44 protein-coding genes (1 of these 44 cut by a window edge) are annotated in these 42,335 nt (G+C 72.3%); 25 read left to right on the top strand and 19 right to left on the bottom strand.

What is annotated here, in order from left to right; genetic code table 11:
• Positions 1-755, top strand: the 3' portion of a protein-coding gene (locus ABD832_RS23195; RefSeq protein WP_344898842.1) for a Dyp-type peroxidase. The gene continues 577 nt to the left of window position 1, outside the view; the window shows 755 of its 1,332 coding nt (coding positions 578-1,332); the start codon falls outside the window, past its left edge; its stop codon occupies positions 753-755.
• Between the two features lie 89 nt (positions 756-844).
• Here ABD832_RS23195 and ABD832_RS23200 read toward each other — a convergent pair whose 3' ends face one another.
• Complete coding sequence (locus ABD832_RS23200) at positions 845-1,327, bottom strand: Pycsar system effector family protein (RefSeq protein WP_344898844.1); 483 nt, start codon at positions 1,325-1,327, stop codon at positions 845-847.
• A gap of 421 nt (positions 1,328-1,748) precedes the next feature.
• The gene (locus ABD832_RS23205) at positions 1,749-2,483 is read right to left on the bottom strand and encodes a GbsR/MarR family transcriptional regulator (RefSeq protein ID WP_344898846.1); all 735 of its coding nucleotides are present in this window, start codon (positions 2,481-2,483) and stop codon (positions 1,749-1,751) included.
• A gap of 222 nt (positions 2,484-2,705) precedes the next feature.
• Between ABD832_RS23205 and ABD832_RS23210 the strand changes: the two genes are divergently transcribed.
• Both ABD832_RS23210 and ABD832_RS23215 read left to right on the top strand, forming a co-directional pair.
• Positions 2,706-3,383, top strand: coding sequence for a DUF4097 family beta strand repeat-containing protein (locus ABD832_RS23210; protein ID WP_344898848.1), 678 nt, complete (start codon positions 2,706-2,708; stop codon positions 3,381-3,383).
• Positions 3,380-3,625: a type 1 glutamine amidotransferase family protein gene (locus ABD832_RS23215; protein ID WP_344898850.1), complete on the top strand. Its 246-nt coding sequence runs from the start codon at positions 3,380-3,382 to the stop codon at positions 3,623-3,625. Before ABD832_RS23210 ends, ABD832_RS23215 begins: the two co-directional genes overlap by 4 nt.
• A gap of 47 nt (positions 3,626-3,672) precedes the next feature.
• Here ABD832_RS23215 and ABD832_RS23220 read toward each other — a convergent pair whose 3' ends face one another.
• From ABD832_RS23220 to ABD832_RS23245, 6 genes are all read right to left on the bottom strand, one after another.
• Positions 3,673-4,518 (bottom strand): class I SAM-dependent methyltransferase, encoded by an 846-nt coding sequence (locus ABD832_RS23220; protein ID WP_344898852.1) that lies wholly within the window; start codon positions 4,516-4,518, stop codon positions 3,673-3,675.
• Between the two features lie 103 nt (positions 4,519-4,621).
• Positions 4,622-5,314, bottom strand: a complete 693-nt coding sequence (locus ABD832_RS23225) for an aspartate/glutamate racemase family protein (protein WP_344898854.1) — start codon at positions 5,312-5,314, stop codon at positions 4,622-4,624.
• A 133-nt stretch (positions 5,315-5,447) separates the two neighbouring features.
• Complete coding sequence (locus ABD832_RS23230) at positions 5,448-6,827, bottom strand: UDP-N-acetylmuramoyl-tripeptide--D-alanyl-D-alanine ligase (RefSeq protein ID WP_344898856.1); 1,380 nt, start codon at positions 6,825-6,827, stop codon at positions 5,448-5,450.
• On the bottom strand, positions 6,824-7,780 hold the full coding sequence (locus ABD832_RS23235) for a D-alanine--D-alanine ligase family protein (protein WP_344898858.1): 957 nt from the start codon (positions 7,778-7,780) through the stop codon (positions 6,824-6,826). Before ABD832_RS23235 ends, ABD832_RS23230 begins: the two co-directional genes overlap by 4 nt.
• A gap of 155 nt (positions 7,781-7,935) precedes the next feature.
• Positions 7,936-8,619 carry a response regulator gene (locus ABD832_RS23240; protein WP_413224817.1) on the bottom strand — a complete coding sequence of 228 codons (684 nt, stop codon included), beginning with the start codon at positions 8,617-8,619 and terminating at the stop codon, positions 7,936-7,938.
• A 167-nt stretch (positions 8,620-8,786) separates the two neighbouring features.
• Complete coding sequence (locus ABD832_RS23245) at positions 8,787-10,163, bottom strand: sensor histidine kinase (RefSeq protein ID WP_344898862.1); 1,377 nt, start codon at positions 10,161-10,163, stop codon at positions 8,787-8,789.
• Positions 10,164-10,303: 140 nt separating this feature from the next.
• Between ABD832_RS23245 and ABD832_RS23250 the strand changes: the two genes are divergently transcribed.
• From ABD832_RS23250 to ABD832_RS23280, 7 genes are all read left to right on the top strand, one after another.
• Positions 10,304-10,798: a hypothetical protein gene (locus tag ABD832_RS23250; RefSeq protein WP_344898864.1), complete on the top strand. Its 495-nt coding sequence runs from the start codon at positions 10,304-10,306 to the stop codon at positions 10,796-10,798.
• Positions 10,795-11,916, top strand: a complete 1,122-nt coding sequence (locus ABD832_RS23255; protein WP_344898866.1) for a peptidoglycan-binding protein — start codon at positions 10,795-10,797, stop codon at positions 11,914-11,916. The genes ABD832_RS23250 and ABD832_RS23255 overlap by 4 nt, the downstream gene beginning before the upstream one ends.
• The gene (locus ABD832_RS23260) at positions 11,913-12,599 is read left to right on the top strand and encodes an ABC transporter ATP-binding protein (RefSeq protein ID WP_344898868.1); all 687 of its coding nucleotides are present in this window, start codon (positions 11,913-11,915) and stop codon (positions 12,597-12,599) included. The genes ABD832_RS23255 and ABD832_RS23260 overlap by 4 nt, the downstream gene beginning before the upstream one ends.
• Positions 12,596-13,837, top strand: a complete 1,242-nt coding sequence (locus ABD832_RS23265; protein WP_344898870.1) for an ABC transporter permease — start codon at positions 12,596-12,598, stop codon at positions 13,835-13,837. Before ABD832_RS23260 ends, ABD832_RS23265 begins: the two co-directional genes overlap by 4 nt.
• Positions 13,838-14,261: 424 nt before the next feature.
• Positions 14,262-14,720 carry a DUF1048 domain-containing protein gene (locus tag ABD832_RS23270; protein WP_344898872.1) on the top strand — a complete coding sequence of 153 codons (459 nt, stop codon included), beginning with the start codon at positions 14,262-14,264 and terminating at the stop codon, positions 14,718-14,720.
• Entirely contained in the window at positions 14,717-15,556 is an 840-nt protein-coding gene (locus ABD832_RS23275) for an ABC transporter ATP-binding protein (protein ID WP_344898874.1), read from the top strand. Before ABD832_RS23270 ends, ABD832_RS23275 begins: the two co-directional genes overlap by 4 nt.
• Positions 15,553-16,314, top strand: a complete 762-nt coding sequence (locus ABD832_RS23280) for an ABC transporter permease (RefSeq protein WP_344898876.1) — start codon at positions 15,553-15,555, stop codon at positions 16,312-16,314. Before ABD832_RS23275 ends, ABD832_RS23280 begins: the two co-directional genes overlap by 4 nt.
• A gap of 33 nt (positions 16,315-16,347) precedes the next feature.
• On the opposite strand, the gene paaZ is transcribed toward ABD832_RS23280, so the two are convergent.
• Positions 16,348-18,396: a phenylacetic acid degradation bifunctional protein PaaZ gene (gene paaZ / locus ABD832_RS23285; RefSeq protein ID WP_344898878.1), complete on the bottom strand. Its 2,049-nt coding sequence runs from the start codon at positions 18,394-18,396 to the stop codon at positions 16,348-16,350.
• Between the two features lie 106 nt (positions 18,397-18,502).
• Between paaZ and paaA the strand changes: the two genes are divergently transcribed.
• The 6 genes from paaA (at position 18,503) to ABD832_RS23315 (ending at position 23,326) form a co-directional block, all read left to right on the top strand.
• The gene (gene paaA, locus ABD832_RS23290) at positions 18,503-19,474 is read left to right on the top strand and encodes a 1,2-phenylacetyl-CoA epoxidase subunit PaaA (RefSeq protein WP_344898880.1); all 972 of its coding nucleotides are present in this window, start codon (positions 18,503-18,505) and stop codon (positions 19,472-19,474) included.
• Positions 19,471-19,764, top strand: coding sequence for a 1,2-phenylacetyl-CoA epoxidase subunit PaaB (paaB, locus tag ABD832_RS23295; protein ID WP_344898882.1), 294 nt, complete (start codon positions 19,471-19,473; stop codon positions 19,762-19,764). Before paaA ends, paaB begins: the two co-directional genes overlap by 4 nt.
• A gap of 22 nt (positions 19,765-19,786) precedes the next feature.
• Entirely contained in the window at positions 19,787-20,704 is a 918-nt protein-coding gene (gene paaC, locus ABD832_RS23300; RefSeq protein ID WP_344898884.1) for a 1,2-phenylacetyl-CoA epoxidase subunit PaaC, read from the top strand.
• On the top strand, positions 20,701-21,270 hold the full coding sequence (paaD, locus tag ABD832_RS23305; RefSeq protein WP_344898886.1) for a 1,2-phenylacetyl-CoA epoxidase subunit PaaD: 570 nt from the start codon (positions 20,701-20,703) through the stop codon (positions 21,268-21,270). The genes paaC and paaD overlap by 4 nt, the downstream gene beginning before the upstream one ends.
• Positions 21,267-22,364, top strand: coding sequence for a 1,2-phenylacetyl-CoA epoxidase subunit PaaE (paaE, locus tag ABD832_RS23310; protein ID WP_425582635.1), 1,098 nt, complete (start codon positions 21,267-21,269; stop codon positions 22,362-22,364). Before paaD ends, paaE begins: the two co-directional genes overlap by 4 nt.
• A gap of 113 nt (positions 22,365-22,477) precedes the next feature.
• Positions 22,478-23,326: a 3-hydroxyacyl-CoA dehydrogenase family protein gene (locus tag ABD832_RS23315; RefSeq protein WP_344898890.1), complete on the top strand. Its 849-nt coding sequence runs from the start codon at positions 22,478-22,480 to the stop codon at positions 23,324-23,326.
• Between the two features lie 177 nt (positions 23,327-23,503).
• Here the strand turns inward: ABD832_RS23315 and ABD832_RS23320 are convergent, their stop codons facing one another.
• The 3 genes from ABD832_RS23320 to ABD832_RS23330 form a co-directional block, all read right to left on the bottom strand.
• The gene (locus ABD832_RS23320) at positions 23,504-24,133 is read right to left on the bottom strand and encodes a TetR/AcrR family transcriptional regulator (RefSeq protein ID WP_344898892.1); all 630 of its coding nucleotides are present in this window, start codon (positions 24,131-24,133) and stop codon (positions 23,504-23,506) included.
• Positions 24,134-24,308: 175 nt separating this feature from the next.
• Positions 24,309-24,626 (bottom strand): hypothetical protein, encoded by a 318-nt coding sequence (locus ABD832_RS23325; RefSeq protein ID WP_344898894.1) that lies wholly within the window; start codon positions 24,624-24,626, stop codon positions 24,309-24,311.
• Positions 24,627-24,866: 240 nt separating this feature from the next.
• Positions 24,867-25,862, bottom strand: a complete 996-nt coding sequence (locus ABD832_RS23330; RefSeq protein WP_344898896.1) for a helix-turn-helix transcriptional regulator — start codon at positions 25,860-25,862, stop codon at positions 24,867-24,869.
• Between the two features lie 136 nt (positions 25,863-25,998).
• On the opposite strand from ABD832_RS23330, the gene ABD832_RS23335 reads away from it, so the two are divergent.
• A complete protein-coding gene (locus tag ABD832_RS23335) occupies positions 25,999-26,394 on the top strand; it encodes a RidA family protein (RefSeq protein ID WP_344898938.1) in 396 nt (131 codons plus the stop codon).
• 151 nt (positions 26,395-26,545) lie between these two features.
• Here ABD832_RS23335 and ABD832_RS23340 read toward each other — a convergent pair whose 3' ends face one another.
• Positions 26,546-27,433: a LysR family transcriptional regulator gene (locus ABD832_RS23340; protein ID WP_344898898.1), complete on the bottom strand. Its 888-nt coding sequence runs from the start codon at positions 27,431-27,433 to the stop codon at positions 26,546-26,548.
• 133 nt (positions 27,434-27,566) lie between these two features.
• On the opposite strand from ABD832_RS23340, the gene ABD832_RS23345 reads away from it, so the two are divergent.
• Together ABD832_RS23345 and ABD832_RS23350 are read left to right on the top strand one after the other, a co-directional pair.
• Entirely contained in the window at positions 27,567-28,019 is a 453-nt protein-coding gene (locus tag ABD832_RS23345) for a nuclear transport factor 2 family protein (protein WP_344898900.1), read from the top strand.
• A gap of 78 nt (positions 28,020-28,097) precedes the next feature.
• The gene (locus ABD832_RS23350; RefSeq protein WP_344898902.1) at positions 28,098-28,634 is read left to right on the top strand and encodes a YceI family protein; all 537 of its coding nucleotides are present in this window, start codon (positions 28,098-28,100) and stop codon (positions 28,632-28,634) included.
• Positions 28,635-28,749: 115 nt separating this feature from the next.
• Here ABD832_RS23350 and ABD832_RS23355 read toward each other — a convergent pair whose 3' ends face one another.
• Positions 28,750-29,805 (bottom strand): alpha/beta fold hydrolase, encoded by a 1,056-nt coding sequence (locus ABD832_RS23355; RefSeq protein WP_344898904.1) that lies wholly within the window; start codon positions 29,803-29,805, stop codon positions 28,750-28,752.
• A complete protein-coding gene (locus tag ABD832_RS23360; RefSeq protein ID WP_344898906.1) occupies positions 29,802-30,293 on the bottom strand; it encodes a MarR family winged helix-turn-helix transcriptional regulator in 492 nt (163 codons plus the stop codon). Before ABD832_RS23360 ends, ABD832_RS23355 begins: the two co-directional genes overlap by 4 nt.
• A 162-nt stretch (positions 30,294-30,455) precedes the next feature.
• Here ABD832_RS23360 and ABD832_RS23365 point away from each other — a divergent pair, with 162 nt between their 5' ends.
• On the top strand, positions 30,456-31,631 hold the full coding sequence (locus ABD832_RS23365; protein ID WP_344898908.1) for an erythromycin esterase family protein: 1,176 nt from the start codon (positions 30,456-30,458) through the stop codon (positions 31,629-31,631).
• Between the two features lie 58 nt (positions 31,632-31,689).
• Here the strand turns inward: ABD832_RS23365 and ABD832_RS23370 are convergent, their stop codons facing one another.
• Entirely contained in the window at positions 31,690-32,688 is a 999-nt protein-coding gene (locus tag ABD832_RS23370; RefSeq protein WP_344898910.1) for a zinc-dependent alcohol dehydrogenase family protein, read from the bottom strand.
• Positions 32,689-32,778: 90 nt separating this feature from the next.
• Here ABD832_RS23370 and ABD832_RS23375 point away from each other — a divergent pair, with 90 nt between their 5' ends.
• Positions 32,779-33,105 carry an ArsR/SmtB family transcription factor gene (locus ABD832_RS23375; RefSeq protein WP_344898912.1) on the top strand — a complete coding sequence of 109 codons (327 nt, stop codon included), beginning with the start codon at positions 32,779-32,781 and terminating at the stop codon, positions 33,103-33,105.
• A gap of 115 nt (positions 33,106-33,220) precedes the next feature.
• On the opposite strand, the gene ABD832_RS23380 is transcribed toward ABD832_RS23375, so the two are convergent.
• Positions 33,221-34,084: a LysR family transcriptional regulator gene (locus ABD832_RS23380; RefSeq protein ID WP_344898914.1), complete on the bottom strand. Its 864-nt coding sequence runs from the start codon at positions 34,082-34,084 to the stop codon at positions 33,221-33,223.
• A gap of 92 nt (positions 34,085-34,176) precedes the next feature.
• On the opposite strand from ABD832_RS23380, the gene ABD832_RS23385 reads away from it, so the two are divergent.
• Complete coding sequence (locus ABD832_RS23385) at positions 34,177-34,914, top strand: SDR family oxidoreductase (protein WP_344898916.1); 738 nt, start codon at positions 34,177-34,179, stop codon at positions 34,912-34,914.
• 176 nt (positions 34,915-35,090) lie between these two features.
• Here the strand turns inward: ABD832_RS23385 and ABD832_RS23390 are convergent, their stop codons facing one another.
• Positions 35,091-35,957, bottom strand: coding sequence for a universal stress protein (locus ABD832_RS23390; RefSeq protein WP_344898918.1), 867 nt, complete (start codon positions 35,955-35,957; stop codon positions 35,091-35,093).
• Between the two features lie 818 nt (positions 35,958-36,775).
• Here ABD832_RS23390 and ABD832_RS23395 point away from each other — a divergent pair.
• The 3 genes from ABD832_RS23395 to ABD832_RS23405 are packed head-to-tail and all read left to right on the top strand — an operon-like array spanning position 36,776 to position 41,951.
• On the top strand, positions 36,776-38,893 hold the full coding sequence (locus tag ABD832_RS23395) for a family 43 glycosylhydrolase (protein ID WP_344898920.1): 2,118 nt from the start codon (positions 36,776-36,778) through the stop codon (positions 38,891-38,893).
• 18 nt (positions 38,894-38,911) lie between these two features.
• The gene (locus ABD832_RS23400) at positions 38,912-40,417 is read left to right on the top strand and encodes a glycoside hydrolase family 10 protein (RefSeq protein WP_344898922.1); all 1,506 of its coding nucleotides are present in this window, start codon (positions 38,912-38,914) and stop codon (positions 40,415-40,417) included.
• A gap of 25 nt (positions 40,418-40,442) precedes the next feature.
• Positions 40,443-41,951, top strand: coding sequence for a non-reducing end alpha-L-arabinofuranosidase family hydrolase (locus ABD832_RS23405; RefSeq protein WP_344898924.1), 1,509 nt, complete (start codon positions 40,443-40,445; stop codon positions 41,949-41,951).
• A gap of 120 nt (positions 41,952-42,071) precedes the next feature.
• Here ABD832_RS23405 and ABD832_RS23410 read toward each other — a convergent pair.
• Positions 42,072-42,335: substrate-binding domain-containing protein (locus ABD832_RS23410; RefSeq protein ID WP_344898926.1), on the bottom strand; the 264-nt coding region annotated here is incomplete at its 5' end.

Here is a 42,335-nt window from a genome sequence, read left to right on the forward strand (position 1 = left end):
ACACGCTGGAGGAGCCGCTCAAGGCCGGGGAGTTCGTGCTCGGCTACCCCGACGAGCTCGGCGGCGTCCAGACCGTCCGGCCGGAGGTGCTGGGACGCAACGGCAGCTACGCGGCCTTCCGCAAACTCCACCAGCGCGTCGCCGCCTTCCGCCGCTGTCTGCGGGACAACGCCACGGATCCGGCGGACGAGGAACTGCTGGCGGCGAAGATCATGGGCCGCTGGCGCAGCGGCGCGCCCCTGGCGCTCAGCCCGGACCGCGACGATCCCTCCCTGGACGCCGATCCGTACCGCAACAGCTTCCTCTACGGCCAGGACGACCCTGCGGGGTTCATCACTCCCGGCGGCTGCCACATCCGCCGGGGCAACCCCCGCGACGCGGCGGTGGCGGGCGTGGTGAGGCTGCACCGGATGATCAGGCGCGGCACCGTCTACGGCCCGCCGCTGCCCGACGGCGTCCTGGAGGACGACGGGGCCGAACGGGGGCTGATGTTCGCCTTCATCGGCGCGCATCTCGGGCGGCAGTTCGAGTTCGTCCAGTCCGAATGGATGAACGACGGCGTCTTCTTCGGCGCGGGCGACGCCAGGGACCCCGTCATCGGCTCCGGCGACGGCCCCTGCGACTTCACCATCCCCCGCAGGCCGGTGCGGCGGCGCCTGCCGGGGCTGCCGCACTTCGTCGTCACGCGCGGCGGCGAGTACTGCTTCCTGCCCTCGCTGAGCGCCCTGCGCTGGCTCGGCGACCTCAGGGACTGACCCCCGCGCACCGGCGCCCCCGGACGGCCGTCGGGATCGTCCTCGGCGACACGCGGGCCGTTCCAGGGGTCGCCGGGCCTCCGCGGGGGTCAGATCAGGCGCTCCAGGAAAACCGTGATCGACATGGTCATGATGCCGGCGATCACCAGGTCGACCGCCAGGCGCAGATTGCGGTGCTTGGCGCGCACGACCCGGGCGATCTTCAGGGCGTCGGTGGCCAGGAACAGCTCGTAGTCCCTCGTCTCGATGTCCATACGCTCGATCAGCGCCTCGGGCGTGGGCTCATCGGCATAGGTCAGGATGCGCACCCCTCCACGTCCAGGAGGCAGCGGACGAATGGTGATCAGGATCAGCAGCACCGCCATCGACAGCAGGATCAGCGCCAGGATGACGCCGAAGCGCCCGATTCCCGGAAAACGGGCCGGGCCGGTCAGGATGAGGGTGACCATCACGCCGTAGGCGACACCCGCCCACGACAGCAGCAGGCCGGCTCTCTTCTCGCTGGCGCTGATCAGCTCGGCGCGGGCCGCGGTGACGGCGACATCCAGCCGCTCCCGCAGGATCGGGGACATCGGCACATGCCGTGCGTTGCCGTCGTCCGCGGAGGAGTCGCCGGGGACGGCCGGGGTGTGGTCCATGGTGAGCGGGGTCCTTTCCGCCGGGGCCGTGGGCCGGAACAGCGACCGGCGGCTTGTGGGTGTCGAGGCGGCCGATGCCCGGCCGGCAGGGAGCCCGGCCGAAGGTGAGACCTTCACCGTGGTTTCACGACCCGCCCGGCCCGGCCCGTGATCAGCCGCGGTCGCCGCCCCGTAGGAGTACATGTACCCCCGTCACCGTGCCGGCCGCCGGGCACAGGGTCCGTGACGTGGAAAGTTTCCCATCACCTGCGCCGTCGGTGTGGCCGGAGGCGTGAGGGCGCCGGGGTGCGCGCCGGCGCCGTCCGACGGCCCGCCGGTGATCGCCGAGGCCGCCCTCCCGCGATCCGAGGACGGCTCAGGTGGCGCCGTCCGGGGTCGCCCCGGGTTTCGCGTGGAGGATCTCGCGGGCCTGGTCCGCGGCGCGGGCGATGCTCTCGGAGACGAAGTCGACGAAGCGGGCGATGTTCTCCAGGCGGGCGGCGGCCGGGGTGCCGGGACCGAGGATGCCGACGCCCTGCCGGGCGACCTCGCCGAGGTGGGCGGTGGCGCGGGCACTGGCCATCGTCGACTGGTACAGGACGTCGTCGTCGACGATGTAGCGCTCGCGGCGGCGTTCGTCGCGTTCCCGGCGGATGAGGCCCTGGTTCTCGAGGAAGGTGATCGCCTTGGAGACGGACGCCAGGCTGATCTGGAGGCGCCCGGCCAGCTCGGAGGCGGTGAGGCTGCCGGTGTCGGTGGCGTAGAGGCTGCTCAGCACCCGGGCCGTCATCTTGGGCAGGCCCGACTGCATGAAGACGGTGGCGAACACCTCCTCGTACTCGCGCACGGCCTCGGTGTCGCGTCCGTGGTCCTGCGGGGACGCGTCCGGGTCCCGGGGGACGGCGCGCCTGCGGCGGTGGCTGCGGTGTTCGGTGGCGCGGTGGGCCAGGTCGGCACGGTAGGCGGTGGGGCCGCCGTTGCGCATCACCTCGCGTGTGATCGTCGAGGTCGGACGGTCGAGGCCTCTGGCGATCTCCGCGTAGGCCAGGCCGTCGGCCAGTCCCAGCGCGATCTGCTGGCGGTCCTGCTGGGTGAGCCTGCCTCCCGGCATCGCGGCCTCCTTCGTGGTCCGTGGTGTCCTCACCATAGCGTTCACCCTCGCCCTATTGCAACGAGTGATGTGAGGGTTATTGCGTTAGATGCATAACCATTGCAACATTTTAGCTCCACTGACCTGCATATATGTGTTGCGTACGCAACTCGTATGTTGCTGTATCTAGAAATGCAACGTAGTGTTTCCCTCATCAGAAACAACGAACCGAAGGACGACACCATGCAGAAGTTCGACACCCCCACCCCCGTCACCGCCGTCCTGGACGTCCCCGCCGGCCGCATCCACCTCATCGCCGCCGACCGCACCGACACCGCCGTCGAGGTCCGACCCGCCAACGCCACCAAGAACCGCGACGTCAAAGCCGCCCAGCAGACCGAGATCACCTACACCGACGGCACCCTGCACATCACCGCCCCCAAGGCCAAGAACCAGCTCCTCGGCGCCCCCGGCGCCATCGAGATCACCGTCCAGCTGCCCACCGGCTCCCACATCCAGGCCACCGCCGCCAGCGCCGACCTGCGAGGCGTCGGACGACTCGGCGACGTCACCTTCGACAGCGCCTGCGGCTCGGCCAAACTCGACGAGACCACCGCAGCCCGCCTCACCCTGCAGTCCGGCGACCTCACCGTCGGCCGCCTGAACGGCCCCGCCCAGCTCAGCACCCACAAGGGCGACCTCCGCATCACCGAAGCCGTCCACGGCACCCTCACCCTGCGCACCGACTCCGGCGACATCCACATCGGCGCCACCCGCGGAGCCTGCGCCACCCTCGACGCCGGCACCACCCACGGCCGCATCCACAACGCCCTCACCAACACCGGCACCAACGGCACCGACACCGACCTGACCATCCACGCCACCACCTCCCACGGCGACATCACCGCCCGCAGCCTGTGAGAACCCCGGGCGCGACGCCCCTGCCCGTTCACCCGGGCCGGGAGACCCTGGGCGAGGCCCGCGTCGTCGACGACGGCGACCTCGTCGGCTCCGGCAACGTGACATCCGGCATCGACATGGCGCTGTACCTGCTCGAACGAGAGGTGGGCCCGCAGATCGCCCACGGTGTCGAGCGGATCTTCCGGCACGAACGGCGCGGCACCGTCTGGCGCCCGGCCGGCCCCGCCGTGATCGCTCCCTGACCACCGGCTCCCGGCGCCGGGCTGGAAGTACCACCTGGCGGTCCGGGTCAGGCCGGGTGCGGTGGCCCGTGACGGCGGGCCGTGACGATCCAGGCACGCGAGTCGAAGTACACACCGCTGCCGGTGTCGTGGGCGGCGAGGGTGGCGCGCAGCCGCGTGCGCGCCTGCTCGGCCGTCGCGATGTCGAGACCGGCGAGCAGGTCCTCGTACTCCCGGAGGCGGAGCACGTTGTCGAAGGCGGTGACGGCGTCCGGACCGTAGAAGACGGGCTCGTGCACGTCGGTGAAGCCGACCCGCGTGAAGCCCGCCTCCGTCAGGATGTCTCGCGTGACGGCCGGGTCGGCGAGTGAGAACGGGCCCGGCCCTCCGGTGGGAGGGGCGGGTGCGGTGGTGAGGCTCCGGCGGATCGCGGAGGCCCACTCGTTGCGGTCGCGCCCCTGCCAGACCAGCAGCACGAGGCGCGCTCCGGGACGCAGGGCACGCCCGATGTTGGTGTACGCGGCGATCGGGTCGGTGAAGAACATCGCCCCGAACCTGCTGATGCACAGGTCGAAGTGCGCCGGCGGGAAGCGGTGGACCTGAGCGTCCGCCTGCCGGTACGTGATGTTGGTCAGTCCCTGGTCGTCACTGAGCCGGCGGGCCCGTTCGAGCATCGGCGCGGAGAGGTCGACGCCCACCACACTTCCGGTGACGGCGGCACGGGCGGCCTCGCGGGTGGACTGTCCCGTACCACAGCCGATGTCGAGCACACGGTCGCGCGGGCCGACGCGGGCGGCGGCGCGGAAGTGTTCGTTGTGCAGGCGCAGCTCGGCGTCGTAGTCGAACAGGCCGGGCTGCCCGGTGAGGGGAAGGGGGCTTCGGGCTCTTGCCGACGCGTCGCCGTTCGCTGTCATACGGCCACGCTAGGAGCCGTCCTCCATCGTGAAAAGCGATTGTTTTCGATCGATGTGATCGCTGCGGGGGATGATCAGGGAGAGGAACGCGGCCGGAGGGACGTCAGTCGGCCAGCGCGAAGCCGGCCGCGGCCTCGGCGTGCAGCCTGGCGCTCGGCAGCAGCGGGACGGCGGTGTCCTTCTCGGTGATCAGGAGCTCGATCTCCGTGCAGCCGAGGACGACGCCTTCGGCCCCGTCGGCCGCGAGCTCGTCGATGATCCGGGCGTACGCGTCCCTGGAGGACTCCCTGAGCACCCCGCGCACCAGCTCGTCGAAGATCACGCGGTGGACCCGTTCCCGCTGCTCGCGCCGTGGGACGATCACCTCGAAGCCGTGGGCGGCCAGCCGGCCCCGGTAGAAGGACTGCTCCATGGTGAAGCGGGTGCCCAGCAGGCCGACCCTGCGCATCCCCCTGGCGCGGACCTCCGCCCCCACGGCGTCGGCGATGTGCAGCACGGGCACGGTCACGGCCCGCGCCACGTCGTCGCTCACCCGGCTGAAGGTGTTGCTGCAGACGAGCAGGACCTCGGCGCCGAGATCCTCCAGTTTCCTGCCGGCGTCGGCCAGCAGCGTGCTCACCTCGTCCCAGCGGCCGGCGAAGATGAGGTCCTCGACGGTCGTGTAGTCGACCGACCAGATGAGGCTGTCGGCGGAATGGCTGCCGCCGAGCCGTTCGCGTACCCGCTGGTTGATGATCTGGTAGTAGACCACCGTCGATTCCCAGCTCAACCCGCCGATGAGACCGATGGTGCGCATGGAACCCCGTTTCGATGACGTGTGCCGGTCACGGTGACGGTGCCGCCACCGGTCCGGCCTGATACGGCCGGGTGCGGCCGGGCGGTGCGCCGGCATGACGTGCCCGATCCGCCCGGCCCTTCGGTACGGGTGGTCAGGCGCGGGCCAGGGCGCGGGCGCAGGCGCCGAGCCCGATCTCGCTGGACGCCTTGACGAACACCACGTCTCCCGGTTCGAGAAGCGCGGTGGCCAGCGCGAGGGCACCGGCCACGTCCTCGGCGGTGTGGACGGCCACGTCCCGGCCCGAGGACCGCGCCGCCTCCGCCGTCGCGAGCGGGTCCCCCGCTCCGACCGCGATCAGCACGTCGAAGCCGAGGTCGGCGACGAGCCGGCCGATCTCCGCGTGCCGGGCGCGGGAGGCCTCCGCCTGCTGCCCCATCGCGCCGAGCACGGCGACGGTACGGCGGGTTCCGGCCAGGGCCTTGGCCGCCCGCAGCCCGGCCCGCATGGATTCGGGGCTGGCGTTGTAGGCGTCGTCGACGACGGTGACGCCGTCGGGCCGTTCGACGATCTCCAGCCGGCCCGCGGAGCGGCGCCGCGCCGCGGTCAGCCCGTCGGCGATCTCGGTGACGCCCAGGCCGAGCGCGGTGGCGACGGCGGCCGCGGCCAGGGCGTTGCCCACCTGGTGCTCGCCGATGAGACCGAGCTCGACCGGGGCACGGCCGGAGGGCGTCACCAGCTCGAACGCGGGGTGCGCGCGGCCGATCGTCCGCACGGCCTCGGCCCGCACCTGCGCCCGCGCCGACCGGCCGAACGACAGGATCCGGGCCCCGGTACGGCCGGCCATGCCCATGACGTACGGGTCGTCGGCGTTGAGCAGCGCGAACCCGTCCGCCGGAAGCGCCTCGACCAGCTCGCCCTTGGCCTCGGCCACGTCGGCCGGCCCGGTTCCCATGCGCTCCACGTGCGCGGTGCCGACGTTGAGCACCAGCCCGATCCTGGGCGGTGCGATCCCGGTCAGGTACGTCAGGTCGCCCTTGCGGCCCGCGCCCATCTCCAGCACCAGGTACCGGGTGCCGGCGTCGGCACGCAGCACGGTGAGCGGCAGCCCGAGCTCGTTGTTGAACGACCTGTCGGTGGCGACCGTCGCGGCGTGCCGTTCGAGCACCTGGGCCAGCAGGTCCTTGGTCGTGGTCTTGCCCACGGAGCCGGTCAGGCCGATCACGGTCGGGCCGATGTGCTCCAGCAGGTGCCCGGCCAGCAGGCCGATCGCGAGCCGGACGTCCTCGACCACCAAGGCGGGCACGCCGACGGGCCTCGACGCCAGCACGGCGACGGCGCCGCCCGCGACGGCACCGGCCGCGTGGTCGTGGCCGTCGGCGCGGGCGCCGGCCGTCGCGACGAACAGGCCGCCGGGCACCACCTCGCGGGAGTCGGCCGCCGCGGGCGCCGTCACCCGCGCCCGCGGGTCGGGCACGTCGTGCAGGCGTGCGCCGACGACCCGCGCGATCCTCTCCAGCGTCATGGGGATCATGAGCCGCTCCTGGTGAACGCGAGGTCGACGAGGCGGCGCAGCAGGTCCGGGTACGGGAGGCCGCCGGCGGCCCACGCCCTGGCGTAGACGGAGCGGGAGGTGAAGCCGGGCATGGTGTTGATCTCCAGTACGTACAGGCGTCCGGTGTCCTCCTCGTAGAGGAAGTCGACACGGGACAGGCCGTAGCCACCGATCGCCCGGAAGGCGCGCAGGGTCAGCTCGCGCACGTCCCCGGCCACCCGTTCCGGCAGCGCCGCGGGGATGGTGGCGATCTCGGCCGGGCTGAGGTACTTGGCCTCGTAGTCGAGCCAGTCGCCGGGCACGATGAGCTCGCCCGGCACCGAGACGTCCGGGGTGTCATGGTCGCCGAGCACGCCGCAGACGAGCTCGCGCGCGGTCACGCCCTGCTCGACGACGACCATCCGGTCGTAGCCCAGTGCCAGGTCCACGCCCGCGCGCAGCTCCTCCACGGAGGTGACGCGTGAGATGCCGATGGAGGAGCCCATGCCGGCCGGTTTGACGTACATCGGCCAGTCGAGCGACTTCACCAGCTCCCAGGGGTCGGTGGTGGCGCGCCACTCGTACTCGGTGAACCACACGTGCGGGGTGATCGGGATGTCCTCCGCCAGGAACGCGTGCCGCATCGCGACCTTGTTCATGGCCACGGCGGAGGCCGTGACACCGCAGCCCACGTACGGGATGCCCAGCGTCTCCAGGTGACCCTGGACGACGCCGTCCTCGCCGAACGGCCCGTGCAGCACGGGGAAGACCACGTCCGCCAGATCGCGCCGCAGTTCCACCGGCCACCTGCCCTGCCGGTCGATGATGACGGCGACGGGCTCGTACAGATCCCTGGGCAGGGCGTCGAGCACGGCCTGCGCCGACTGGAGCGACACCTCGTGCTCCGCGGACGGCCCGCCCGCCAGCACGGCCACGCGCACGCGTTCGGTCACGATCGATCAGCCTTCCTCGGTGGTACGACGACAGCCGGCCCCCTCCGGGAAGGGGCGCCGGTCGACTCCGTCCACTGTCGGGCGGCCGTGTCCCCGCCCCGTCAGCGCCGTGTCATGGTCGTGTCACGGCCGGGACACGCATGCCGGTCGTCACGTCACGGTGCCGCCCGGGGCACCAGCCCGCACTCGTAGCCGAGGATGACCGCCTGCACCCGGTCGCGCAGCTGCAGCTTGGCGAAGATGCGGCCGATGTGGGTCCGTACGGTGCCGGCCGACAGATGCAGCTCCGCCGCGATCTCACCGTTGGTGCGGCCCCGCGCGATGAGGGTCAGCACCTCCCGCTCGCGCCGGGTGAGCACGGCGAGCCGGTCGGGCACGGGAGAGGCCTCGGGCCGCGGCTCCGGCTCGGCGCGGTCGAGATAGTGGGCGATGAGCCGGCGCGTCACGCTGGGAGCGGTGACCGCCTCGCCGGAGGCGACGGCCCGGACGGCGGACAGCAGGTCCTCGGCGAGGGCGTCCTTGAGCAGGAAGCCGCTGGCACCGGCGCGCAGGGCCTCGTAGACGTACTCGTCGAGGTCGAACGTGGTGAGGATGAGAATCCTCGGCCGGACCGCGGTGGAACGGCCGCCGCCGAGCGCCCGGATGCGCCGGGTGGCCTCGATGCCGTCCGTGCCGGGCATGCGGACGTCCATCAGCACGACGTCGGGGCCGGTGCGCTCCACCACGGCGACACCGCTGTCGCCGTCCGCCGCCTCGCCGACCACGACGATGTCGTCCGCCTGGTCGAGGATCAGCCGGAACGCGGTGCGCAGCAGCGCCTGGTCGTCCACGAGCACCACCCGCACGATGCGCGGGGACGTCCCACCGGCCGCGTCCGTCCCAGGACCACCCCCAACGGCGGAACCGGCGGAGTCCCCGGACGCCCCGGGACCGCCCGTCGCCGTGAAAGCGCCCGTCCGTCCGGGAACGCCCACGCCCTCGGAGCCGGTCACACCCTCGGAGCCGGTCACGCCCGATCGCCCGCCGTCTCCCCTGTCTCGACCGACGTCTCCGCCGTTCCCACCGGGCCGGTCGCGTGGCCGCCGACGGGCAGCCGCGCCAGGACGCGGAACCCGCGCCCGCCGGCCGGCCCGGTCTCCAGGTGCCCGCCGAGGAGGTGGACCCGCTCGGCGATACCGCGCAGCCCGTTGCCCTCGCCGTCGCCGTTGCTCTCGCCGTCGTCCGTCCCGTCGGCGGGACCGGCTCCGTCGTCGGTGACCTCCACCTCCACGCCGTCGTCGCCGAACCGGACACGGACCACAGCCCCGGCGCCCGGACCGGCGTGTTTCACGGTGTTGGTCAGCGCCTCCTGCACGATGCGGTAGACCGACATGTCCTGCAGCGCCGGCAGCACCCGCGGGGTGCCCGCCACGTCGAACCGCACCGGGATCCCGGCCGTCCGCACCCGGTCGACCAGGGCCGGCAGCTCGCCGATACCGGGCCGGGGGGCGTGGTCACGTCCCTCCCCGGCGTCGCCGCGCAGCACGCCGAGCAGCTGGCGCAGCTCGGCCAGCGACGCGCGGCCGACGGTCACCACCTCCCGCATCGCCCCGGCGCTCAGCTCGGGGTGGCGCTGCTGCACGGCCACCGCGGCCTGGGCCTGCGCGACGATCACCGCGAGGCTGTGCGCGAGGACGTCGTGCATCTCACGCGCGATCCTGGCACGTTCGGCCGCGGTCGCCAGCGCGACGCGCTGCCGCTGCTCCCGCCGCAGGTCCTCGGCATGCCTGCTCAGCGCCTCCAGCCGCTCCTGCCGGTCGCGCACCCCGATCCCCCACGCGTACGCGAGCGCGAGCACCATCACCGTCCCGATCGCGTTGGCGGCGGCCACGCCCAGCACGTCGGGGAAACCGGGCCCGGCCGCGGCGCCGCGTACGAGGTCGGCCTTGGTGACCGTCCCGGGGAAGGCCGGCCACCCGCCGCGCACCGGTGGCCGCCACACCGCCCACAGGCCCGCCGCGTAGGCGACGACGAGCAGGGCACCGAAGGCCGCCCGCCCGGCGCGACGGCCGCGACGGCTCGCGACGAGCCCGTACAGGGCCCAGGGCACGACGAGGTCGATCGGCTGCAACGGCACGTACGGGTCCAGCTGGTGCGCCACGCCGCCCACGGCGGCCAGCAGCACCGCGGCGAGCGGGTGGAAGCGCCGGATCAGCGCCGCGGCGACCAGCAGCAGCGTGGCACCCCACCACCACCGCGCCGACGGCGTGACGGGCTCACCGGTGCCGGGCCACGCGGCCGACGCGGTCGAGAGCAGGACGAGCGGCAGCACGAGGCCGGCGTCGCGCGCCACCGCCCACCGGCCGGGCGGGACGTGACCGAGGACACGGGCGGAGCCGGGCATACGCCCATCGTAGGCAGCCGCCCCTCGCCCGGCATCGGACCCGGCTCGTACACCGCCTCCCCCTGCGGTCGTACGGCCGGGACGCCGAGACCGGATCATGCTCCGACGACGTCCCTCCGCCCGGCCGCGACCCTGGACCCATGACAAGACTCCTTCGGATCGTGGTCACCGCCACGCTCCTGATCGGCCCGGCCGCGTGCGGCCCGGGCGGCGGCGGGGAACCCGGCGGGCGGACGAGCGACACGGACCTGCAGGCGCTCGGCAGGGAACTGTCGAAGTGCGTACGGGACAACGGGGTGCCGGAGTTCCCCGACCCGACCGTCCGCGACGGCGACCTGGTGATGCCCCAGGACCAGCCGGCCGACGCGGTGGACAAGGCCATGGCGGCATGCCGGAGCATCGTCGACCGCATCCCCCGGCGGCCGGGCGGGGAGGGATCCGGCGCGCGCGACGTGCCCCGGTTGCGCACGTTCGCGCGGTGCCTGCGCGAGAACGGCGTGCCGGACTGGCCGGACCCCAGGCCCGACGGCAGCTTCCCGGTTCTCGGCACCCCGCTGGACGGCAAGACCCCGGAGCTTCAGCGGGCCCGGGCGGCGTGCCGGAAGCACTGGGACCGAAGCTGGAGCGTCTCGTGACGCGGCCGGATCCTCCCCGCCGTCCCGGCCCGTCCAGGCGGGCGGCGATCACGGTGCTGGTGGTGGTCGTCGCCGGCGCCGCGACCGTCACCCTCTGGCGCGTCACCACCCACCGCCCGGCTCCCGGCGACCCGTCCCCCCAGGTGCGGACCGCGACGGCGGCCGTCACCCGCGGTACCGTCACCGAGCGGATCCAGATCGGCGGCACCCTGACCTTCGACGGCTCCTGCACCGTCGTCCACCAGGGCGCCCCCGGCGTGCTGACCACGCTTCCCGCCCCGGGCGACGTCGTCGCACGCGGCGAACGCCTGTACTCGGTGGACGCGCGGCCGGTGCGCCTGCTGTACGGCACGACACCGGCCTACCGGGATCTCGGACCGGCGACCACCGACGGTGCCGACGTCCGGCAGCTCGAACGCAACCTCGTCGCGCTGGGCATGGACCCCGGCCGGGACATCGTCGTCGACGCGCGCTTCACCTGGGCGACGAGCGCGGCGGTGCGGCGCTGGCAGGCGTCCTGGGGGCTGCCCGCCTGGCGCCGCGACGGCCGGCTGGCCATGGGCGAGGTGGTGTTCCTGCCGGGCAGGCTGCGCGTACGGCAGGTGCGCGCCACGCCGGCGAGCACCATCCGGCCGGACACGCCCGTGCTGGGGGCGACGTCGACGCGGCAGGTGATCACCGCGCGGATCGGCGCCGACCGCCGGCGGCTGGTGCGGGCCCGCGACAGGGTCCACATCTCCATGACCGGTGCGGAGCCGCTGCGGGGAACCGTGCTGCGGATCGGACGGGTCGCCACGGCCGCGCCGCGGAACGACTCCGCGCAGGGCGGTGAGGCACCCGCGACGGTGACCGTCGTCGTCGGCGTCAGGCCGCCGCGGGGCGGCCCGGTGCTCGACCAGGCTCCGGTACGGCTGGGCATCACCACCGCGACCCGTGAGGACGTGCTGATGGTGCCGGTCACCGCGCTGCTCGCCCGCCCCGGCGGCGGGTACCAGGTGCGCCTGGCGGACGGCCGGCTCGCCGGGGTGGAGCCGGGCCTGTTCGACGACTCCGCCGGCACGGTGGAGGTGACCGGCGCCCTGCGGCCCGGCGACCGGGTCGAGGTGCCGTCACCGTGACCGCCGTCCTCGAACTGCGCGCCGTCCGCAAGGTGTACCCCGGCACGCCGCCGGTGGAGTCGCTGCGCGGCGTCGACCTCACCGTCCACGGCGGCGAGCTGGTGGCCGTCATGGGCCCGTCCGGTTCCGGCAAGACGACCCTGCTGAACCTGGCCTCCGGGCTGGACCGCCCGACCAGCGGGTCGATCCGCATCACCGGCCAGGCGATCGAGCCGATGACCGACCGGCGGCTGTCCGGGCTGCGGGCGCACCGGCTCGGTGTCGTGTTCCAGCAGTTCCACCTGCTCGACCGGCTCACCGCGCTGGACAACGTCGCCACCGGCCTTCTGTACCGGGGCGTACCGGCCGCCCGGCGCCGGGCCGCGGCCGCCGTCTCGCTGGCCCGGGTCGGCATGGCGCACCGGGCGCACCACCTCGCCCGGCGGCTCTCCGGCGGCGAGCGGCAGCGGGTGGCCATCGCCAGGGCCCTGGTGGGACGTCCCTGCCTGCTGCTGGCCGACGAGCCCACCGGCAACCTGGACTCCGCCACCGGCGCGCAGATCCTCGCCCTGCTGCGCGAGCTGAACGACGACGGGACCACGATCGTGACCATCACCCACGACCCCGGCGTCGCGGACGCCATGCGCCGGCGTATCGACATGCGCGACGGCCGGATCGTGCGCGACTCCGGGAGCCGTCCGTGACCGGGCCGGACGAGCTCTCCGGGCCCTCCCGGACGCCCGCGGGCGCCGCGCCGCCGTCCCGGCTGCGCGCCGCGGACCTGCTGCCGGTGGCCGCCGTGGGACTGCGCACGCGGCGCACGCGTGCCGTTCTGTCCACGCTGGGCGTGGCCATCGGCATCGCGGCGGTGGTGTCGGTCCTGGGCATCACCCGGTCGAGCCAGGCCGACCTGCTCGCGCGCATCGACCGGCTGGGGACGAACCTGCTGACGGTGACCGACGGGCGGTCCGCGAGCGGCCGCGAGGTGCCGCTGCCGGTGACGGCCGCGGCGACGATCAGGAGGACCGACGGTGTGCGGTCCGCCGCGCCGACCGCCGAACTGCCCGGGGTCCAGGTGTTCCGGTCGGACCGGATCCCGGTCACGCTGACCGGCGGGCTCTCGGTCCGGGTCGCCGACCCCTCGCTGCTGCCCACCCTGAACGCGAAGGTGGCGCACGGCACGTACCTCAGCCGGGCCACGAGCGCCTACCCCACCACGGTGCTGGGCCACGCCACCGCGCGGACGCTGGGGATCCGGGATCTCGCCGGCACCCCGCGGGTGTGGGTCCGGGACCGCTGGTTCACGGTGATCGGCATTCTGGAACCGCTCGAACTGGCGCCGGAGATCGACCTGTCGGCACTGATCGGCCCGCAGATCGCGGCGCGGGACTTCGGGTACGGGGGACGGCCCAGCCGGGTGTACGTGCGGGCCGACGTGACACGGACGGCGGAGGTCTCCGGGCTGCTGGCGCGGGCGACGAGCCCGGAGAGCCCGGACGAGGTGGACGTCAGCCGGCCGTCCGACGCGCTGTCGGCCCGCCTGGAGGTCGCGGACGCGGGGACCTCGCTGTTCGTCGGGCTGGGAGCGGTCGCGCTGCTGGTGGGCGGGATCGGCATCGCGAACGTCATGGTGATCGCCGTGCTGGAGCGGCGTGCGGAGATCGGGTTGCGCCGGGCACTGGGCGCCGCGCGCGGCCATGTCGCGGTGCAGTTCCTGGTGGAGTCGCTGATGCTCGCGGTGGCCGGTGGCGTGTGCGGGGTGGTGATCGGGGCCGCGGTGACGTACGCGCTGGCGCTTCAGCGCGGGTGGCAGCCGCTGATCCCCCCGGCGGCGGTGGGCGCGGCGCTGGTCACCGCGGTCGTCGTGGGCGCCGTCGCGGGACTGTACCCGGCGATGCGGGCGGCCCGCCTGTCCCCCACCGACGCGCTGCGCACGGCCTGACGACGACGGCCGGTGGATCCCGGCCGGCCGTGGGAGGCCGGCCGGCCGTGGGAGGCCGGCCGGTCGCCGGAAGGACCGGCGATCAGGCGCGCCGGCGGTCGTGTCGGTGGCCGTGTCAGCGCCGTGACGGTGCCGCGACGGCCCGGTGTCAGGGCGGTCGGCGATGGTGGTCGCCATGAGGTGCCCGGGGATCACGCCATCCGCGGCCCCAGCTATTCAGTGTTGCTACATACCGGTAGCCGGTGTTACTTTGTACCGGTAGTCAGCGACACCGAGTAGAGGGGGAGGATCCCCTCCCGCAGGAGGGCCGCCGCGCAAGGCGTGCTCCCCCGACGCCCCAGGGACGAGAGCACCTCCAAGGGTTCCCGAGGACCCGGAGCCTCACCGAACGGCTCGGACGGCTCCGCGAAGAAGGCAGGCAGACATGAACACAGACCCGGACGAGCCGAAGAGCCGCTACCGGCAGTACCTGGAGGTGGTCACCGGATCGCTGGAGGACAAGAAGCGCTGGCGGCGCTACAAGGCGCGCGTCAAGGCGCTTCCCGAGAACTACCGCACGACGGCCGAGGCGATCGAGCGCTACCTGATGCACTTCGGGCCCGGGGACGGCGCCGAGGCGGCGTCGATGTACGAGGACCTCGCCGACCTGTTCGAGCAGAGCGCGGCGAGCGGGACCCCGATCCGCGACGTCGTCGGGGACGACCCCGTGGGGTTCGTCGAGGCGTTCGTCCAGAACTACCCGGCGGGGCGGTGGATCGGCCGGGAGCGGGAACGGCTGGCCGGCGCCGTCGGACGCGCCGCGGCCGAGGACACCGGAAACGCCGCCGACGGCACCGGAAAGTCCGGCGAGAACACCGGAGAAGAAGGAAGGACCGTCCGATGACGGCACAGCACACCCAGGCGATCCACGTACGGGGCCTGGAGAAGTCGTACGGGGACCTGCGGGTGCTGCGCGGCGTGGACTTCACCGTGGCGCGGGGCGGCATCTTCGCCCTGCTCGGCTCCAACGGGGCGGGCAAGACCACGGTCGTGAAGATCCTGTCCACCCTGCTCAGGGCCGACGCGGGCACGGCCGTCGTCAACGGCTTCGACGTCGCCACACAGGCCGCGAAGGTCCGCGAGTCCATCAGCCTCACCGGTCAGTTCGCCGCCGTCGACGAGATCCTCACCGGGCGGGAGAACCTCGTGCTGGTCGCCCGGCTGCGGCACCTGAGGAATCCGGGCACGATCGCCGACGACCTGCTGAGGCGTTTCTCGCTGACCGAGGCCGGCGGGCGGCGGGTCGCGACGTACTCGGGGGGCATGCGCCGCCGCCTCGACATCGCGATGAGCCTCATCGGCGATCCGCCGGTCATCGTCCTCGACGAGCCGACGACCGGGCTCGACCCCCAGGCGCGCATCGAGGTGTGGCAGGCCGTCAGGGAACTCGCCGAGCAGGGCACGACGGTGCTGCTCACCACCCAGTACCTGGACGAGGCCGAACACCTCGCCGACCGGATCGCGATCCTGCACCAGGGCCGGATCATCGTGAACGGCACCCTGGCCGAGCTCAAGCGGCTGCTGCCGCCCGCCACGGTCGAGTACGTCGAGAAGCAGCCAACCCTCGAGGAGGTCTTCCTCTCGCTCGTCGGCGACGGCGGCAGCGGCAGCGGCAGCGGTACGAACACCACCCCGGCGACGACCAGCGCGCCGGCACGCACGAGTAAGGAACACCCGTGAGCACGCATCTCCTCGGCGACACCGCCGTCCTGCTGGGACGGTCCCTGCGCCACGTCACGCGCAGCGTGGACACCATCATCACGACCGCGATCACACCGATCATGATGCTGCTGCTGTTCGTCTACGTGTTCGGCGGCGCGATCGAGACGGGAACGGCCTCCTATGTGAACTACCTGCTTCCCGGCATCCTGCTCATCACGGTCGCCTCGGGCATCGCCTACACCGCGTTCCGGCTCTTCACGGACATGCAGAGCGGCATCTTCGAGCGCTTCCAGTCCATGCCGATCGCGCGCTCGTCGGTGCTGTGGGCGCACGTGCTGACCTCGCTGGCCGCCAACCTGATCTCGCTCGCGGTCGTCGTGCTCGCCGCCCTGCTCATGGGCTTCCGCTCGGGGGCCGGGGTGGCGGCCTGGCTCGCGGTCACCGGCATCCTGGTCCTGTTCACCCTGGCGCTGACCTGGCTGGCCGTCATCGCCGGCCTGTCGGCCAAGACCATGGAAGGCGCGAGCGCGTTCTCCTACCCGCTCATCTTCCTGCCGTTCATCAGCTCGGCCTTCGTGCCGACCGCCACCATGCCCGGCCCGGTGCGTGCCTTCGCCGAGCACCAGCCGGTGACCTCCATCGTCAACGCCATCCGCGCCCTGTACACCGAGCAGCCGGTCGGCACCGACATCTGGACCGCCCTGGCCTGGTGCGCCGGCACCCTCGTCGTCGCCTACCTCCTCGCGATGAACGCCTACCGCCGCAGGACCGCCTAGTGCCGCGGGTCCCGGGCGGTGGCGCGGCTCGTCTCAGGCCTGCGGCGCCGCAGGCCAGGTCTTGGCCACCAGGGTGAGCACGTCGTAGGTGGCGACGGTCCGGTCCTCCTGGTTGGTCACCACGGCGTCCCAGCGGACCTCGCCGTAGTCGGCGCCGCCGCGCGGGGTGATCTGCTTGACGGTCAGGGTCACGCCGATGGTGTCACCGGCCTTCACCGGGGTGAGGAAGCGCAGCGCGTCGACACCGAAGTTGGCCAGGACCGGGCCCGGCGCGGGGTCGACGAAGAGCCCGGCCGCCAGGGACACGACCAGGTACCCGTGCGCGACGATGCCGCCGAACAACGGGTTGCGCGCGGCGGCCTCGGCGTCGGTGTGCGCGTAGAAGACGTCCCCGGTGAACTCGGCGAAGTGGCCGATGTCCTCCAGCGTCACCGTCCGCGTCCCGGAGGCGATCGTGTCGCCGACGCGCAGCTCGGCCAGCGACTTGCGGAACGGGTGCACGTCGGAGGTCAGGCGCCCGGCCCCCGTCGTCCACTGCCCGGTGACCGCGGTGAGCAGGTCCGGGGAGGCCTGGACGGCGGTGCACTGCATGTGGCGCAGCACCCCGCGGATCCCGCCGAGCTCCTCCCCGCCACCGGCCCGGCCGGGGCCGCCGTGCACCAGGACGGGCAGCGGCGAGCCGTGCCCGGTGGACTCCCCGGCGTCGTCCCTGTCCAGCACGAGGACCCGGCCGTGCCACGGCGCCAGCCCGAGCACGATCGACCGCGCCACCTGCGGGTCGTGGGTGACGACGGAGGCGACGAGGCTGCCCCTGCCCCGGGCGGCGAGATCGACCGCCTCCTCGATGCCGTCGTAGGTGAGCACGGTGCTCACCGGGCCGAACGGTTCCACCTCGTGCGGCTCGCCGGCACCGGGCCGCGCGCGCAGCAGGAGCGGGCTCATGAAGGCGCCGCGCTCGGCGTCGCCGTCGATCGAGGCGGTGCCGCCGGGGGCACCGAAGACGACCTCGGCGCTCGCCCGCAGCGCCTCGACCGCCTTGCGCACCTCGTCGCGCTGGCCGAGGCTCACCAGGGCGCCCATCCGCACCTGCGGGTTGCGCGGGTCGCCGACGGTGACCTTCGCCAGGCGCGCGGCGAGCGCCTCGACCACGGCGCCGGCCATCGGCGCGGGCACCAGCACGCGGCGGATGGCGGTGCACTTCTGCCCGGCCTTGACGGTCATCTCGGTGACGACGCCCTTGACGAACAGGTCGAACTCCGGATCGTCCGGGCCCACGTCGGGCCCGAGGATCGAGCAGTTGAGCGAGTCGGCCTCGACGCCCAGGACGACGCCGCCGTCCAGGACGTTCGGGTGCCGGCGCAGGATGCCCGCGGTGTGCGCGGAGCCGGTGAAGGCGACGCTGTCCTGGACGGTCAGCTCGTCGAGCAGCCCGCCCGGGCCTCCGGCGAGGAGCTGCAGCGTGCCCTCGGGCAGGATCCGCGACTCGATGATCTGCCGGACGGCGCGTTCGGCGAGGTAGGCGGCCTGGCCCGCGGGTTTGACGATCGTGGGCAGCCCGGCGAGGAAGGCCGGGGCCAGTTTCTCCAGCATGCCCCAGACGGGGAAGTTGAAAGCGTTGATCTGGACCGCGACGCCCGGCCGGGAGGCGTAGAGGTGCCGGCCGACGAAGGTGCCGCCCTTGCCCAGCCGTTCCGGGCCGCCGTCCAGGACGACGGTGTCGTTCGGCAGCTCGCGCGCACCCCTGCTCGCGTAGCTGAACAGGGTGCCGATGCCGCCGTCGACGTCGACCGCCGTGTCCCGCGAGGTGGCTCCGGTGCGTACCGACAGCGCGTAAAGCTCTTCTTTGCGTTCGGACAGGTGTTTTGCCAGTGCTTTGAGCAGCGCGGCCCGCTCGTGGAAGGTCAGGGACCGCAGCGCGGGACCGCCGGTCCGCCGGGCGTGGCCGACCATCGCGGCGACGTCCAGGCCGCGGCTGGAGATGCGCGCGACCTCCTCACCGGTCGCGGCGTCGAGCAGGGGCTCCCCGTCGTCGGCGGCCCGGAACCACCGTCCGGCGGCGTAGCTCTCCAGCAGCGTGCTCACACTGTCTCCTCTCCGCGGGCGCGACCTGTTGCGCGGACGCCCCTCCCCGTGCAACGGTATTACTGACCGAGTGATAAGTAAATGAACTCGAGGCCGCGGAGGAACGATGACGACCACCCCGGCGGAGCCGGACCTTCAGGAGCGGCTGCAGGCCGCCTTCGACGCGACGATCGCCCGCAACGACCGCATCGAGCCCCGCGACTGGATGCCGGAGGACTACCGTAGGACACTCGTCCGCCAGATCGCCCAGCACGCCCACTCGGAGATCATCGGCATGCAGCCCGAGGGCGCCTGGATCGGCCGCGCGCCTTCCTTACGCCGTAAGGCGATCCTGCTGGCCAAGGTGCAGGACGAGGCCGGGCACGGCCTGTACCTGTACTCGGCGTGCGAGACCCTCGGCGTCAGCCGCGCCGAGCTGAACGAGCTGCTGCTCTCCGGCCGGCAGAAGTACTCCTCGATCTTCAACTACCCGGCGCTGTCCTACGCCGACGTCGGCACGATCGGCTGGCTCGTCGACGGCGCCGCCATCTGCAACCAGGTGCCGCTGTGCCGCACCTCCTACGGCCCGTACGGCCGCGCGATGATCCGCATCTGCAAGGAGGAGTCGTTCCACCAGCGGCAGGGGTACGAGCTGCTCATGACGATGATGCGCGGCACCGACGCCCAGCGCGCCATGGTCCAGGAGTCGGTCGACCGGTTCTGGTGGCCGGTGCTCATGATGTTCGGCCCGCCGGACGACCGCTCACCCAACAGTGCCCGGTCGCTGGCCTGGGGCGTCAAGCGCCACTCCAACGACGAGCTGCGCCAGAGGTTCGTCGACATGACGGTGCCGCAGGCCGAGGCGCTCGGCGTGACGCTGCCCGACCCCGAGCTGCGCTGGAACGAGGAGCGCGGCCACCACGACTTCGGCGAGCCGGACTGGGCGGAGCTGGACGCGGTCATCCGCGGGAACGGCCCGTGCAACACCCAGCGCATGGCCCACCGCAGGGCCGCCCACGAGGACGGCGCCTGGGTACGCGAGGCGGCGTCGGCCTTCGCCGAGCGGACAGACCGGGCCGACCGGGCCGGTGCGCGGTGAGCGCCGACCGGCGGGAGTGGCCGCTGTACGAGGTGTTCGTCCGCGGCAAGCGCGGGCTCAACCACGTGCACGTCGGGTCGCTGCACGCCCCGGACGACCCGATGGCCCTGCGGCACGCGCGCGACGTCTACACGCGCCGCAACGAGGGCGTCAGCATCTGGGTCGTACGCTCCGACGCCATCACCGCCTCCAGCCCCGACGAGAAGGACCCGCTGTTCGCGCCCAGCGGCGACAAGGTCTACCGGCACCCGACGTTCTACGACATCCCCGGCGACGTCCCGCACATGTGAGCACCACACGATCGGAACGGTCATGAACGACGAACACGGCAGCGTCTTCGACGGCCTGCTCGGCGGCGACTCCTCCCAGTGGGCCTTCGGCACCGGCTTCGAGGACCCGCTGGCCGGCGTCGACACCACCCCGCCCGGCGGCGTGGACCCCGCCGAGCTGGCCACGTACTGCCTCATGCTCGGCGACGACGCCCTGATCATGTCGCAGCGCCTGTCGGAGTGGTGCAGCCGCGCCCCCGACCTGGAGGAGGACATCGCGCTGGCGAACATGGCGCTCGACCTGCTCGGGCAGGCGCGGCTGCTGCTGGCGCGCGCGGCCGCCGCCGACCCGCGTGTCGTGCCCGCGCTGCCCGACGGCTCGCCGGTGCCCCCGGAGGACGCGCTCGCCTTCTTCCGCGACGACCGCGCGTTCCGCAACGTGCGCCTGGCCGAGGTGGCCAACGGCGACTTCGCGCACGTCGTCGTCCGCCTGCTGCTGTTCTCGACCGCCCGGCTGGCGCTGCTGGAGCGGCTGCGCGCCAGCCGCGACACCGTGCTGGCCGCGGTGGCGGCCAAGGGGGTCAAGGAGGTCACCTACCACCGCGACTGGGCCGGGCGCTGGTTCCTCACCCTGGCGCAGGGCACCGAGGAGTCGCGCCGCAGGCTTCTTTCCGCCCTCGACGCCCTGTGGCCGCTGCAGCCCGAGCTGGTCGCCGCGCATCCGCTCGAACGCTCCCTGGCGCTGGCCGGCGTCGGCGTGGACCCCGCGTCCCTGCGGGAGGAGGTGGACGCCGTCCTCGGCCAGGTGTTCAGCCTCAGTGACGTCGGCCGTCCCGAACGGGCACCGCTGGCCGGCGTCGGCGGGCGGACGGGCCGCGACGGCCTGCACACCGAGGCCCTGAGCCTGCTGCTCGCCGAGATGCAGGTGGTCGCCCGCGCACACCCGGACGGGCGCTGGTGAACGCCGCACGGCGCGCCGCCGAGGCCGCCGGCCGGACGCACGACCCGGATGCGGACGACGCCCGGCGGCGTGCCGCCGAGGCCGCCGGTCAGGTGCGCGACCCCGAGATGCCGATGCTCACCCTCACCGACCTCGGCGTGCTGCGCGGCGTCGAGGTGGAACGGGACGCGAACGGCGCGCGGACCGTCGTCGTCTCGATCACGCCGACCTACACCGGCTGCCCGGCCATGGGGACCATGCGCGACGACCTCGTCCACCGGCTCGGCGACGCGGGGTTCGACCGCGTCGAGGTACGGGTCGTGCTCGACCCGCCCTGGTCCAGCGACTGGATCTCCGAACGCGGCCGCGCCGCGCTGCGTGCCGCCGGGCTGTCGGCGCCCGGCCCCGCACCCCGGCGTACCGGACCGGTCGCGCTCACGCTCGGCCCGGCCCGCACCGCGCCGCCCTGTCCGCGCTGCGGCTCGGCGGCCACCCGGCTGACCTCCGAGTTCGGCGCCACCGCCTGCAAGGCCCTCTACCGCTGCACCGACTGCGCCGAACCGTTCGAGCACGTCAAGGAGATCTGACCATGACCACGCTCGCGACCGGCCCCGCCCGCTCCAGGGCCGCCGCCTTCCACCCGCTGACCGTCACGGCGGTGGACCGGTTGTGCGAGGACGCCACCGCGATCACCTTCACCGTCCCCGACGAGCTGCGCGAGGCCTACGCCTTCCACGCCGGGCAGTCGCTCACCCTGCGGCGCCTCATCGACGGGCACGAGCACCGCCGCTCCTACTCGATCTGCGCCCCGGCCAGTGCCGCGCCGCGCATCGGCGTCCGCGAGATCCCCGGCGGGCTGTTCTCCTCCTGGCTCGTGCACGAGGTGACGCCGGGCACCCGGATCGAGGTCCAGCCGCCCACCGGATCGTGGCGGGCCGACCCGCAGACGGGTGAGCGGCACCTGTGCGTCGCCGCGGGCTCCGGCATCACCCCGATGCTGTCGGTCGCCGCGACGGTGCTCGGCCACCCCGAGGCCCAGGTCTCGATCGTGTACGGCAACCGCACCAGCGCCACCGTCATGTTCGCCGAGGAACTCGGCGACCTGAAGAACCGCTACGGTCCCCGCCTGCAGATCGTGCACACGCTCTCGCGCGAACCGCGTGACGTCGAGCTGTTCTCCGGCCGCCTCGACGGCGACCGGCTGCGCCGCCTCCTGACCACCCTCGTCCCCGTCGAGGTGTTCGACCACGTCTGGCTGTGCGGGCCGCTGGCGATGATCGAGGAGGCGCGGCACGTGCTCACCGAGCTCGGCGTCCCGGCCGGACGCGTCCACGTCGAGCTGTTCTACGCCGACGCCCCGCCGCCACCCCCGCTGCGGGCCGTCGACGGGCTCCCGTCCGGTGCGACGAGCGAGCTGACGACGGTGCTCGACGGCCGGCGCACCACCTCGACCGTCTCCCGGGAGACGACGATCCTCGACAGCGCCCAGGCCACGCGCTCCGACCTGCCGTTCGCCTGCAAGGGCGGCGTCTGCGGGACCTGCCGCGCCGTCGTCCGCGAGGGCACGGTCGACATGCGCCGCAACTACGCCCTCGACCGGTCGGAGGTCGACGCCGGGTTCGTCCTCACCTGCCAGACGTTCCCGGCCGACGACAGCGTCACCGTCGACTACGACGCCTGACCCCGGCCCTTCCTGCGCCGGGAGCGATCGACACCGAGACCGATCGGCGCCGGGACCGACGAGGAACACGCCCATACGGCGGCGTTCGCAGACCGACGGAAAGGACACAGATCATGAACGACGACCGCCCGGAGACGGTCGGGATCCTCGGCGGCGGACGGATGGGATCCGGGATCGCGCACGCCTTCCTCGCCTCCGGCAGCCGGGTCGTCATCGTCGAGAACGACCCGGAGGCGGCGGACGCGGCCAGGAGGCGGGTGGGCGACGGCCTGGCCAGGGCTCATGCGAAGAACACCCTCGCCACCTCGCCCGCGGACGCCATGGCGCGGCTGCGGACGACCGCCGACCCGGCCGAACTGGCCGGGTGCGAACTCGTCGTCGAGGCGGTCCCGGAGGACATGACGCTCAAGGCCGCGGTCCTCGCCACGGCCGGCGAGCACGCCCCCGGGGCCGTGCTCGCCTCGAACACCAGCAGCCTGTCGATCGACGCGCTCGCCGCCGGCCTGGCCGCGCCCGATCGCTTCATCGGGCTGCACTTCTTCAACCCCGTCCCGGTGAGCGACCTCGTCGAGATCGTCGTCGGATCCCGTACCGCGCCCGAGCTGGTCGCGCGGGCCCAGGGCTGGGTGGCGGCGCTCGGCAGGACGGCGGTCACCGTGTCGGACTCCCCGGGCTTCGCCAGCAGCCGTCTCGGGGTCTGCCTGGCCCTGGAGGCGATGCGGATGCTGGAGGAGGGGGTGGCGAGCGCGGCCGACATCGACGCGGTGATGGTCCTGGGCTACCGCCACCCGATGGGGCCGCTCCGGACCACCGACGTGGTGGGGCTCGACGTGCGGCTCGCGATCGCCGAGCACCTGGCACGCGAGCTCGGGCCCCGTTTCGAGCCGCCCCGGATCCTGCGCGACCTCGTCGCCGCCGGGCACCTCGGACGCAAGACCGGCCGGGGCTTCTTCACCTGGTGAGGCAGGCCCGCGGCGCGGAAGAGCGCAGCGCACGGCGTAGCCGGTCCGCGCGGCGCGGAGACCGCACGGCGTAACCGGTCCGCGTGGCGCGGAGAGCGCACGGCGTAGCCGGTCCGCGCGGCGCGGGAGACCGCATGGAACGGCCGGTCCGGACGGCGCGGCCGATCACGCGGGCTTTCAGGCCTCGTGCCGGGCCAGGCCGTCGAAGGCGATGAGGCTGATCACGTCGGCGATCGTCACCGGATCGAACATCCCGTCCGCGCGGTACCACTCGACCAGCGAGTTCACCATGCCGAACAGCAGCCGGCTCACGAGCGCCGGGGGGACGTCGCCCCGCAGGGAACCCTCCGCGACGGCGGCCGCGACGAGCTCGGCGAGGCGGTCGTCCAGCCAGCGGCGCCGTTCCAGCGCGGCCAGCTCGACCGCACTGTTGCCGCGTACCCGCAGCAGGAGCGTGACGGACGGCTGGTGCGCCACGAGCACCTCGACGCTGCGCCGCGTCACCTCGCGCAACCGCGCGTAGGCGGTCGTCCCGGCCCGGTCCCGCATGGCCTCGTCCACGACGGCCGTGAGCTCGTCGAGCGCGTCGTCCAGGGCCTCACCGAGCAGCTGCTCCTTGCTCGTGACGTGGTGGTAGATGGCCGCTTTCGTCAGGCCCAGCTCCTTGGCCAGGTCCCCCATGCTCGTGGCGTCGTACCCCTTGCGGTTGAACAGCTCCACCGCGGTGCGCAGGATCGCCGCCTGGTCGTGGCCGGGACGGCCACGCCGACGGGCCGGGGTGGGAGCGGCGGAGCCGGTCGTCGTCACCGATGCAGCATCTCACGCGCGTCTCCGGCTACCGCCCAGGGGCCGCCCGCCCGGCGCAACCCCTCGGGAGTCCGCACGGCACACGCCCCGCCCGGCGGCTGCCCCGGTGCCACAAGCCGCCGGGCGGCGATGCACCGGGGCACCGCCCGTGCCCGTCGCGGCGTCCCTCTCCGGACTAGCGGGGCCGGCTGAGGGCGGCCTCGGCGAGATCCGTCCACGTCCCGGCCGAGGAGTGGGGCACGACCACCCAGTCCTTCATCTCCCTGCCCCGCCCCGAAGGGTCGAACAGGGACGCCCCGGCCAGCCGGAGCGCGACCGCGTGCTCGGGGGTGTCCCTGACCAGCCGGAACACCATCGCGCCGTCACGCTGCAGGCTGGCGAACACCTTCCCCTCCCGATCCTTGAGCGCGGGACTCCCCATCATCGTGGAGATCCGTACACCCAGGTCGGCCAGCTCGGCGCCGACCTGCTCGAAATCCTCTTCCGCACTCATCGTCAGTCGGTTCCGAACTCCATCGGGGCGTGGTCGGGCGGCTCGTCGTGACCGGGGCTCCTCCCGCGTGACGCGATCGTCTCGCCCCCGCCTCCGCCGGCACGGCGCTCAGGCTAGCCGTCCCGGCGGCAACGATCAAGGCCGGGTACGGGGCACCGGCCACGCCGGTCCCGCCGCCGATCCCCGGCGTGATCCGGGCAGCGGAACCCGTCCCATGGCCTGAAAACCACACGGAAGGGCTCAACGCGGGGTTCCGTTCCCGGGAGGACCCTCGTAGAAGGCGGCGATCGCGGCCGCGCGGTCGCGCAGGGAGTCACGCAACCACTGCGGTGCCAGGGCCTCCGCGCTCGCGGTGAGCCGCCACAACGCCCATTCGGCGTGTCTCGCGTCCTGGAAGGTCACCTCCAGCCGCAGCCGGCCGTCCGCATCGGCCTCCTCGGCGAGAACGGCCAGCGCCGTGCCCACCAGATCCTCCCGCCGCGCCGCCTCCACCCGTACCAGCACGGTCACCTGATCGTCACCACCGGTCCGGAACCGCCTGCTGCGTTCCTGCCAGGCCCGGTCCAGATCGACCCGCTCCGGCCGCTGCGCGGGCTCGGCGAGCTCCTCGGCCGCCAGGATGCGGGACAACCGGTAGGTGCGGTCCGCGCCGGACCTCGTGGCCAGCAGATAACCCTGATCACGTACGGTGACCAGGCCGATCGGGTCCACCGTGCGCCATCTCGCGCTCTGGCCCACGGCCTCGTAGTGAATGCGCAGTCTGCGACCGGCGAACACCGCGCGCAGCACCTCGGCCACGATGGCGTCGGGCACCTCCTCGGCCACCAGCCGGCGCGCGAGAAGGTCGGTCTCCGGGTCGATGAGCAGCCGCTCCGCCGCACCGGCCGCGGTGTCCCGATAGCTCTCCGGCAGTGCGTCGACCACCTTCAGCATCGCCGAGGCCAGCGCCGAGCCCAGGCCGAACGCCTGCGCGCCGCGCCGCGATCCGGCGACCAGCAGGGCAAGGGCCTCGTCACGGTTCAGCCCGGTCAGCTCGGTCCGGAAACCCGGCAGCAACGCGAACCCACCGTGCCGGCCACGCTCGGCGTAGACCGGGACACCGGCCGCGGACAGCGCCTCGATGTCACGCAGCACGGTGCGGGTGGACACCTCCAGCTCACGGGCCAGCGCGGTCGCCGACAACCGGCCGTGCTGCCGCAGCAGCAACACCAGCGAGACCAACCGGTCGGCGCGCACACGAAAAGTATGCCGCCGATACACGACACAGGATGTCGTGATTCACCGAGAGGCTTACCGGCATCACGAGAAAACGGCGGCCACCGAGCCGGCGGACATACATGATCTCGACGAATCACATGGAGCTGACATGACAATCGAGCGAACGGCGATCAACCCGTGGACCTGGTCGGTGGAGCTGGGCTACAACCAGGGTGAGATCGTCTCCGGCCACACCCGGACCCTCTACTGCGCCGGGCAGACCGCGATGAGCGGCGAAGGCAGGCCCCAGCACGCCGGCGACATGGGCGCGCAGCTCGAACTGAGCCTCGGCAACCTGGAGGCCGTGCTCGGCAAGGGCGGCATGTCCCTGGCGAACCTCGTCCGGCTCAACGTCTACACCACCGACGTCGATCGGCTCTTCGAGCACTACGGTGTGCTGGCGTCGCGACTGGGCGCCGCCGGGGTGGCACCGCCCACCACGATGCTCGGGGTGACACGGCTGGCCGTCCCCGACCTGATGGTCGAACTGGAGGGGACCGCGGTCGCGTGACGTGACCTCACCGCCTCCGGCACCCCTGCCGGAGGCGGTACCGGCAGCACTCCGGAGCGGCCCCTGTTCGCGGGCGAGGGGTCTTCGATCCGTTATCGATCGAACGCCTTTACGATGTAGATTTATTACGAATCGCGGCCTTCGTCCGCCGTCACAGGGTGATGGGGCCGAGGTCGGCGGCGGTCCGGGCCAGCGCGCGGAGGGCCGGGCCGTCGGCGGCGGACCGCCATGTCAGCGCCCATCGCAGGACGGGGGCGTCGCGCAGGGGCAGGAAGACGACGCCGGGAGGGTTGTTGTAGCGGGCGGCGACCTCCCCCAGCGGGTGGACGCAGTCCCCGGCGGCGACCAGGGAGAGGATCTCGTGGAAGGTCCGCGCGGCGGGCCCGCGGGGAACGCGACGGCCCAGCGGCGTGCGCGTGGGGACCATGGACTCGACCCAGTACGCGGGGGCGTCGGGGCCGAGGTCGACGACGTGGTTGTCGGCCAGGTCCTCCAGGGACGCGGTTCCGCGACCGGCGAGCGGATGGTCCGCGGGCACGGCCAGCACGCGACCCGCGGTGAACACGACGGGGCCGACCGTGAGGTCCGGTTCGGCGACGGGCAGCCACAGCACGTGCGCGTCATGGTCCCCGGTCCGCAGGGCGGTGAACGGGTCGCTGCCGTTGATCTCGCCGAACCGGACGTCGATCCCGGGATGGCGGGTGCGGAACGCGTCGACGAGGGGACGCAGTTCGTGCCCGGCATGGCCGAACACCCCCAGCCGCAGGGTCTGGGAGCCCAGGCCGGCCGCTTCGGCACGGGCGAGCCCTGCCCGCAGGAGGTCGAGGGCCTGCTGGAGGTCCTCGCGCAGCCGCCGGCCGACAGGGGTCAGGGTCACCCGCCTGCTGGTGCGGTCGAACAGGACCACGCCGAGGCGTCGTTCCTGCCTGCCGACGGCCTGGCTGACCCGGGCCTGGGACACGCCGAGCCGTTCGGCGGTACGGCCGAAATGCAGCTCCTCGGCCAGCGTCAGGAAGATCTCGATGTCGCGCAGCTCCACGGATAACCCCTGTGTTATGAATCGCCCCACGAAGCTTACCTTGTTCCGCCACTGACCTGCGGCGATGCTGGACGCATAATCACCGGCAGGCGGCCCACGCCTGACCGGCACACCGACGGGGCCGGGGGGACCGATGGACGGCATGCGGGCCATCGCCGATCGTTTCGAGATCGAATCGCTGCGCGCCGAACTCACCGACGCGGTGATGATGCGCGACCACGACCGCGCCGGGTCGCTGTTCACCCCCGACGCCGTGGTGCGGTGGCCGCACATCGGCAGGGAGTTCACCGGCCGGGAGCAGATCCGCGCGGGGATCGAGTGGGGGCAGGGGTTGTGGGAGTTCTTCGTGCAGAACCTCCACCCGGGCGTCGTCCGGCTGGACGGCGACACCGCGACCGGCCGCGCGTACGTCCAGGAGTTCGGGCGGATGCGCGACGGCGCCTCGCATCGCAACCACGCCCTCTACCACGACCGCTACCGGCGGACCCCCGACGGCTGGAGGTTCAGCGAGCGCGTCTACGAGATCCGGTATCTCGACTCCAGCCCGCTGGCGGGCTCGCCGCCCCCCGCCGCGCCCGAGGCGTGAGCGCGCCCCACGACCGTCCGGAGCCGGACGGACGAACGGTCTCCCCTCCCCCGCCTCTTCCCTCCAGGAGCGACCAGCATGACGACCACGCTCGGCGAGCTGACCGGCGACTACGCCTTCGACACCGCCCGTACCCGGATCGGCTTCACCGCCCGGCACACGATCGGCCCCGTGGTACGCGGGCGGTTCGAGAGGGTCGAGGGCGGCGCGCACGTGGACGGCGACCACCCGTCCAGGTCGAGCGTCACGGTGACGATCGGGGCCGGCAGCCTCCAGACCCTCAACCCGCGACGCGACAAGGCGCTGCGCGGCAAGTTCCTGGACCTGGACGACCACCCGGCCATCACCTTCACCTCGACCGGGGTACGGCAGGCCGGCGAGACCGCCTTCCTGCTCACCGGTGACCTGACCATCCGTGGCGTGACCAGGCCCGTGACCGTGGACGTCGAACGCATCGGCGTCGAGCAGGACCCGCGGGGCGGCGCCCGGATCCGTTTCCGGGGCGGCGCGACGATCGACCGCAAGGACTGGGGCGTGCACTGGGCCGGCGCCGCGGGCCTGGTCGCCAGGAAGGTGACGCTGGAGTTCGACGTCACCGTGATCCGGCGGACCTGACCCGGCCCGCGTCCACCCGGCTCCCGGGCCCGTCACGGACGGGGCACGCCCGGGTCATCGCCCGAGCCGCCGTCCCGGACCCGGGAGCCCGGCGGCCGACGGGCGGAAGGCGGCGTCACGCCCGTCCGGCCGGGGTGGCGAACTCGCCCTTGACGTCCTCGGTGAGGAAGGTGTTCACCGCTTCCACGTACCGGCGGGGCCTGGACATGTGGATCACGTGATTGGCCTTGATCTTCATGTACCGGCTGTGCGGGACGAGCCGCCCGATCCGGGCCGCGTCCTCGTCGTCCATCGCGCCGATCAGGCCGCGGCCCGGCACGCGCCGCCAGTCGCCGTGCAGCACCAGCAGCGGGCACGACACGCGGGCGAGCGCGTCGGCGTGGTCGAGCCCCTCGTAGAACCGGCCGTCGACGAAGGCCCGCGCGAAGTCCGCGTCGTACATGGACAGGCACTTGAGCAGCAGACGGAGCTTGAGCGGGAGGTAGGGGATGTCCACCGGCAGGCCGGGACGGCGGGTCCGGAACGCCCGGACGCGACGGGACAGGAAGGAGACGAACCAGTCGGGGACGCGTTTCTCCCGGGTCTCGGAGACCGGGAGCGTCAGGCCGCGGAAGTAGTCGGCCAGATCCCGGTCGTGGGGGTCGCCGAGGGTCTCGGCGAGGTGTTCCAGCCCTTCGTACACGAAGCGGTCGCGGTCGCGGAAGCGGGGCATCTCCGCGGAGAACACCGGGGCGTCCTCCAGGATCGCCGCGGCGACCCGGCCGGGGAGGTTGGCCGCGCACCACAGGGCCAGGAGCCCGCCGGAGGAGTTGCCGGCGACGACGGCGGGGGCTCGTACGACCTCGGAGAGGAAGGCCGTCATGTCCGCGCCGAGGTGGTTCCAGGAGTACTCGCCCGGTGTCCAGCTCGACTTGCCGTGCCCGCGCACGTCGATCGCGTAGACCCGCAGCCGCCGCGACAGCGGCACCAGGACGCGCCGGTAGCTCTCCCAGGTCCCCATCTGCGCGGCCAGCAGGACCAGCGGGGGGCCGTTGTCCGGACCTGCCACGTAGTTGAGCCGCACGGTGCCGGTGTCGAACCGCCGCTCCTGGAAACCGGCCTCCCGGACGGCCTTGATGTCGATCGTCCCGGACAGGCCCTCGTACGGGTTGTGGTACGGATACGCGCTCATGGGGGTCCTTCCTCCGTGCGGTGGGGATCGGCACCGGGCGTCCGGTCCTCGGCGAGGTCCGCCGACACGAGCTCGATGAGCTCGCTCAGGGCACCGGCCAGCGCGGCGCGGCCCTGAGCGCTCATGCGTCCCAGGATGGCCGCGAACCTGTCCGCCGACCGCTGGTCCGTCGTCGTCAGCATCCGCTCCGCCTCGTCGGTGAGCCTCAGCCGGACCCGCCGGTGATCGTCGGCGTCGCTCACCCGCTGCAGGAGCCCGGCGCGGACCATCCGGTTCACCAGGGCGGACGTGGCCGCGAGCCGTCGTCCGAGGGTCTCGGACAGCTCCGACACCGTGCAGCCGTCCCGGCGGCGGACGGCGAACAGCACGCGCAGCTGCGGCAGCGTGAGGTCGAGGTCCAGCCAGGCGTCCGAGCGCTGCAGGGTCAGCATCCGCAGCCGGGACGCCAGCCGCGCGACGTCGCGGTCTTCGCCAGATGTACTTGTCATGATGTGAACAGTCTACATGGTGTTGACCATTCGGTGCCGACGCGGGGTCCGTGACGGTGCGCGGGACCTCGCGGATGCATCACCGATTGAAGGTATATGGCGAACGACGCGGTGATTCGCGGGAAAAGTTTAAATGGAGACTTCAACGATACCGTTGAGGTCATGGACATCAAGGACATCAAGGACATGGCCCGGCCGCTCGACGGCGCGGGAGTCTCGGCTCTCCTCCGGTCGCTTCCCGCACGGCCCCTGCTGCTCGGCCTCGGCGAGGCAAGGCACTTCGTGGAGGAGCTGGGCGAGGTGCGCAACGAGATCTTCCGTCATCTGGTCGAGCACGAGGGCTACCGGTCGTTCGCCGCCGAGAGCGACTGCCTCATGGGCCTCGTGGTCGACGAGCACATCGCGACGGGCGCGGGCACGCTCGACGACGTCATGGAACGCGGCTTCAGCCATGGCTTCGGCGCGTTCCCCGCCAACCGCGAGCTCGTGCGCTGGATGCGGAAGTACAACGAGGAGCATGATGAAAAGCTCCGGTTCTTCGGGTTCGACGGCCCGCTGGAGTACTGGGCGGCCAGCCCGCGCCAGGCGCTCACCGCCCTGCACGCCCTCCTGGAGGGCCCCCTGCCGTGTGACGAGAAGGCCCTCGACGAGCTGCTCGGCCCGGACGACCGGTGGGAGAACGAGGCCACGGCCATGGACCCGTCCCGGTCGATCGGCCGGTCCGCCGACGCCCGGCGGCTGCGGCTGATCACCGACGACCTGGTGGCGCTGCTGGAGACGCAGATGCCGCGGCTGGACGCGCGGGACCGGGAGCGGGCGGCACTGTACGCGCGCACCGCGGTCGGCCTGCTCCGCTACCACCACGGGATGGCCGACGACTCCCCGGCACGCTGGGGCCGGCTGTCGGCGCTGCGGGACGCGATGATGGCCGCCAACCTGCGTGCCGTCGCCGAGCACGGCCCCGCCCTGGTCTTCTCCTCCAACCTCCACCTGCAGCGCAACAAGAGCCTCATGTCGTTCGGCGACCAGACGCTGGAGTGGTGGAGCGCGGGGGCGATCGCCGGGACGTACCTGGGCGACCGGTACGCCTTCCTGGCCTCGGCCCTCGGCACGGTCGGCGACGACACCCCGTCCCCGGACAGCGTCGAGGGCGTCCTGTCCGCGCTCCCGTGGGAGCACTCGCTCGTCGACGCCCGCCGCCTGGCCGGGGCCGTCACCGGGACCGCCCCGCGCGTCTCCCCCGACTTCGCCTACTTCCCGCTGGACCCGGCCCACCTCGACCTGATCGACGGCATCGTCTTCCTCACACGGGCCGTCAGGCTGGGCCGGCCGGGGTGAACGGACGGGCCGGTTCCGAGGCGGGTCCCGGTCCGTCCGCGGGCGGGGCGGCCCCGCGTCAGTGCGCCACGGTGATCACGATCTTGCCGAACCGGGTGCCGGACTCCATGTACCGGTGGGCCTCCACGACCTCCTCCAGCGGGAAGAGGCGGTCCACCACCGGACGCAGGGACCCGGTGCGCAGGCCCGAGGTGACGAACGCCGTGGCGCGCCGCATCCGCCCGGGATCCCTGGTGATCTCCAGCATGGTGTACGTGCGCATGTTCAGCGCGGGCATGCCGAGGTCGAACCCGGGATAGGGCGTGGGCAGCCCGCTCTGCGCGCCCCACAGGACGATCGTCCCGTCGGGGGCCACCGCGCGGGCCAGGTCGGCCACCCCCGGCCCGGCGACGGCGTCGAAGACGAACTCGGCACCCCGGCCGCCGGTCACCTCCAGCACGCGTCCGGCCACGTCCTCCTCGTCCGAGACGATCACCTCGGCCGCACCCTCCTGCAGCAGCCGCCGCCGCTTGTCCCGGGTGCGGGTCACGGCCACCGGCGTGGCGCCCAGCCGGTCGGCGGTCTGGATCGCAGCCAGGCCGACGCTGCTGGAGGCCGCGGTCACCACCGCCACGTCGCCCGCCCGCATCCCCGCCACCTCCACCATCGCGCCGTAGGCCGTGAGCCACGGCATCCACACCGCCGAACCGGTCACCGCGTCCACGCCCTCCGCACGTGGCAGGAGCGCGCTCGCCGGCACGATCGCCCGCTCGGCGTACACGCCGTAGTCGTTGTGGGAGAAGCTCGGCACGACACTGACCGCCTGGCCCTCCTCGAACCCGGCGACCCCGGGGCCGGCCGCCTCGATCACACCGGCCGCCTCGTTGCCGAGCGTGGAGGGCAGGTGCTTGGCCCGCTCGATGTACAGCCCGCTCCGGAACAGGGCCTCGGCCCTGTTGACCCCGATCGCGTCCACCCGGATCCGCACCTCGCCCGGTCCCGGCTCACCGATCTCCAGGTCCTCCAGCCGCAACACCTCGGGCCCGCCGATCTCGTGGAACCGTACGACCCTTGCCATGGCGTCCTCCTTCGCTCAGGGAAACACCGCTCACCGTGCCATCAAAGTACGATCGCGGTCAAACTTTGATTCAGATCGTACTATGGAGGCATGGACCGCTCGCCCCCACACCCGGACGTCTCGGAGTTCGACCTTCAGAAAGTGCTGGAGGCCCTCGTCGACCCGGTACGCCGGAGCATCGTCACGCAGCTGGCCGCCGCCGGGCAGGACATCGCCTGCGGCGCCTTCGACATCTCGGTCAGCAAGTCCACCGCCACCCACCACTTCAAGGTGCTGCGCGAGGCGGGCCTGATCCGGCAGCACTACGTCGGCACCTCGCGCATGAACACCCTGCGCCGCGCCGAGATGAACGGGGCGTTCCCCGGACTGCTGGACGCCCTCACCACGCAGCGGCGTGCGGGGCACCGAGGACACTGAAAACACTGAGGGCACGGCATGGGGCCCCGGTGGGCCGCCGTCCCCGGATCTTTACCCCCGGGGGGCAGCCGCGCGGCTGCGGGGCCACCGTCCCCGGACCGTCACCCCCCGGGGGTCACAGCCGCGTGGCCGTGCGGACCAACCCCGCGAGGGCGAGGGAGCGGCTGTGCGCGGGCCAGGCGATGGAGGTGACGACCGGAGGCGCGTCGGTCAGCGGGACGGCGGCGTGCCCGGCCCACAGCCAGGAGCGGGCGGAGTCGGGGAAGACGGCCATGGTGCGTCCGAGGGCGATCAGCTGGGCCAGCTGCGTCTGGTCGCGGACCTCGGGACCCGGGCCGGGCGGGTACGTGCCGTGGCGGGGCCAGCGGGCGAGCGGAAGATCGGGGAGGTCGCGGACGTCGTCCATGGACAGGGTCTCGCGCGCGGCGAGGGGGTGCCCGGCGGGCAGGACGGCGATCTGCCCCTCGGTGGTCAGTTCCTCGCTGTCGAACCCCGCGAGGGAGTTGAACGGCGCGTGCATGAGCGCCACGTCGGCGCGGCCGTCGCGCAGCATCTCCTCCTGCTCGCACATACCGCTCGGGAGCACCTCGATCTCCGCGGCGCCGGGCTCGGCCGCGTAGGCGTCGAGGAGCTTCTGCAGCAGCTCGTGGGACGCGGCGGCCTTCACCGCCAGCACCAGGCGGTTACGGGAACCGCCCTGACCGTCGGCGCCACCGGCGCGACGGGTCCGGCGGGCGGCGGCGGTGGCCGCGTCGAGGGCCGCGCGGCCCTCGTACAGCAGCACCTCTCCGGCGCCGGTCAGGGAGACCCCGCGGCGGTCGCGTTCCAGCAGGGAGACGCCGAGGCGCCGCTCGAGGTGCTGGATCGCCCGCGACAGCGGCGGCTGGGCCATGCCGAGGCGCTCGGCGGCGCGGCCGAAGTGCAGCTCCTCGGCGACGGCGGTGAAGTACCTCAGCTCGCGGATCTCCAGGGCGTCCATGGCCACACCGTATGCGGTGATACCTACCGGGTATGACAGGTCACCGTATCGGTGTTGGCTGCACCGCCCGCCCGCGAGCGACCATCGACGACATGAGCGAGACGAAGACCGCGCTGGTCACCGGCGCGAACAAGGGGATCGGATACGAGATCGCGGCCGGGCTGGGGGCCCTCGGCTACCGCGTGGGCGTGGGGGCCCGCGACGAGGCCCGGCTCGGGACCGCCGTCGAGAAGCTGCGCTCCGCCGGGGTGGACGCGTTCGGCGTACCGCTGGACGTGACCGGCGACCGGAGCGTCACCGAGGCCGCGGACCTGGTCGAACGGCGGGCCGGACGCCTGGACGTCCTGGTCAACAACGCCGGCATCTCGGGGCCGACGGGCCCGGGGTGGGTGCAGGACCCGACCACGCTGGACCTCGACGTGCTCCGCGCGGTCGTGGAGACCAACGTCATCGGTGTCATCCGGGTGACCAACGCGATGCTGCCGCTGCTGCGGCGCTCGGCGTCGCCACGCATCGTCAACGTCTCCAGCAGCGTCGCCTCCCTGACCCGGCAGGCGGACCCGGACGTCGAGATCGGCCCCGTCATGGCGGCCTACGCGCCGTCGAAATCGTTCCTCAACGCCGTCACCGTGCAGTACGCCCGGCGGTTCACCGGCACGAACATCCTGATCAACGTCGCCTGCCCGGGCCTGGTCGCCACCGACTTCACCGGCTTCCAGGCGCCCCGCACCCCCGAACAGGGTGCGGCCACGGCGATCCGGCTCGCCACGCTGCCCGACGGCGGCCCGACCGGTTCGTTCTTCGAGGACGACGGCGTCATCCCCTGGTGACACGGGAACCGGCCCGCGTCCTCCTCACGGACGACCCGAGGAGGTGAGGTCCCGGGCAGGGCCGGCGCCGCCCGGGGCCAGACCCGCCGGGACGACGGCGTGGACGAGGTGATCACCCGGACAGGGTCGGTCAGGCAGGGCCGGGCCAGTCAGGCAGGACCGTCAGGCAGGGCCGGTCAGGAGGTTTCGTGGGAGGCCGGGGCCGGGGTGACGACCAGGGGGCAGGTGGCGTGGTGCAGCAGCGAGTGGCTGACCGACCCCGTCAGCAGCCCGGCCAGGTTCCCGCGTCCGCGTGAGCCGACGACCAGCAGTCCGGCGTGGGCGGCGGCCTCGGCCAGGACGTGCGCCGGATGGCCGTGTTCGAGCTGCTCGGTGACCGTGACGCCGGGGTGGCGCTCGCTCCAGCCGGCCAGGGCCTCGGCCAGCAGGCGCCGTTCGGCCTCGGCCGTCTCCTGTGCGACCCGCAGGGCCGAGGGGCCGCCACCGACGACCGGGCTGTTCCAGACGTGTACCGCCCGCAGGCCGCTGCCGCGCAGGGACGCCTCGGCGAAGGCGAAGCCCAGAGCCTCCGCCCCCGCGGCCGAACCGTCGAGGCCGACGACCACCTCCCCGTCCGGCGCGGGGAGCGGATCACGGACGACGGCCACCGGGCAGGCGGCCCGCCCGGCGACCCCCAGCGCCACCGAACCGAGCAGCATCCCCGCGAAACCCCCCAGCCCGTGGTTGCCGACCGCCAGGAGCTTTGCGTCGGCGGCGGCCTCGATCAGGACGGCGCGCGGGTCACCGCCCAGCAGATGCGTCCGTGCCGCGACCCGGGGATCCTCCTGGCGGACGCGTTCCCGTGCCGCCTCCAGCACGGAGGCGGCTCCCTCGCGCATCCAGCGGCCCACCTCGGCGTAGCGGTCCCGCTCGGAGATCTCCAGAGGCCACGCGAGCATGACGTGCACCAGGCCCAGCTCGTCACCGCGGAGCGCGGCCTCCCGCGCCGCCCAGCCCGCGGCCGCGAGCGCGGCCCGCGAACCGTCCACTCCCACCACGATCATGACGTCCCCCTCATGGGACCCATGACACCATCACCTCGGCGGACGGCCGGAGCGCCACGGCGGCAGGGATTTCTTTTACCCGGGCCCCTCCGCGGGACGGGCCACGGTGACGGTGCCTCCGGACGCGCGAGCCGGGCCGGGACCGGTGACCGGATCCACCCGGGCCGGGACCGCTGACAGGATCCACCCGGACCGGGCACGCCCGCCCGCGCAGCCGCGCGTCCCCGTCAGCGGGCTCCGCTCCCCCGGGACGCGCCGGAAGGTGCGGACGAGCGTCCACACCTCCAAAAAACGATCATGAAAGTTGTGAAATTTTCGGAACGGGCGCCGCGTACGGTCATCGTCGTCCCATCGTCACGGCCACGAGCCCCACGCCATGACTCTCCGGCAAAACCATGATCACCTCTCCTGCCGTCGCCGGGAAAAACCCTGAACGAGCAGAAGAAACGCGTCGCGCCGACGGATCGACGCCCCCCGCGGACGGGGCCCCCGGAACGGCGGCCCGCCCCGCGCGCCTCTCGCCGATCCCGGCGTTACCGAACGTTGCGGTCTAAATCAAGGCTTACGATCGTTGACTGAGCCCGGGTTCGTTCTTTACTCTCAGTTTACGTCCCGGAAATGTTAGCGTTAACATTTCGCCGTACATCAGATCGGTCCTGCCACAACTAAACGGACATCGTGTCCACCTGATCAGCCGTGAACCGGTTCGAAGTCAGAGCACCGGCACTCACGCACCGGGCGCCTTCGGCGTCGTCACCTCCAACGTCACACCCCCCGGTTACCCGCTCAGCGGCCTCACCTGACCGAAGGAGCACACCATGAAAGTCCCTCTCCGGGCTCTGCCCCCCTCCCCACGGCGTCATGGGTGGCGAAGAAGGGCGCTGGCCGTCATGGTGGCGGCTCTGATGGGCGCCGTCATGCTCGTGGCCAACGTGAACACCGCCTCGGCGGCGACGGTGGACACGAATGCGTGGTACGTGCTGGTCAACCGCACCAGCGGCAAGGCGCTGGACGTCTACAACCTCTCCACCGCAGACGGCGGCCGCATCACCCAGTGGAGCCGCAACAACGGCAACCAGCAGCAGTGGCAGTTCGTCGACTCCGGCGGCGGCTACTACCGCATCAAGTCCCGCCACTCGGGCAAGGTCCTCGACGTCAGCGGCTTCTCCACCGCCGATGGCGGCGCGGTGGTGCAGTGGGCCGACCTCAACGGCACCAACCAGCAATGGCGCCTGGCCGACTCCGACGCAGGCCACGTGCGGCTGATCAACCGCAACAGCAACAAAGCCCTCGAAGTGCAAGGTGCCTCGACCGCTGATGGGGCCAACATCGTGCAGTACGCCGACTGGGGCGGCGCCAACCAGCAGTGGCAGTTCGTCAAAATCGGCGGCACCGACCCCACCCCCACACCCACCCCGACGCCGACGCCGACTCCGGGCGGGACCTACACCAACCCGGTCGTGTGGCAGGACTTCGCCGACGGCGACATCATCCGGGTGGGCGATGCCTACTACTACTCCGCCTCCACCATGCACTACTCCCCCGGCGCGCCGATCCTGCGCTCCTACAACCTCGTCGACTGGGAATACGCCGGCCACTCGGTACCGCGCCTGGACTTCGACTCAAGCGCCTACGACCTGACCGGCGGGCGGGCGTATGTCAAGGGCATCTGGGCCTCGACGCTGAACTACCGGCCCAGCAACAGCACCTACTACTGGATGGGCTGCACCGAGTTCAACCGCACCTACGTCTACACCGCCTCGGCCGTGGACGGCGCCTGGACCAAACGCGCCCGGATCAACAACTGCTACTACGACGCCGGCCTGCTCATCGACGACAACGACACCATGTACGTCGCCTACGGCAACGGCACCATCAGCGTCGCCCAGCTCACCCCCGACGGCCTGGGCCAGGTCCGCGCCCAGCAGGTCTTCCAGACCCCCTCAAGCGTCGGCACCCTGGAAGGCGCCCGCTTCTACAAACGCGGCGGCTACTACTACATCTGGCTCACCCGCCCGGCCAACGGCCAATACGTGCTGCGCTCGAGTAGCCCCTTCGGCCCGTACGAGATGCGCCAGGTGTTGCTGAACATGCCCGGCCCCATCCCCGGCGGCGGTGTGCCCCACCAAGGCGGCATGGTCCAAACCCCCACCGGCGCCTGGTACTACATGGCCTTCGTCGACGCCTACCCCGGCGGCCGGATGCCCGCCCTGGCCCCCATCACCTGGAGCGCTGACGGCTGGCCCAGCGTGCAGACCGTCAACGGCGCCTGGGGCACCACCTACCCCCGCCCGAACATCCAGACCACCAAGACGGTCAAGTCGATGATCGGCCCCGACACCTTCACCTCCCCCACCCTGGACCACCGCTGGGAATGGAACCACAACCCCGACACCAGCCGCTTTTCCACCGGCAACGGGCTGCGCCTGCAGACCGCCACCGTCACAGGTGACCTCTACAACGCGCGCAACACGCTGACCCACCGCATCCAGGGCCCCTCCTCCACCGCCACCATCGAACTCGACCACTCGGCCATGGCCAACGGGGACCGCTCCGGGCTGGCGATGCTGCGCGACCAATCAGCGTGGATCGGCCTCAAACGCGACAACAACACCACCCGCCTGGTCATGACCAACGGCCTGAGCATGAACAGCAGCTGGCAAACCACCAGCACCGGCACCGAAGCCGCCAGCGCCCCCGTCACCGGCACCCGCATCTGGCTACGCGCCAGCGCCGACATCCGCCCCGGCACCGGACGCCAGGCCCGTTTCTCCTACAGCACCGACGGCACCACCTTCACCCCCCTGGGACCGGCCTTCACCCTCAACAACGCCTGGCAGTTCTTCATGGGCTACCGGTTTGCGATCTTCAACCACGCCACCCAATCCCTCGGCGGCGCCGTCACCGTCCGCCGCTTCGACCTCACCACCCCCTGAACCGAAAGACACCACGTGATGAACACTCCTGATCGCACGGCCGGGCCTTCCGGGCGTACCCGGTTGCGGAAACTCGTGTCCTTCCTGAGCGCCGGCGTGCTCGCCGTCGGCATGTCGGTGGCGATCTCCGCCCCGGCGGACGCCGCCTCCACCCTGGGTGCGTCGGCGGCAGAGAGGGGCGGCCGCTACTTCGGCGCCGCCGTCGCCGCCGGCAAGCTGAGCAACTCCACCTACGTCAACATCCTGAACCGCGAGTTCAACTCGGTGACCGCCGAGAACGAGATGAAGTGGGACGCCACCGAACCCCAGCGCGGCACCTTCACCTACGCCAACGCCAACCGGATCGTGAACCACGCCCTGGGACAGGGCATGAAGATCCGCGGTCACGCCCTGCTCTGGTACCAGCAGCAGCCCGGCTGGGCCAGGAACCTGTCAGGTTCCGACCTGCGCAACGCCGCGATCAACCACGTCACCCAGGTCGCCACCTACTTCCGCGGCAAGATCCACTCCTGGGACGTCGTCAACGAGGCGTTCGAAGACGGCGGCTCCGGCGCCCGGCGCGACTTCAACCTCCAGCGCACCGGCAACGACTGGATCGAGGCCGCCTTCCGCGCCGCCCGCGCCGCCGACCCCGGCGCCAAGCTCTGCTACAACGACTACAACACCGACGGGATCAACGCCAAGAGCACCGCCATCTACAACATGGTGCGCGACTTCAAGGCGCGCGGCGTGCCGATCGACTGCGTCGGCTTCCAGTCCCACCTGGGCGGCTCCCTCTCCGGTGACTACCAGGCCAACCTCCAGCGCTTCGCCGACCTCGGCGTCGACGTCCAGATCACCGAGCTCGACGTGGCCCAGGGATCCAACCAGGCCAACATCTACGCCGGCGTGACCCGGGCGTGCCTGGCGGTGGCCCGGTGCACCGGCATCACCGTCTGGGGCATCCGCGACAACGACTCCTGGCGCGGCGGCGAGAACCCGCTGCTGTTCGACGCCTCCGGCAACAAGAAGGCCGCCTACACCAGCACGCTCAACGCCCTCAACGCCGGCGGCACCCCCACCCCCAACCCCACGCCGACCCCGGGCCAGGTCGACACCAACGCCTGGTACGTGCTGGTCAACCGCACCAGTGGCAAGGCGCTGGACGTCTACAACCTGTCCACGGCCGACGGTGGCCGCATCACCCAGTGGACCCGCAACAGCGGCAACCAGCAGCAGTGGCAGTTCGTCGACTCCGGCGGCGGTAACTACCGGGTCAAGTCCCGCCACTCCGGCAAGGTGCTCGACGTCAGCGGGTTCTCCACGGCCAACGGCGGAGCGGTCGTGCAGTGGGCCGACCTCAACGGCACCAACCAGCAGTGGCGCCTCGCCGGCTCGTCGGGCGGTTACCTCCGCCTGATCAACCGCAACAGCAACAAGGCCCTGGAAGTGCAGGGCGCCTCCACCGCCGACGGCGCCAACATCGTCCAGTACGACGACTGGGGCGGCAACAACCAGCAGTGGCAGCTCTCCCGTGTCGGCTGATCGGTTCTCGAACAAGGAGCACACCTTGGACATCACGCATACCCGGCGTCCGCGCCGGAGCACGGCGGCGATCATCGCGGTCGTGACCACGCTCATGGCCGGTCTTCTGGTCGGGCTGGCCTCGACGACCGCGGCGAACGCGGCGACGGTCGACACCAACGCCTGGTACGTGCTGGTCAACCGCACCAGCGGCAAGGCCCTGGACGTCTACAACCTCTCCACGGCCGACGGCGGCCGCATCACCCAGTGGACCCGCAACAACGGCAACCAGCAGCAGTGGCAGTTCGTCGACTCCGGCGGCGGCTACTACCGCGTCAAGTCCCGCCACTCCGGCAAGGTCCTCGACGTCAGCGGGTTCTCCACGGCCAACGGCGGAGCGGTCGTGCAGTGGGCCGACCTCAACGGCACCAACCAGCAGTGGCGTCTGGCCGACTCCGACGGCGGCCACGTGCGGCTGATCAACCGCAACAGCAACAAGGCCCTGGAGGTCCAGGGCGCCTCCACCGCCGACGGCGCCAACATCGTCCAGTACGACGACTGGGGCGGCGCCAACCAGCAGTGGCAGTTCGTCAAGATCGGCAGCGAACCGACGCCGACCCCGACCGTGACGCCGACCGGCGGTAGGTGCGACCTTCCCTCGACGTACCGCTGGAGCTCGACGGGCGTGCTGGCCAACCCGAGGTCGGGCTGGGTCTCGCTCAAGGACTTCACCGTCGCCCCCTACGAGGGCAAGCAGCTCGTCTACGCCACGACCCACGACTTCGGCAAGACCTGGGGCTCGATGAACTTCGGCCTGTTCACCAACTGGTCGCAGATGGCCTCGGCCAGCCAGAACGCGATGTCCGCCGCCGCGGTGGCCCCCTCGCTGTTCTACTTCGCCCCCAAGAACATCTGGGTGCTGACCTACCAGTGGGGCGGCGGAGCCGCCTTCTTCTACCGCACCTCCACCAACCCCACCAACCCCAACGGCTGGTCGGCCCAGCAGGTCATGTTCACCGGCAGCATCACCGGCTCCGACACCGGCCCCATCGACCAGACCGTCATCGCCGACGGCACGAACATGTACCTGTTCTTCGCCGGCGACAACGGCAAGATCTACCGGACCAGCATGCCGATCGGTAACTTCCCCGGCAACTTCGGCTCCTCGTCGACCGTCATCATGAGCGACACGAAGGAGAACCTGTTCGAGGCCGTGCAGGTCTACAAGCTGCAGAACCAGAACCGCTACCTCATGATCGTCGAGGCCATGGGCGCGCGGGGCCGCTACTTCCGCTCCTTCACCGCCACCAGCCTGAACGGTTCGTGGACCCCGCAGGCCGCCACCGAGTCCAACCCGTTCGCGGGCAAGGCCAACAGCGGCGCCACCTGGACCAACGACATCAGCCACGGTGAGCTGCTGCGCACCAGTGCCGACCAGACCATGACCGTCGACCCCTGCAACCTGCAGCTGCTCTACCAGGGCCGCGACCCCAACGTCAACCCCGAATACGGCCTCCTGCCCTACCGGCCGGGCCTGCTGACCCTCCAGCGCTGACGACCTGACACCGATCCGGCCTTCTGCCGGGTCACCACTGAACCGGCCCCGGGCGCGGGGAGAGAGCGATCACCGCGCCCGGGGCCCACCAGTTCCCCCGTGGGACACGGGTCCCGCCTCTCATCGCACCGGTACCGGACGTCTCCCGGCAGGCGCCGTGCTGCTTCCCCGGACGATCAGCTCGGTGCTCAGGATGAGGCGGTTCTGGACCGGGGACTCGCCGTTGGTCAGGCCCACCACCATGGACGCACCGGCCATGCCCATGTCCCGCAGCGGCTGGCGGACGGTGGTCAGGGGCGGGCTGACCCACTGGGCGGGCGTCAGATCGTCGAAGCCCACCACGCTCACGTCGCCGGGGACGCGCATGCCCATCCTCGCGGCCGC

This window comes from Streptosporangium longisporum, assembly GCF_039534895.1.
GTDB lineage: Bacteria > Actinomycetota > Actinomycetes > Streptosporangiales > Streptosporangiaceae > Streptosporangium > Streptosporangium longisporum.

Excerpts from the sequence above, each read along its gene's own strand:
- ABD832_RS23200 (WP_344898844.1), bottom strand. The coding sequence starts at position 1,327 with ATGTCCCCGATCCTGCGGGAGCGGCTGGATGTCGCCGTCACCGCGGCC.
- ABD832_RS23205 (WP_344898846.1), bottom strand. The coding sequence starts at position 2,483 with ATGCCGGGAGGCAGGCTCACCCAGCAGGACCGCCAGCAGATCGCGCTG.
- ABD832_RS23210 (WP_344898848.1), top strand. The coding sequence starts at position 2,706 with ATGCAGAAGTTCGACACCCCCACCCCCGTCACCGCCGTCCTGGACGTC.
- ABD832_RS23220 (WP_344898852.1), bottom strand. The coding sequence starts at position 4,518 with ATGACAGCGAACGGCGACGCGTCGGCAAGAGCCCGAAGCCCCCTTCCC.
- ABD832_RS23225 (WP_344898854.1), bottom strand. The coding sequence starts at position 5,314 with ATGCGCACCATCGGTCTCATCGGCGGGTTGAGCTGGGAATCGACGGTG.
- ABD832_RS23230 (WP_344898856.1), bottom strand. The coding sequence starts at position 6,827 with ATGATCCCCATGACGCTGGAGAGGATCGCGCGGGTCGTCGGCGCACGC.
- ABD832_RS23245 (WP_344898862.1), bottom strand. The coding sequence starts at position 10,163 with ATGCCCGGCTCCGCCCGTGTCCTCGGTCACGTCCCGCCCGGCCGGTGG.
- ABD832_RS23250 (WP_344898864.1), top strand. The coding sequence starts at position 10,304 with ATGACAAGACTCCTTCGGATCGTGGTCACCGCCACGCTCCTGATCGGC.
- ABD832_RS23270 (WP_344898872.1), top strand. The coding sequence starts at position 14,262 with ATGAACACAGACCCGGACGAGCCGAAGAGCCGCTACCGGCAGTACCTG.
- ABD832_RS23275 (WP_344898874.1), top strand. The coding sequence starts at position 14,717 with ATGACGGCACAGCACACCCAGGCGATCCACGTACGGGGCCTGGAGAAG.
- paaA (WP_344898880.1), top strand. The coding sequence starts at position 18,503 with ATGACGACCACCCCGGCGGAGCCGGACCTTCAGGAGCGGCTGCAGGCC.
- paaC (WP_344898884.1), top strand. The coding sequence starts at position 19,787 with ATGAACGACGAACACGGCAGCGTCTTCGACGGCCTGCTCGGCGGCGAC.
- ABD832_RS23315 (WP_344898890.1), top strand. The coding sequence starts at position 22,478 with ATGAACGACGACCGCCCGGAGACGGTCGGGATCCTCGGCGGCGGACGG.
- ABD832_RS23325 (WP_344898894.1), bottom strand. The coding sequence starts at position 24,626 with ATGAGTGCGGAAGAGGATTTCGAGCAGGTCGGCGCCGAGCTGGCCGAC.
- ABD832_RS23345 (WP_344898900.1), top strand. The coding sequence starts at position 27,567 with ATGGACGGCATGCGGGCCATCGCCGATCGTTTCGAGATCGAATCGCTG.
- ABD832_RS23350 (WP_344898902.1), top strand. The coding sequence starts at position 28,098 with ATGACGACCACGCTCGGCGAGCTGACCGGCGACTACGCCTTCGACACC.
- ABD832_RS23355 (WP_344898904.1), bottom strand. The coding sequence starts at position 29,805 with ATGAGCGCGTATCCGTACCACAACCCGTACGAGGGCCTGTCCGGGACG.
- ABD832_RS23360 (WP_344898906.1), bottom strand. The coding sequence starts at position 30,293 with ATGACAAGTACATCTGGCGAAGACCGCGACGTCGCGCGGCTGGCGTCC.
- ABD832_RS23365 (WP_344898908.1), top strand. The coding sequence starts at position 30,456 with ATGGACATCAAGGACATCAAGGACATGGCCCGGCCGCTCGACGGCGCG.
- ABD832_RS23370 (WP_344898910.1), bottom strand. The coding sequence starts at position 32,688 with ATGGCAAGGGTCGTACGGTTCCACGAGATCGGCGGGCCCGAGGTGTTG.
- ABD832_RS23375 (WP_344898912.1), top strand. The coding sequence starts at position 32,779 with ATGGACCGCTCGCCCCCACACCCGGACGTCTCGGAGTTCGACCTTCAG.
- ABD832_RS23380 (WP_344898914.1), bottom strand. The coding sequence starts at position 34,084 with ATGGACGCCCTGGAGATCCGCGAGCTGAGGTACTTCACCGCCGTCGCC.
- ABD832_RS23385 (WP_344898916.1), top strand. The coding sequence starts at position 34,177 with ATGAGCGAGACGAAGACCGCGCTGGTCACCGGCGCGAACAAGGGGATC.
- ABD832_RS23390 (WP_344898918.1), bottom strand. The coding sequence starts at position 35,957 with ATGATCGTGGTGGGAGTGGACGGTTCGCGGGCCGCGCTCGCGGCCGCG.
- ABD832_RS23395 (WP_344898920.1), top strand. The coding sequence starts at position 36,776 with ATGAAAGTCCCTCTCCGGGCTCTGCCCCCCTCCCCACGGCGTCATGGG.
- ABD832_RS23400 (WP_344898922.1), top strand. The coding sequence starts at position 38,912 with ATGAACACTCCTGATCGCACGGCCGGGCCTTCCGGGCGTACCCGGTTG.